Here is a 49,607-nt window from a genome sequence, read left to right as displayed (position 1 = left end):
TGAGCGACTTTGGGCTGCAGATATTTCAATACCTGTATAGCAATCCCTAAAAAAGGCTGCTAGCGCTTATATATAAAGCGCAAGCAGCTATCGTTTTAGGAGTAACGCTGGCTCAGTTCGAAAACGCCGCAATCCCCGTTTGCGCCCGGCCCAGGATCAGCGCATGCACATCGTGTGTGCCTTCATACGTGTTCACCACCTCCAGGTTCACCAGGTGGCGCGCCACGCCGAACTCGTCGCTAATGCCGTTGCCGCCCATCATGTCGCGCGCCAGGCGGGCGATGTCCAGGGCCTTGCCGCAGCTGTTGCGCTTGATGATGGAAGTGCCTTCCACGCTGGCCGTGCCCGCGTCCTTCATGCGGCCGAACTGCAGGCAGGCCTGCAGGCCAATGGCGATCTCGGTCTGCATGTCGGCCAGCTTCTTCTGGATGAGCTGGTTGGCAGCCAGGGGGCGGCCAAACTGCTTGCGGTCCAGCGTGTACTGGCGGGCGGTGTGCCAGCAGAACTCGGCGGCGCCCAGGGCGCCCCAGGCGATGCCGTAGCGCGCGCTGTTCAGGCAGGTGAAGGGGCCCTTCAGGCCCTGCACTTCAGGGAAGGCGTTTTCTTCGGGCACGAACACGTCGTCCATCACGATCTCGCCGGTGATGGAGGCGCGCAGACCCACCTTGCCGTGGATGGCGGGGGCCGTCAGGCCCTTCATGCCTTTTTCGAGCACAAAGCCGCGGATAGGACCCACGGCGCCGCCTTCGGACACTTCCTTAGCCCAGACCACGAACACATCAGCCACGGGGCTGTTGGTGATCCACATCTTGCTGCCCTTGAGCTTGTAGCCACCGTCGACCTTGTAGGCGCGGGTGGCCATGCTGCCGGGGTCGGAGCCGTGGTCGGGCTCGGTCAGGCCGAAGCAGCCGATCCATTCGCCGCTGGCTAATTTTGGAAGGTACTTCTGCTTTTGCGCCTCGGTGCCAAACTCATGAATAGGCACCATCACCAGCGAGCTTTGCACGCTGGCCATCGAGCGGTAGCCCGAATCCACACGCTCCACCTCGCGGGCGATCAGGCCATAGGCCACGTAGCTCAGACCAGGACCGCCGTACTGCTCGGGGATGGTGGGGCCCAAGAGGCCCACTTCGCCCATCTCGCGGAAGATGCTCACATCCATCTTTTCGTGGCGGAAGGCGTCGAGCACGCGGGGCGCCAGCTTGTCCTGGCAATAGGCCGCAGCCGCATCGCGGATGGCGCGCTCGTCGTCGGTCAGTTGCTGGCTGAGCAGGAAAGGGTCATCCCATTGAAAAGCGGCGTGGGCCATGTGTGTGTCTCCAGGTCGAAAGAAAAAAGGGTGGGGAAAGAAGGTGGTCTGGGGCGCATCGTAGGCCCCGGCTTTGCAGGCGGCAAGCGAGTTCTTTTCATCAAGACATGCGTTTTTGGAATGTATGGAATACTTGCTGCCAGCTGCGTCACCCTATGGCTGGCCTGTTTCAAGTTCCTCTTCATCATGCGCCGCAATATTCCATCGACCCAGGCCCTGGCGTGCTTCGAAGTCGCCGCCCGCCACGAGAGCTACACCCGCGCCGCGCAAGAGCTGTCGCTCACCCAAAGCGCGGTGTCGCGCCAGATCCAGGCGCTGGAGGAGTTCTTGGGCGTGCAGCTGTTTCGCCGCACGCGCCATGGCGTGGTGCTCACGCCCGCCGGTGCGCACTACGGCCGCCAGGTGGCGCGCTGGCTGCAGGGGCTGGAGCGCGACACGCTCGATGTGATGGCCCACCAAGGCGAAGGCGGCACCATCGCGCTGGCGGCCGTGCCCACCTTTGCCACGCGCTGGCTCATCCCGCGCCTGCCACAGCTGGCACAGGAGCACCCCGACATCGTGGTCCACATCGACACGCAGACCCGCCCCTTTTTGTTTGCCGACACCACCTTCGATGCCGCCCTGTACGCAGGCACGCCGGAGCAGGTGGCCCACTGGCCCGGCGTGCAGGCGCAGTTGCTGATGCACGAAGATGTGGTGCCCGTGTGCAGCCCGCGCTTGCTCGAGTCCGCCGCGCCCCGAGGCCGAGGGCGCGCCCATCAGCCCGTGGCGGCCGAGGCGCTGGCCGAGCTGCCGCTGCTGCAGCAAAGCACACGCCCCTATGGCTGGCGCCAGTGGTTCGATGCCATGGGCGTGGACGCGCCACATGCGCTCGACGGCCCGCGCTACGAGCTGTTCTCCATGTTGGCCGTGGCCGCCACACACGGCATGGGCGTGGCGCTGATCCCGCCTCTGCTCATCGAGGCCGAGCTGGCCAGCGGCGAACTGGTGGTGGCCTGCAATCGCCCGCTGCGCGGCGAGCGCGCCTACTACCTCATCAGCCCCGCACAGGCCCAGCCCCCGGTGCTGGCCACGTTTGCGCGGTGGCTGCAGCGCATGGCCGAGGCGGGGGCGCCTGGTGCGGGATGAAGCGCTTGCATCCGCCGCAGCACTGAACTAATCTGGCTGCGTGGAAGTCAGTCTTTCATTCATCACTCAGTTTTCGAGAGCGATCACCATGACCACTTACCATGCCCCGCACTTCGATCCAACCGTGGATGAGATCGAAACCCTCAAACAACTCGAGATGGGCGAAGTCATCACGCTGCCCCACGCGCTCAAGGACCATGTCTCCGGGCGCCTGCTGGAGCGGGGCCTGATCACCAAAGGATCAGGGGGCGAGCTGGCCATCACGGTCGATGGCCGCCAACTGATACGCCGACAGAACAACTAACCAACTGACTGACGGATCAACGCTCACGGGGTTGGCTGGGCTCTTCGTTTGTTCGTTCGTTCGTCGTCGTTGCCGTCAATCCATGCGTTCTGGTCCGGGTATTGGCGCCCTCAGGGCTGGGTGTGCGGCGTTGCGCCTATCCTGCGTTGCCTGTCTTCACCGTAGTAAACCCTTGTTCGTGCGTACCTCGTTGGCCTTTCGCAAAACCCTGTGCATCGCCACCCTGGCGGTGTGCGGCTTGCTCATGCAAGGCTGCAGCGCCGTCAAGCTGGCCTACCACCAGGCCGCCCACCTGACCTACTGGCAACTGAACCGATATCTCGACCTGTCGGACACCCAGGTCGAGCGCGTGCGCAGTGAACTGGACGGCCTGCACCAGTGGCACCGCGACACCATGCTGGCCCGGCATGCCGAGTTGCTGCAAAACGTGCAGCAGCAACTGCCGTCGACCATCTCGCCGGGCCAGGCTTGCCGCATCTATGGCGAAGCGCGGGCCCAACTCGACAAGGTGCTAGCCCAGGCCGAGCCCACGGTGGTGTGGCTGGCATCGCAACTCTCCGAGGCCCAGATACGCCACCTGGAGAGCGAACAGGCCGACGGCAACGCCGACTGGAAAAAGGAATGGCTGGACCCGTCACCCGACAAGCGGCGCGAGCGCCGCTTCAAAGAGCTGTCATCACGGCTGGAAGATTTCTACGGCCCGTTGGCAGAGCCGCAAAAAGTGGTGCTGCGCGCCGTCATCGCCCAGTCCAGCTTCGACCCACAGCGCACCTACGCCGAACGCCTGCGCCGCCAAAAAGACCTGGCCCAGGTGCTGCGCAGCATCAGCGCCGACCGCCACAACACCGCGCAGGCCCGTGTTTTATTACTGGCGTTTCTGGCCCGCGTGACGGAGTCCCCTGACCCGGCATACGTGCGCTACGCACAAACGCTGACGGAAGAAAGCTGCGAAGGCTTCGCCCGCCTGCACAACGCCATGACCCCAGCGCAGCGCCTGCGCGCAGTGCAATCGCTCAAGGGCTATGAGCGGGATTTTTTGACGTTGGCTGCGCGGTGATGGGTGGGTGGTTTTTGTGGGTGAGTGGATGGCTGCGTGGGGCTCAGTCCATTGGGAAGGTGCATACAACAAAGGCTCTGCAGCGCTACGTGGGGGAGCCTGGGGCGTTGTTTTGTGCCAGTGACAATGCACCCCCACTTTTTGAAAATATACCCCCAAATGCACCCCAATTTCTCGAATGGGAGTGGACTGGTCTGGATGGGTGCGTGCAGCTAAGGCGTTGATTTCAAAGGAGAAATAAAAAAGTCCAGAAGAGTATGAACTCTTCTGGACTCGTTCGTGGTGCCCGGGGCCGGAATCGAACCGGCACGCCTTGCGGCGGGGGATTTTGAGTCGCTGTGTGAGGTGCGCTGTCTGGGTAAACGGTGCGAAGCTGAGCGAAGGTTAAAGAAGGAAAAAGTAATTACAGATCAGTAGGTTATCGAAGTTTTCCGAAGTTAGTGAAAACTGATCTGTGTACCTGTACTGTACTGCTGGCGGGCTTCTTTTCAACGTTGTTTTTATGGTTTGGACATGTTTGGCGCGCTGTGACTTTTAATGATCCCGTCGGCTAAGCGCTGCCGCTCAACCACAGGGCATCACTCGACCGGCACCCAACAGACCCTTAAGAGCCCCCGACTCTGACAGTCTCACATGTGTGAGTGCTGCCCATCTCTAGCAGTCCATGTGCCTGGCTTCGGCCAGATTTCCATTCTTACGTCTGGATTTGAGCGCGCAGCATGACTTTGCTAAGCACCTTGAATTGAGTAAGCACGCGTGCTGACAGATCGTGCACGCCGGGAACCTTTATGCGGACTATCAACGCAAATGGGAGCGCACTTGGTTGAAGCTCTGGCGGCAACAGCGTGCCATTCATGTCCTTCAGCGCTTTTTCATCGGCCGCCCCTTCGTCCCGCCCTTGGTAGCGGATAACAAAGCAAGGGTCGGTCAGGTCACTGACCGGAATGCTGCGCTGATGGTGTCTGCAGGTTTCCCATTTCAGAGCGTCAGCGCGCAGTGTTTGCTCGGTGTCGAACTTGGTCTTGCTGAAAAAGCCAATCGATGCCTTGCCATCCGGTTTGAAGCGAATTTCGAGACCAGCCCGGGTATAACTCACGGGGTGGGCCGGATCGACAGGGGCACGGTAGGCAAATGTCGCCGCAATAGTAGTCTTGAGTTCAGGCGGCAACCCGGGCGGCAGTGGGATCTTGGCCTTCAAGGGTGATCCCTTCGCGATGAGACCCTGGTACATGACCACGACTTCGTCTTCGGGCGAGTAGAGGATATCTTCAACTGTGGCGGGAAGCACGCCCCAGCCGACCTCCGTCTGATCGTGCCGATAAGGATTGAACTGCGCACGGGATACCAACAGCGCGTGCAGCATGATCGGATCGATCCGCTCGTGTACTGTGGCCTGTATGCCGGCGGCGAGCCGCAGGGCCAGAGGCGCTGCATAGCTGGTCCCGGCACGATGGCGTATGACGCGAGATGCAGGATCGACGATGCGCATCAGCTCCGTGGCGGACCCGCCGAACGCCACCGCATCTGGCTTAACTAGGCCAGGGCTTCGTCCCGGCCCCACGCAGCTGTAGAAGGCCCGCGCTGCTTTGCTATGGTGGCCATCGCTGGCGCCAACAGCAAAAGCATTGACAGCATCCCCGGGCGGCTGGATGCGACCCAGATCAGTTCCCTCATTGCCATCGTTGCCAACCGCGACGGTCATGAACAGGTCGCCAAAGGACAGAAAGTCGTCCAACCGCACCGTCCATTCGTGTGGGTCGTCATCCAGAATCGGTACGCGGGGACCCAGGCTCAGGTTTGCGAGGGAGTAGGGATGCCCATTGTCCCGTGCCGCCTGTAGGGTACTGATGATCCGGTCGATGACGTCGGCGACCTGCATGTCGCCGGAGGCACTGGGAAGCACTCGCACATGATCGACATTGCAGTAGGGTGGTGTGATCGTGTGTTGCGCCGGCCCAATGGCGCCGAACAGAAACGCTGATGTCACCGCTTGGCCGTGCTCAAGGTGATTAGGCTGGACCGCAGCCAAATCCGGCGCATCTAGCGCATTTACCCATGGCAGCAGCTTCGGGGTGAAACCGCCGTCGAAAATCACCGCCCTCAGGGACTCGTCGATGGCGGCTTGCTGAGGAAGTGGCGGGGCAAATGCCAGTGAACGGGTCATACCCTGATCCGGCGTAATGGGGTCATCCGTCAGCACCGGCATGTTGCGGATGGCGCGCAGGTGGGTGAAGGATTCGACGACCCCGACGAACTCGCGCGTCGCGTCCACTTGGATTTGCAACGGCAGGAACGTTAATCCGCCAATTGTCCTAGCTCGCCGGTCGTCGAAGTGGGCATTCAGTTTCCGGGCCAGCTCAAAGAATGCGCGATTGATATCCGGATCGTGGACTGCTGCATGCAGCACGACCTCGAAATTGCCGTCGAACTCGGTGAAATCCAGACCCTGCTTGCGATCCTGTGGCAGAAAGGGATCGATGCTTTCAAGGCGGTTGAAACAATCCTGAACCGTCTGGGGCGTCTCCGCGTCGGCGAGCAATGTCGATGCCCGTACAAAGCTTTCCGCTGTACCTGCCACAATGAGCATGGCAGTCGGTAAGCGCTTTGGCGGCTTGCCCCGTACCATCTTGCGCGGCGTTACATCGATGGCGCGTGAACCGAGAAGCCGCAACCCTGCATTGTTCAGAAGCGATGTTGGGAAGTAGGACTTGGCTAGAAACTCAGGGTGGATGATGAGCTTGGCTGCAATCTCTCTACGCGGCGCGAGCTTGGAATCTTGGTGCAGAGCCGTTTGGGCAAGCTTGTCTAGCGTTGGCCCAAATAGGGAGCGCTGATGTTCGATAGCGTAAGGCAACGGCTTTGGCCGGGTCGACCCAGACCAATCACCGTTTTCGATGAGCTTCTCACCCTGTCCAATCAATAGGTTCCCTGTAGGCTCAGCCATGATCATCTCCCTGAATAGTTTTCAGATCTCGTAGGACGGTAGTGTGGGTAGTGTGAAGTTGCCGGGCGATTTGGTGCGCACTCTGCCCCGCGCCATGGAGCAAGCTGACCATCTCCCTGCGCGACTGGATGGTTGACTTCTGTTGGCTCTGTTCGTGCGCGCACAGCTGCAATGCTGTCGAGAAATCCATTTGACTCAACAAGGCGCGCTTTCTAGCGTGCATGACTAGGCGGGTCACGTCCGACAATGGGCGCCCCTCGAATTTCGGAGCGAGCGCGGTTGACAGCGGACCAGGTACGTCCAGAGCCCTGAGGATCTGCGAAATTTGGGCACGCCCCGGAGCCGGAAACCGGATGCTTAACTCAAATCGACGCAATATCGCTGGATCAAGGAGGTCCTCAAAGTTGGTTGCGGCAACCAGCAGTGAAGGGCCATTCCACGAATCCACCGCTTGCAGCAGCACGTTGACTACGCGCTTCAACTCGCCCACATCCTGCTGATCATCGCGGCGTTTTCCCAGAGCATCGAATTCATCGAGAAAAAGCACGCACGGTGTCGTCCGTGCGTATTCGATCGCCTGGGTGATGTTTTGTCCGGTCTTGCCGAGATAGCTGCTGATGGTGGCGGAAATGTTCAGCGTCGCGAGCGGCAACTCCAATTGCTGCGCGAGCCAGCGGGCCGCCAAGGTCTTTCCGACACCTGGTGGCCCGTGCAACAGGACGGTGCTCACTGGTGTCAGTCCTGCCTCCTGTAGTACGGGCTGCGAGGACCACTCGGCAGTCAAACGGTGCAAATTGATCTCTACTGTGTCGGGCCAAATGGGCTCTTGTGGCAACAACGGTACATCCTCAATGACCAGCACTTCTGGCACTTCCGGTCGCTGAACCACATTTGGAGCGAAGCGCGTCAAGGAGCTCGGAGCTGCGTTCAAACCTGCAGAAATTGCTTCGGATAGCTCGGGGGCCGTTTTCCGCATCAACTGGGCAAGTCGCATCCCCCGAAGCTTGAAGCGAGTGGCATGGCCGCTCGCGCCTTCTTGCATCAGTGCTGACCATTCCTTTCGTAGTTCTTCTTTCATATGGTCTCGGTGCAAAATGGAACTATTTGGAACATGATTGCAATTATGTTCCATGTTTGCAGGGTCTGAGCCGTCGGTTGTGAAAAATTACCTTCTTGTTTGGCGTGAGTCGCACAGTGCTGGTCGCTTCCTGCACGTCTTGGCAGCTGAGATGAAACACCCCCTGAGTCGCTTCGCGCCTTCCCCCTCTCTCTACGCGCTGCGCGCTACGGGAGGGGGACGCAGCCAGTGCGGCGGGGCGGCCCTTGCGCGGCTGCCCTGGCTTGGGCCGCGCCCGTTTCATGCCCTGCGGGTGGCGCGCAGCGCTATGGATAACTGATACCTGCAGATCTCATCAAGGCCCGATCGCAAGCGACCGCCGAAACTGCAGAGCCCGGCGATGGCGACACCCGCGAGCTGGCCAGGCCGGAAGGCTGTCACCAAAATTCTGTGGATGAGCCTGTGGACGGGCAAGATTTATCCACGCTGAAACGCCGATACGGACACCAAGTGGCGCAAATCCTTGTCCGACAAGGCATTTCATCCCTTCAGCTGAAGTTATCCGCGCTGAAACGCCGATATCGTTACGCTGAAACACCGATACGGGCACGCTGAAACGCCGATACAAAAGTATCGATTTCAGACTTAAGTCATTGATTTAGAATGCATTTTCAACAATCGGATGGCCGGCAAGTAGCTCTCCAAGTAGTTTTCATGTATGGACAAATAGTTGTTCTCTACAAAACGGTGGACAAGCAATTGATCCTGCGATTTCTTTCGTGAAAACGCGCAGCTTGCCCACATCCCCTGCGATAGGGTTTCGACATAGAGGAAGAGGTGAAGTGATGAGTGAGCATTGCAGGGCCTACAAGCGTCGGCCAGCCGATGATGGCGGGGAATATCTGCTGATACCGCGCGATGACGGAGCCTCTGAAATTCCGGTGACTCCAGGTGCGCCTGTGCGCCTTGTCATACCCATGCCGGATCAACAGAATCACACGCCCCAAGTCGCCAACTCGGCGGAAGTCGATGCAGCTGTCCAAGCGTTCTTTGCCTCCATCCACAAGTCCAGCTAGTCAATCCAACATGCAGTTGCCAGCAAGCAGCGACCCCAAATCATGACGCTGTAGCTGCTCCCCCCCCGCCCCTCGCCAGCGAGGGGAGCGAGTCGCCCTCTGTCGTCAGGGGTGCAGGCGGGCGGTGCGCTTCGCTTCCTTCGACTGCCCCCCAGACTGGAGGCTTGGGGCGCTCCTGCCGCGTCAAGGGGCCGAGTCCTCGCCCTATGGGCTGCGGGCCGCACCAACCCCTTGACCCGTCATCCGCTGGCCGAAGGCAGGCCGCGCGCTGCGATCCTGGCCAAGGCTTCGGTTTTCGGCTGGAAGTGGTGTCAAGGGCACGCCCGGAGGCCGCATGCGGAGCGCAGCCGAAGGCGAGCACCGAACGGGTGAGGACGTGGGCGAAGCCGTACCCTTGATGCCGCTGGAGGCTATACAGCCTTTCGGCAAGGGGGAGGTCAAGGGCAACGCCCGCCGCGCCTGCCCCCGCAGCCAGTCGGGCAAGAACCGACGCGGGATGCAACCCGAAGGGGGTTGCCCAAGCGGAGCGCGGAGCGGGGACTGGTAGTAGGAATAGTAGTAGTAAGGCTATTACTATTCCTACGGAATCCGGCTTTTGATTCCGAATGGTGACAGGGCAACGACCTGGTCGATTTGCCAGCGTCACCAAGCCAGGCAGATGGTGACGTGCCGCGCGATCAAGGGAGATCCGTTGTCACCAAAAGAACCCCGCCGAGGCGGGGTCGAGGCTGTTGCTATGGTTCCTGCTCTAACGACGGCAGGGGGTAAACGTGTTCAATGTTTCGCATGTTGTAGGCGTATTCCGGGCGGCCTAGCGTCGTAGGCCGGCCGCCATTGCGCTTCGCAGCTTCGGCTACCTTTGCCACATCGAGCGAATAGGCACCCGCCAAGCCCGGCACATGCGCTTTAGCCGTGCGCGGGTTTTCGGTGTGTTCCCACTCTTGCAGCCAGTGGGCAATTCGCTGGCTGTCAGACGTGTGGCCGGTGGCATAGGTCATGAGCCGCATCAGGGCTTCATGTTCAAGTTGGCTGAACATGGCTTATTTACCTTTCACGTCGCCGCCCGGCTGCTGGGCCCATGCCGACGCCAAACGTTCCTTAATCGCTTCCCGATATGCGGGGTTGCGCGCCCACACGCTGCGGCCCATAGCAAGGTGTTCGGCTCGCCGCGCTGTCGTCTGGTGGCCGGTGCGAGGGTCAAGGCGGGTTGATGTGGGATTGACCACGTTATGAGCAGCGCCCACGGCACGGGCCGGCGACATTGCACCCGACGCGATTTGACGCAGTGACAGCGCGGAGGTGGAAACGCCGCCTGCCAAGCCAGATGCCATGTTGCCCGCCTGCATGGCAATCCAGCTCAGAATCAGGGTCAGGCCAAACATTTGAAGCCCGGCGATATAGGGGTTTTGTACGCCCTCACCTGACAAATCAATGCCGCCGATGAAGCCATTAAATGCGACGATGCCGAAGGACATGATGAGGGCGAGAATCACAATCGTGAAAATGTAATTCATCACCTGACCTATCCACCTGTCGAAAAACTGCGAGGTCATCGGGAACATGGCGCACGCAATGAAAAACGGGCCAAGGGCGAACATCACGGCAAGGGAGAACTTCGCCACGATGATATTCACGCCGCCGACGATGGAAAATATCAGGGTTCCGATGGAAATGAAGATGCCAGTAATGAACCACGATGCCGCTGCGCCGATGTTCCATCCTGCATCGCTGGCTTGCTGCAAGGCGATAGAGGCCAGTTGAGCGCCCTTGTTCACGACCTCATCAAGCGTTTGATAGATGGTGGAAGGCGGCGTACCCGGAGCGCTGATTTTCAAAACGTCGGAGAGGCCAGTTTCAATACCGTTCAGCGTGCCCACGACTTGTTCGTGATACCCGTCAGCCGTGAAGGCGAAATAGCCGATAAACAGAATCTTTGCCCATTGCTTCATGACCGTCCAAAACGGCGATTCCATCGAGCCAGTTGCAACCGCATAGCCAGACATCACGATGTATAGCGTGACGCAGGCAAGAACAGCCATTTGCAGCTTGTATATTAATTCGTTAGCCGCTGGCACCATAAACGCATTGGTGGCGTTCGTGATCGTTTCACCAATGAAGGTGAATAATGTGAGTTCGTCCATATCATCCACTTACCTTGTGAATTTGGGAGGGGTGGCCTTAATTTTGAAATTTTGGCTGCCGAATATTGTTTGATCGTGTGCCGATTTGGCATTTATGCAATTCGGAGTGCCGGCAATTTCGCCCGGACTGTTCTTGCATTTTTTGATCATTTCGATGCGTTCGGCGTCGTGGGTTTTGTACCAATCGACGGTTTGAACGACTTCAACGGGTTGATCTTCTTTGCAGCCGGCCAACGCCATGAGCGCGACCAGGACGATAGAGAGCTTTTTCATTTGCCCACCTCGCGGAAGTTGTCGGTGTCGATCACCCGGCCATTTTTGGCTTCGTGTTCGTGGACGTATTGCAGGGCATAGGCCAGTTCGGCCGCGTCGATGATGCGCAACATGGCGACGACACGTAAGGCACCTTCACGCGAGCCGGTCCAAGAGAGCGCGAGGCGTTCCCCCGTGTTCTTGAGAAATAGCAGGCACCCGCCGAGACATGCCGCAGACATGAATGCTGCAAGGTAGGCATTCATCGGAGCGTTTTGGTGCGGTAGGGTGATGCCTGACCAAGCTACCGCCGCGATCAATAGCGGCATGATGGCAAGCAAGGCGGCCAGCAAATGGCCATGGAACATCTTGGGAGCCCGGCGCGAAACCTCGCGTAGGAAGCCGAGCCGATCAATGCAGACCCACAAACGCCATATTGCCAGCAATATGAACGAGCAAAGTGCCACGATGGGCAGATGAATATAAGAAACCATGTTCGCCTCTCCTGAATAGGGAGGGACACCGGGCATTTCAGCCACTCTGCCAACGCTATCGGCAGTCTTGCCCACCTTCCGAGGGCGCACCCTTGCGGGCTATCACAACGTGTCTTCCCACGTCGCCATGCCGCTTACGGCCATCAGCTCAGGCTTTCACTGTGAGCGCCCTACCCCAGCAGGGTGGCGGGCTATGTAGAAGGTCGATGCCCCAGATTTGGGGTTAAACGCGCCAGAGCATGATGCTTTGGCGCTTGCTATTGTCTCACTTTGACGCCTGAAAGTGGATGGCGGAGTGCATCCGGGCTTTGTAAAAAATGGGGCGACGACATCCAAATACTCATGCTGGTATACGTCTGAAATTTGGTCATGACCAAATTTTGAAGACGACCCCGCGAAGTAGTGATTTATTTGGTCATGACCAAGAAAACGAGAGGATGAGGACTAATGCAGGATAGGCTAATCGCCGGTATGTTGTGCGCACAGCTTACACATTGATCCCCCCTTTTCACGTTTGCATGACCTGTTGGAGCTGTTATGGAGAAACCGAGCCGTGCCATGAACATCCACCTGGGCGAAGACCTCAAAGCGCGCTGGGTGGATTACTGCACCGGTCTTGGAAAGACACCCGGCGCAGCAATCAAAGAGGCCATCGAGCAGCAGCTAGAGAAGGCTGCCAAGAATCCATCACCGCCGCCTATGCGCCAGACGGGCGAAGCGCCCGACGATGAACCCAAGGTGCGGTTTGAAATCCTCATGACCAAATCCGAAAAGCTGGCCGTGCTGGAACGCTCCAACCTTGAGCGTTGTTCGCAACGGCGCTGGATCATTGACGCGATCCGGGCGGGCCTTACGCGCGAACCTCAGTTCGGCATGAAGGAAATCGACGCGCTGGGCGAGTCGAACTATCAGTTGCTTGCCATCGGGCGCAACGTCAACCAAGTAGCCAAGGCCATGAACGAGGGGCGGCGCGATTCCGTCACGATTGAATCAATCGAACGGCTGCGCGGGATCATCGACGCGCATACGGAGAAAGTCAGCACCGCCATTCGTGCCAGCGTGGAGCGGTGGTACATCGAGTAAGCAGAACGCGTCCACCGGATAGCTGCATAGCAACAGGTGTGATCTGACCGGCCGGTGTGTCGGTCTGTCGCCGGTGACCGCTTCCAGGCTATGCTGTGTGACGTGTACGACTTCGCGCGACAGGCCGACTTCCGGGCATGGCAAGATGTGAAATCACAATGTCTCTGTCGTCCTTGCGCCTACGTCCGCTCCTTAAAACGCTGGTAGGCGCCTTCTTTTCGGGGCCACTTAAGGTATTGTTTCAAAAAAATTCCGCCAACTCTGGCTCAGGTCACGTTGTGGCTGGGACTAGGCAATCAGGAGTGCTATGACAGATGACGAATTTAGTGGCCTACTTTTTAGGGGGGAGGGAGAAACTCTCGACTTCAAGGTTCAATGCTACGACTTGAAGCAAGGCCGTGGGGACCTGATTAAGGACATCTTATCGATGGCCAATACTCCGCGAAATGGAGCTGCTTACATTGTTCTTGGCGTTGACTGGAGCCCTGAAAATGGCAGTCAGGTGGTAGGCCTGTCAGCGCAAGTGGACGATGCTGAACTACAGAATGCATTTGGCCGTGATCGTGTTCAGCCAACCCCTAGGTTCACATACTCACCACGCGTTAGGGATGGATTGCAAGTCGGAGTGATTGAGATTCCGGCGGGGCAAGATGGCCCATACACACCTGTCAAGGAGGTGGACGGACTACAGGCCGGGGCGGTCTACTATCGACGTGGAACCCAGAATGACCGTGCCGTTGGAACTGAGCATCGGAGGATTGTGAGTTGGTTTCAAGGTGGAGAAGTTGGGCTGCCGGACCGACCGAATCAGGCCGCATGGCAAATTTTCTACGAGGCTGTCAGTCGCTTCACACCACAAAAGCGCTATCTCTTAGCCGCAGATCGCATCGAATCTGAAGGTAATTCACTACTAAGTGCCTTGGGCCAGGTTCCTTGGCGTGCAGTTATTGATTTTGACCCGGCGAGTGGCGCATCAGGTCTCCTTAGTGGAGTTGAAACTACGTTATCCCAGCATCGTGTCGTTCACCGTGTGGTAAGCGGTGACAACAGAATTCATCCAGATCCCGGAACGCACTGGTTCTTTGCTCGCGGCCTGCAAGGACGCCAGGAGACACTTGTGCTTGGCGACCATCGCGCTTGGTTAAAGGCATACAAGTCTGAACTGGGCAAGCAGCTTTCCCGTCTTTCGGCCTCTTGGAGTCCGTCGCCTGTCGTTGCGGTGCTCGTGTGGTCCGATTCAAAATTTCGCAGCCATCTCCGAAGCTTGATAGAGGAGCTATATGGCTCATTTGGAGAAGCGGTCGAGATCGTAGTTGTCTCAAACGACTCCGCCTCCTTCGAGGGAACAGTGGAGGAGTTGGGTGCAACTTTTGTTTCCTTGAGCCTGCGCAGCTTCTGCGCAGGAATCGGCTTGCATTTTTCAGAAGCCGGCGCAGGAAGCGGAGAACGCTATGTATTGCCGACCGCCAGCGGTGCAGGTATTGAAGTCCCAACTGACATTTGGCTCTGGCTTAGCGAGGATCTTGAATTAGCCCACAGAGCAATTGGCTTTGATGGTGACGACAGCGCAGAGGCCTTTCGGCGAGGTGGGGATATAGGCTGGCGGAACCTTCAGTTGGGGCACGATTGCGACCGTGACTCAACATTGGCGGCAAGGTCACAGGTAGAAGAGGACTTGCGGAAGCGGCAGACAGTTCGGATCAATTTCTATCATGCCCCCGGTTCTGGTGGAACCACTATAGGACGTCGCATTGCCTGGGACTTGCACTCGGCATATCCAGTCACATACCTGACACGCTGTTCGCCGCGAGATACTGCAGAGCGAATTGGAAAGGTCGCAGTCCTAACCGAAAGCAGTGTGCTGGTAGTTGTAGACGGGGGAAGGCATTCTGAGCGAGAAATCGACGATCTTTTTGAATTCCTTCGCGCTGGCCAGGTCCCGGTTGTGCTCCTGCAAGTGCTACGCAGGTTTCAACCTCAAACTGCGGGCAAGCGACAGTTCTGGCTGGGTGAAGGTCTCAGTCGGATTGAGGCAGATCGCTTTCGCGACGTCTACACCAATGCAGTTCCCGAAAGACGCGAGGAGCTGACACAACTTGCAAGTCGGAGTGGAAGTTCTGTCTATTGCAATGCGTTTTTCTTCGGGCTAACGGGCTATGGCAAGGACTTTCGAGGCCTAAGGCCATACGTGGCACGGAGAGTCGAGGGTTTAACGACCACGCAAAAGAGATTCTTGGCTTTCCTGGCAATCGGTCACTATTACGGGCAACAGTCCATTCCAGTCAACGCGTTTGCGTCAATGTTCCAGTTGCCTGCAACCAAGGCTCTGAGTGTTAATGGAGTATTTAGTGGCGATTCAGCACCGTCGCTTGATCTCGTTGTAGAGGTTGCGGGCGGCGAATGGCGAACGGCTCACCAGTTGATTGCACTTGAAATTTTGCAACAAGTTCTGTCCCCAGAGGACAGCAATATTCCTCAAACGGTTTGGCGGCAGAATCTCTCTCTCTGGGCAAAAACATTTGCAGATTTCTGTCGTGGTGATGCGCACGTGAGTAGCGATCAACTTCTCGAATTGGTTCGCCGCGTCTTCATTTACCGGGATAACGTCGAAGTGCTTGGAACAGAGCGTTCAGGGCAGAAGGGCTTCTCCAGATTGATTCAGGATATTCCGTCCGAGCAGGGGCGTTTAGAAATTCTTCGCCACTTGACTGATCGTTTTCCCGAAGAGGCGCACATTCATGCGCATTTGGCCCGACTGCTGAGCCTCAGTGGCGAGCACAAAGAAGCACTGGAATCAATTGACTTTGCCATCTCGCTCCAGATGTCAGATCATCTCCTGCACCACATGCGCGGGATGGTGCTACGTCAACGCATGAAGGGAGAAGTGGAAGCGGGGAACTCCGTTGAATCAATCGTTGAGACTGCTGTGCTCGGTAGTGCTAGCTTTGGGCGCGCTCGTGAAATCGGTCCTGATGAAGCGCATGGATTCATCAGTGAAATTCAGTTGCTAATCGATCTCATTGATGGTGCGAGCAAGATCAGAAAGCTCTCGCCTCAAAAACTACTAGTTGATGCTGGTTCTCCACAGTTTCTAAAGGGCTCTTTGGACAGAATCGAGGATCTGCTGGATCAGGTTCAACGACTATATGTGGGCGAGCAACCAAGCCACTACGTCCTAGATTGCCGCGCCCGAGTGCAACGCATCTACGGTGACTTTCAGTCTGCGCTGCAGGACTGGGACAGCCTCCTGAGTCGGCCAGGTGTTGCGAAATGTCCAGTACGCCGCCAGATCGTATGGACGATTCTCCGTCGCCACGACGGCAACTGGGACCAACTTGGCAAGAAGGAAGTAGAACGCATCCGAACCCTTTTGGAAGAGAATTTGGCGGAGGAGCCCTACGATTCAACAAGCTTGAGAATGTGGCTGCGCTCTATTCGCTATCTCAAAGTTCAGCCATCGCTTGATTCGGTCATTGAGAAGGTTAGCTACTGGAAGGCTAACACTGGAACTTTGGACGCTGTTTTTTATTTATACGTGCTGCACACTTTGCGAGCGATGAAGGGTTCGCACCAATCTTTGGCTGACGCTGAGCAGGCGCTTGAAGAGTGCCGGCAAGTGACCCGCTTTCGACGCGACAGGACCCGGAGCTTCGAATGGGTCGGTTCTGGAGATGGCTTGGGTGAACTTATTCATCAAGGCCAACTAGGAGATTGGAAAGACGACTTCTGGGAACATCGGAGTTCACTTGTTCGGGTGCCTGGCACCGTCGCGTCTATCGACGCTCCGCAGAAGGGAGCCATCGAACTAGCCGGTGGGGTCAAGGCCTTTTTCGTTCCTGGAAAGTCTGACCTGCACTTTGGTCGAGACGAGAATGCTTCGGTAACTTGCTACGTCGGCTTTAGCTACGACGGCCCGCGAGCATGGGATGTTATTAAGGTCCAGTGACCTTGCTCGGTTGAGCAAGCGCCGTGAGCCGTATGCGAAACCGTTTAACAGCAGGAGCGACCGCCAGCATGAATGTGCGGGCGCCGAGGACCACATCCGCCCTTCCGCCCACCTGCTGAGACTTGGCTTGGGGAGGCACTTGAAAGCGCCGATTGATCCCGTTTTTGCTGGCTGCCTGAGCACTGTCATGAGAGGTGGCTCGGAGCATCAACTGCACTATGCTCCGAGTGGCGGGATTGATCAGCGCCAAATCCGACGTATGTGATCGTGGCGGATAACATCGCCTGAACAAAAGTCGGCAACGCATGCGCTACCAGTTTGTCGTGTCGATAGCTATTTCCGGGGCCAGATGCGGTACATCGGAAAGGGTATCCAGCGCTTGCTCAATCGTGCGAAATATTACGAAGCGGTCATTCAGCGTGATGCGGTGCAAGCGCCTGTCCTGACGCGCGTAAAGCGAGAAGCCGATGTTGTTGCTTGCCGCCAGAACAGCTTGGACACTCTTCGCGCCAGGTGTGTCGCATGCCGTACAGAATTGCTTGAACGTCCACGCGCCACCTTTGAGTCCTTGTGGTGCCAGCGGGGCGGAAAAGGCGGTACCGGCGTCGGCTGTCGGATTTTGAGTATTCCGTGCCACGTTCAGATTCCTATGAACATTGGAGCGCATTGACATGGGGTGGGCTGGGGAGCAGCCGCAAACCACCGTGCTCGAATGAAAGCCGCGCGGCCGGGTACAGGGCTTGTACGTCGTGTAGACAGCGGCGGAACTCCGCGCGGAAATGTGCCATCCCTTGAGGGCTCGAGGCGTAGCCGGCGCCGAACTGAAACCGCAATGACACCCATGGAATCAAGGCCGGCCGACGCAGGATGAACATGCGCCACGTCAGCCACAAATACATATCGATAGCCAGTGGCGAACGGAGGCGGTGCAGCACTCGAAGATCGAATGGAACGGCATAGTCCATGCATTCGCGATAGAACGCCTCTGACAACGTGATCGTGCTTTCCCAAAGCGATGGTTCGTGGGGATTCTTGGGATCCCAGAGCAGTACGCCTTCATCCGATAGCGCGACGTTCTTGTACGCGAAGTCTTGACCCTGGTGCGCCTTGAGTGAGATGACGGTGCTGAAAAGCTTGGTGGCTTGTATCTTCAATCGGGATGTGTCGCCACGCAGTCCACCGCTCGTTGAGAGTCCTAGCTTTTGAGCGAACTCGTTGAGACTCCGCCCAAGGGCCAGTTCACGCGAACCTGTCAGTTTTGCCTCTCGCGTTAACCATGCGGAAATGAGTCGAGGCAGCTTGCCGTAGGGAAGGCCGATGTCGGGGTCTACCAGCATGGTGATGGATGCAAGGCCATTGTCCCGTTTGTAGTGCGCGCCTTCGATCTTCCTGTGGGGCAGCGAGGCCCAGATCATGGCGCGCGCCATGTAACCGATCTGGCCGGCCGCAGCGGCGTCCTCTTCCTGTATTGCAACGGCGGTGGCAAGAAGGTCTGAGACCTTGGCTGCGCTGGCGTTGGCCGCTTTCGTTGAATAAATGCTGCCCTGATGCTCTCGGCCAGCGTTGTATCTCTGATCGACAAAATCGGAAGCGCCCTGCAACCAGGACATCAGGATTGCGAGGCGTGCAGGAGTATTCCATTGACCTCTGGGCTGTCCAAGCCCAAAGCGTCTGCCAATTGCAATGTGCGGAAGTAGACCCTGCGACCGATTCGCACCATGGTCGGCCGGAGCCGACGAGAGACATCGCCGTCTGAATAAAGCGCGACCCTAAATCCATCGGCAGAGCGTCCCAAAATCCCCGCCACATCGGCAATGCTCATCAGTGGCCCGAAGCGGTCCAGCAGAAATTCTTCCGTCGTCATGAATGCACCTATCACAGGACTAATTAGGCGCAATTCTGGGTAGTCAGCGGTAGTCGGACAAGCGCTCTGCTGGCGTAAGTGGTTGATTTAAAACCAATATTCCCTATCTTGGCATTCGTGGTTGACTAGCATTGACGACCAAAATTAGATGGATTGGCTATTGAGCTGAATGGGTGGATCGGCTGAATTCGTATGCAAATCAGAGGCTTGCGGGTGTAAGGAAACACTTGCTTGCACATTGAGCTGAAAAATTTCTGCAAGTTCGGTGCTCGCGAGTTTGAAAAATGACACAGAGGGCGAAATCACCGGCCTACTGCCGCACCCTATCCAGTTTCTCGACCAAGTCTTCCGCCCGCAAATGTGTGTACCTTTTCAGCATCTGCATGGATTTATGCCCACTGATGGCCGCTACTTCCTGGTCTGACAGCCCGGCCTCGACAAAGCGGCTAACTGCTTCATGGCGCAGGTCGTGAAATCGGAAATTCACTAGGCCGGCATCGACCTTGGCCTGTGTCCAGGCTTTGTCGAACATGTAGGGACGGCGCCTGCCGTCTTTGCCCGGTTCGCCAAAGAACAGGAGGTCGGTTTCGCCAGGGCGTATTGGGTTGTTTACGGCGTTCTGAAAAACTTGGGTAGCCGCTGCCGTGAGAGGAACCGTTCGAGGCGAAGAATTTTTCGTTTGATCAAGACGGATAACGCGGCGTTGCAGGTCAACTTGGCTAAGTCGTAGGCCAGCGATCTCAGAGAGTCGCATTCCCGTCTCTAGTGCGCCGCGCACGATCCAACTGAACATCGGGTTGGAGTGGCTATCCACGGCGGCGAGCAGGCGCTTGTTTTCCGTCACTGTCAGCCGGCGATTGCGTCCAGCACCTGGTGCAGGTCGGCGGATGTTGGAAACTGGATTGAATGGCAGGCCGATGCCCCATTCCTTGATTGCGATGGTGAAGAGGTGGCTAAGCAGTGCTAGCTCCAGTCGCACCGTGTTGTTGCTGCGTGGAACGGGCTTGCCCTTTGCATCGTCATCGCCAGCGAGCCGGGTGTCGCGGTACTGTGCGACTATTTCGGCACTCAGTGCGGCGAGAGAGTATTTGCCCAGATGCTGGGTCAGTGCCAGGGCTTTTTTGCGCTCGCCGACTTGGGTGGACTCACGTTTGGTGGGGGTGACTTCGCGCAGGTAGCGAGTGAGGGCTACTTCGACCGTCATGCGCTCGGCGGGGCCGCGCTGGATATAGACGCCGCGAACCATTTCGTCTTCGGTTCGGCGAGACCAGTCTTCGGCGTCGCGTTTGGTGCGGAATGTCTTAGCCGTTGGAGGCCAACCCGTCTTGCGGATCAGCGCTTTCCATGTGCCTGAAGGAGTCTTGACGATGGTTGCCATAGCGGTTTCGGTGAGGCTAGCGCCGCAGCACTGTACCGAAACTGTACCTGGCCAACGATTCTGAAAAATCCCCCAGTATCTGGGAGTTACCATCAAAGTCTCTAAGGCGTTGAAAACACTAGAGAATTTTGAATGGTGCCCGGGGCCGGAATCGAACCGGCACGCCTTGCGGCGGGGGATTTTGAGTCCCCTGCGTCTACCAATTTCACCACCCGGGCGGGAATTCGTGAAGACCTAAATTATGGCACAGTAGGGCTATGAAATATCCGACGATTGAAGATGCGGTAGGTCACACGCCGCTGGTGGCGCTGCAGCGCATCGGGGCGCAGGACAACGGGGCGCGGGGCAATGTGGTGCTGGGCAAGCTGGAGGGGAACAACCCAGCGGGGTCGGTCAAGGACCGGCCCGCGCTGTCGATGATCCGCCGTGCGGAAGAGCGGGGCGACATTCGGCCCGGCGACACGCTGATCGAGGCCACATCAGGCAACACCGGCATTGCGTTGGCGATGGCGGCGGCCATCAAGGGCTACCGCATGGTGCTGGTGATGCCCGAGGATCTGTCGATCGAGCGTGCGCAGACCATGAAGGCCTTTGGTGCGGAGCTGGTGCTCACGCCCAAGAGCGGCGGCATGGAGCATGCGCGCGATCTGGCTGAGGCCATGCAAAAGCGTGGCGAGGGCAAGGTGTTGGACCAGTTTGCCAACCCTGACAACCCGCGCATCCACTACGAAACCACCGGCCCCGAGATTTGGGAGCAGACGGGCGGGCGCATCACGCACTTCGTGAGCGCCATGGGCACCACCGGCACCATCACAGGCGTCTCGCGTTTTCTTAAGGAAAAGAACCCGGCGATCCAGATCATTGGTGCGCAGCCTGAAGAAGGCTCGCGCATTCCCGGCATCCGCAAGTGGCCGCAGGAATACCTGCCCAAGATCTATGACGCGAGCACGGTGGATGAGCTGGTGTATGTGAGCCAGGACAATGCCGAGGACATGTGCAGGCGCCTGGCGCGCGAAGAGGGCATCTTTGCGGGTATCTCGGCTGCCGGTGCCTGCTGGGTGGCGCAGCAGATTGCAGCGCGCGAGAGCAATGCCACCATCGTGTTTGTCGTGTGCGACCGGGGCGACCGGTATCTGTCCACCGGGGTGTTTCCGGCCTGATCGTCGGTTGCAACCGGTTGGGCTTGAGAAGTTTGAATCAAATTGCCTGACTATGTACATACCTCAGACATCGCTCCCCAATCCGTTCGGGCCGTGGGTGTAAAGTCTGAGGGAGATCGCTATTCAGGTCGAATTGGCTGCTAGCGCTTTATTGATAAGCGCTAGTAGCTATTAAAAAAATAGCAAATGAACTACGAAACCCGCCACTGCACCCACTGCGGCACCGCGCTGCAGCCCATCACGCTGGCCGAAGATGGCGGCGACAAGGAGCGCCTGCGCTGCCCCGCCTGCGGTTGGACGCATTGGAACAACCCTACGCCAGTGCTGGCCGCCATCGTGGAGGTGGGCGGCAAGGTGCTGTTGGCGCGCAATGCGGCCTGGCCGGCCAAGATGTTTGCGCTGATCACGGGCTTCATGGAGGCGGGCGAGTCGCCCCAGGAGGGCATTGCGCGCGAGGTGAAGGAGGAGACCAACCTCGATGTGCAGTCCACCACGCTGGTGGGGGTGTACGAGTTTTTGCGCATGAACCAGGTCATCATTGCCTACCATGTGGTGGCCGAGGGCGAGGTGCGCTTGTCACCCGAGCTGGTGGATTACCGGCTGTACGATCTGCACGAACTCAAATGCTGGCCTGCGGGCACGGGCTACGCGCTGGCCGACTGGCTGCGCATGCGCGGGCACGAGCCGGTGTTCTTCACGGCCGAAGAAAATGAAGAGCGCCGCCGCGGCCTGAATTTGCCGCCCAAGGACTGAAGAACACACACAGTAAACGCAAAAAACACCATGGACACCCACAAAGAAATCGATACACGGGGCCTGAACTGCCCCCTGCCCATCCTCAAGGCCAAAAAGGCTCTGTCCGACATGGCCAGCGGCCAGTTGCTCAAGGTGGTGGCCACTGACGGTGGCTCGCTGCGCGACTTTCAGGCCTTTGCCAAGCAGACGGGCAACGAGCTGGTGGAGCAGCAGACGGTGGGTGAGGAATACATCCACATCCTGCGCAGGCGCTAGACGCGGCGTGCCGGGCCGAGCCGTTGGTGGCTCGGTGGCACGGCCCCACAAAGCAAAACCCTCCCGCAGCGCTGGCTGCAGGAGGGTTTTTGTTTGGTCATGCCTGCTAGAGCCGGGGGCAAGAGCGAGCTGGTGGTTTTTTACAGATCCAGCGCCTTCAGGTACTCACGGAATTGAGCGCCCACCTGCGGGTGCTGCAGCGCCAGCTCCACCGTGGCTTCCAGAAAACCTTCCTTGCTGCCGCAGTCGTAGCGTTTGCCCTCGTACTGGAAGGCGTACACGGCCTCGTTCTGCATCAGGCGGGCGATGCCGTCGGTGAGCTGGATCTCGCCACCCACGCCACGCGGCTGGTTGCGGATTTCGTCGAACACGCCGGGCGTGAGGATGTAGCGGCCTGCCACACCCATGCGCGAAGGGGCCACGTCGGCCTTGGGCTTCTCGACGATGCGTTCGATGCGGATCAGGGGGCCACCAGCGGGCTCGCCCGCGACGATGCCGTAGCGGTGCACCTGGTCCTCGGGCACTTCCTGCACGGCGATCACCGAGCGGCCTTGTTGGCGGAAGGCGGTGGCCATCTGGGCCAGCACGGGCTGGCCGCCCTGGGGGCCGACCATCAGGTCGTCGGCCAGCAGCACGGCAAAGGGCTCCTTGCCGACCAGGGCTTCGGCGCATAACACGGCGTGGCCCAGGCCCAGCGAGCGGGGCTGGCGCACGAAGGCGCAGTCCATGTCACTGGGCTGGATGGAGCGCACCAGCTCCAGCAGCGCGCTCTTGCCAGCGGCTTCCAGCTCGGCTTCCAGTTCGTAGGCGGTGTCGAAATGGTCTTCGATGGCGCGTTTACTGCGGCCCGTCACAAAGATCATGTGGCGGATACCGGCAGCATAGGCTTCTTCCACGGCGTACTGGATCAGGGGCTTGTCCACCACGGGCAGCATCTCCTTGGGCGATGCCTTGGTGGCGGGCAGAAAGCGCGTGCCCAGGCCAGCAACAGGGAAAACGGCCTTGCGAACGGTGGTGGCAACAGTCATGGGTCTCCTTGGGTTGAGTGTTGTTGTGATTCGGGGCGGGGGCTTCTTTTTAGCCCAGGCGCGCCAGTTGGTCGCGCAGACGGCCCAGCGTGGCGCCAAAGTCGGCCACCCGCTTTTTCTCCTGGTCGATCACGGCGGGCGGGGCCTTGGCCACGAAGGCTTCGTTGCCCAGCTTGGCGTTGGCCTTGGTGATTTCGCCTTCGATGCGCGCGACTTCCTTGGACAGGCGGGCTTTTTCGGCCGCTATGTCGATCTCCATGTACAGCGACATGCGGGCGTCGCCCACCACGGCCACGGGGGCGGACTGGGCAGCGGCGGCCCAGGCGGCTTCGTCGTCGAACACCTTGACCTCGCTGAGCTTGGCCAGCGACTGCAGCACCGGGGCCACGCCGCGCATGAAGTCGGTGTCGCTCACGGTGTAGAGCGGCAGGCGGGTGGAGGGCGAGACGTTCATCTCGCCCCGCAGGGCGCGGCAGGCGTCCACCAGGCCCTTCACACGGGTCATGTGTGCGATGGCATCGTCGTCGATCTTCTCGGGCTGGGCCTCGGGGTAGCGGGCAATGCTGACCGACTCGCCTTTCAAGCCCGCCACGGGCGCCACCGTTTGCCACAGGGCTTCGGTGATGAACGGGATGATGGGGTGGGCCAGGCGCAGGATGGCTTCGAGCGTGCGGATCAGCGTGCGGCGCGTGGCGCGCTGCTCGGCCTCGGTGCCGTTCTGGATCTGCACCTTGGCGATCTCCAGGTACCAGTCGCAGTATTCGTTCCAGACAAAGTCGTAGATCGTGTTGGCCACGTTGTCCAGGCGGTACTCGGCAAAGCCCTTGGCCACCTCGGCCTCGGTTTTTTGCAAGAGCGAGGTGATCCAGCGGTCGGCCTGGCTGAATGCCAGGTAGCCGTGGGCGCTGCCGCCGGGCTGGCAGTCGGCCTTGGTGTGTTCTTTCAGGCCGCAGTCCTGGCCCTCGCAGTTCATCAGCACAAAGCGGCTGGCGTTCCAGAGCTTGTTGCAGAAGTTGCGGTAGCCCTCGCAGCGCTTGCTGTCGAAGTTGATGCTGCGGCCCAGGCTGGCCAGTGCCGCAAAGGTAAAGCGCAGCGCATCGGCGCCATAGGCCGGAATGCCCTCGGGGAACTCCTTTTGTGTGTTCTTGCGCACCGTGGGCGCGGTCTCGGGCTTGCGCAGGCCGGTGGTGCGCTTGTCGAGCAGGGGCTCAAGGGCAATGCCGTCGATCAGGTCCACCGGGTCGAGCACGTTGCCTTCGGACTTGGACATCTTCTTGCCCTGCGCGTCGCGCACCAGGCCGTGGATGTACACATGCTTGAACGGCACGCGGCCCGTGAAGTGGGTGGTCAGCATGATCATCCGGGCGACCCAGAAGAAGATGATGTCGTAGCCCGTGACCAGCACGGTGCTGGGCAGGTAGAGGTCAAAATCCGAAACTCCCGTTCGCGCTGAGCTTGTCGAAGCGTGGGCCCCGGCTTCAGGCCAGCCCATGGTGCTGAAGGGCACGAGCGCGGACGAATACCAGGTGTCGAGCACGTCCTCGTCGCGGCGCAGCGTTTTACCGGGGGCCTTGGCCTGCGCCTCGGCCTCGTTGCGGGCCACGATCACGTTGCCGTCTTCGTCGTACCAGGCCGGAATCTGGTGGCCCCACCACAGTTGGCGGCTGATGCACCAGTCCTGGATGTTGTTCATCCACTGGTTGTAGGTGTTCACCCAGTTCTCGGGCACGAACTGCACCTCGCCGCTGGCCACGGCGTCGATGGCCTTTTGCGCGATGCTCTTGCCCGTGGGGTCTTGCTCGCTCACCTTGCTCATCGCCACGAACCACTGGTCGGTCAGCATGGGCTCGACCACCTGGCCGGTGCGGGTGCAGATGGGCACCATGAGCTTGTGTTTCTTCGTCTCCACCAGGGCGCCAGAGGCTTCCAGATCGGCAACGATAGCCTTGCGGGCTACGAAGCGGTCCATGCCGCGATATTTGTCCGGTATTGCTTGCTGACCTTCAAAATTGGCCAGCTCGTTTCCGTAGAAGAAGGATGTTTCGCCTGCGTTGATTCGTTGCCGCAGCTCTTGCATTTTTGCTGCATCGTCGCCCGATGGGTGAGCAACGACGTGTGCTTGCAAGTCCAACACAGTAATCATCGACAGCTTGTGGCGCTGGCCCACGGCGTAGTCGTTCTGGTCGTGCGCGGGGGTGACCTTCACCACGCCCGTGCCGAACTCTTTGTCCACGTAGTCGTCGGCGATGATGGGGATCTCGCGGCCCACCAGGGGGAGCACCACGTTCTTACCGATCAGGTGCGTGTAGCGTGCATCCTCGGGGTGCACCATCAGCGCCACGTCGCCCAGCATGGTTTCGGGGCGGGTGGTGGCCACCGTCAGGCTGCCCGAGCCATCGGCCAGGGGGTAGGCGATGTGCCACAGCGAGCCGTCTTTTTCTTCGCTCTCGACTTCCAGGTCCGACACTGCGGACTGCAGCTTCGGGTCCCAGTTCACCAGGCGCTTGCCACGGTAGATCAGGCCCTGTTCGTACAGCTTGACGAAGGTGTCGGTCACCACCTTGGAGAGCTTGTCGTCCATGGTGAAGTATTCACGGCTCCAGTCCACGCTGTCGCCCATGCGGCGCATCTGCGTGGTGATGGTGTTGCCGCTTTGCTCCTTCCACTCCCACACCTTGGAGACGAAGTTCTTGCGCGCCTCGGGCGGGGTTGGGCCCATGTCGTGGCGGCTGATGCCCTGCTCTTGCAACTGGCGCTCCACCACGATCTGCGTGGCGATGCCCGCATGGTCGGTGCCCGGCACCCACACGGTGTTGAAGCCCCGCATGCGGTGGTAGCGCGTGAGGCTGTCCATGATGGTCTGGTTGAACGCGTGGCCCATGTGCAGCGTGCCCGTCACATTGGGGGGCGGCAACTGGATGGAAAACGCGGGCTCGCCCGCCTGCGGCGCACCCGTGCCACGGTAGCCCGCGGTGCCGTACCCGCGCTTTTCCCATTCGGGGCCCCAGTGGGCTTCCAGCGCAGCGGGTTCAAAGGACTTGGACAGGCTTTCGAGGCCGGGTTGTTGCAGGGGCATGCTCATGGGGTGTGGCTGTGGGCGGCTTCAGGGCGGCGCGCCCCGATAGACAAGAGGGTGAACCGTCCATTTTAAAGGACCATCGCCGCAGCGCGGAGGCGGGCCGGGATGCCTGGGCCATGGAGTGTGCGCCCATCGCCGCCAAGGCCATCCTGGCGCGCGGAGTTGGTGTGGGTGAAGTGTTGATTTGCTATTGTAATAATAGCATCAAGGGCTTATGGAATAAGCGCCAGGTGGCAATTTGTCACTTAAATTGCCCGGCAGGCCCGTCGGCAGGAGGGGCGCTGGAAGCCCAGGGGCCTCGCCGCCTGCCCGTGCGCCTTTGGCAAGCGCAGCAGGCAAGGCGGGTGTGCGCTTTTACTTGCGCACGAACTCCGGCCGGTCGTTTTGCTGTGGCTTGAGCGGCTCGGCCGCTTTGCCCGCGGCGCGTTCCTTGCGCCATTGTTCCTTGCGTGCGGTCCATTCATTGAGCCGCGCGTGGGCCACGGTGCTGTCTTTTTCCATCTGTTCGTCGTTGGCCAACTGGGCCGACAGCTCCAGGCGGATGCCGTTGGGGTCGAAGAAGTAGATGCTCTTGAAGATGTGGTGGTCGGTCACGCCCAGCACCTCGACGCCGTGGGCTTCCAGGCGTTGTTTGGTGTTCTCCAGCTCTTCGACCGTGTTCACGCGGAAGGCCACGTGGTTGACCCACAGCGGGGTGTTGGGTGAAGGCTCGGCTTTCACGTCGTCGCCCAGGTCGAAGAAGGCGATGAACGAGCCGTCTTGCAGGCGGAAGAAGAAGTGTGTGTAGGGGCAGTATTCGCCCGTGCTGGGCACATAGTCGCTCTGGATGATGTGGTACAGCGGCAGGCCCAGGATGTCTTCGTAGAACTGGCGCGTTTCCTCGGCGTCACGCGCCTTGTAGGCGTAGTGGTGCAGCTGCTGCACGGCGGCGGGCGGTGGCAGGGTGGCCAGGTCAGGCGTCTTCAGGATGGCGTTCATGCGTTGTCTCCTCAAATTAGGTGGTTGTAATTCTACTATCCGTAATTGATTTACGTTAAGTTAATTTTCTAATCCAACACTGCCGACCTTGCCATCATGAAAAAAGCCACCCAGGCATGGCTGCCGTGGGTGGCTGATAGGAGGTGCCGAGGCGGCGCGCACAAAGGCGCGGGCGCTATCGAAATTACTGCTTCACGGCTTCGATCTGCACGACCAGGCGCACGTTTTTGGAGAAGCCCCAGTCCACGCCGTAGTTCATGCCCCACTGGGTGCGGTCGATGGTGGCCTCGAAGTCGCCGCCGCACACTTCGCGCTTGAGCATGGGGCTGTCGTAGCAGTTGAACTGCGTGGCCTTGAGCGTGACGGGCGCCGTCTTGCCCAGCAGAGTGAGCTGGCCGCTCACTTCGCTGACCTTGTCGCCGTTGAAGCTGAACTTGTCCGACACGAACTTGATGGTGGGGTGCTTGGCGGCGTCGAACAGGTCAGCGCTTTGCAGGTGTTTGTCGAACTGGGGCGTGCCCGAGTTCACCGAGGTGGTGTCGATGGTGATCTCCACCTTGCCGGTCTTGGCTGCACGGTCGAATTCGACGGCACCTTGTTTCTTGTCGAAGCGCGCGCGGTTCGTGGTTGTGCCGAAATGGCCGATCTCGAACGTCACGAAGGTGTGCGTGGGGTCCACCGCGTAGTTGGCGGCCTGGGCGGCGCCAGCGGTGAGGGCGGTGGCAGCCGCTACGGCGAGCAGGGAGAACAGGGTCTTGCGCATGGGTGAATACTCCAAAAAGGACACGGTCAAAAAACAATCAAACAAACGGAGGGACTGACAGACGGACGGGAAACGCGGGAACAAAAAAAGAAGGACGTGTAAAAGCGGCGCGTGGGGCTGCCGGGCGCGCGTCAGAGCTTGCCCACGCCGGTGAGCGCCAGCTTGAACTTGACCGTCACGTCATCGGCCACCATCGAGGTGTCGGCCCACTCGTTCTCGCCGATCTTGAAGGCGAGCCGCTTGATGGGCAGGGTGCCGGTGGCCGTGGTGTTAGGGCCGCTTTGCGTGAGCGTCACGGGCACGACCACGTTCTGGGCGTTGCCCTTGATGGTGAGCTTGCCGGCCACTTCAAACTTGCCGCCGCCCAGCGCTTTGATGGTGGTGGACTCGAACTGCGCCTGCGGAAACTTCCCCACGTTGAACCAGGCGGGCTTGGGCAACTCGGCGTCGGTCTCGCGCGAGCCCAGCGTGGCGCTGCCGGTATCCACCGTGAACGCGATCTTGCTGGTGGCCAGCTTGGCCGGGTCAAACGCCACCTGGGCGCTGAACTTTTTGAAATGGCCGTCCAGCGGCACGCCCATCTGGCGGGCGGTGAACTGCACCTCGCTCTGGGCTGGCACCAACTGCTGCTGGGCCTGTGCGGCGTGGGCGCCCAGCACCAGGGCAGAGCCCAGCAGAGCGCGAAAGACGGTGGAAGACAGATTCATGAAAACAATCCCAGGGTGAAGGCAACAAGTACGAACGAAAGAAGTGCGAGTGCGCGAAGCCGGATCGATCAGCGTGGGCCCGGCAGCATGCGGGTGAGCAGGCCGTCACGGTCCACGATCTGGTGCTTGAGCGCTGCCGCGATGTGCAGCACCACGAGCGCGGCCAGGGTGAACGCCGTGTACTGGTGCCAGGGCTTGATGGCTTCTGCCAGGTCCTTGCTCACCGGCACGAAGTCCGGCAGTTGCCACAGCCCCAGGAACACGATGGGGAACCCGGCGGCCGAGCTGTAGGCCCAGCCGATCAGCGGCACGGCGAAGAACAGCGCGTACAGCAGGTAGTGGGTGCCGTGGTGGGCCAGCTTCTGCCAGGCTGGCATGGCCTGGCTGATGGCAGCGGGCAGGGCGGGTGGGCGGTGGGTGAGGCGCCAGGCCAGGCGCAGCGCCGACAGCGTGAGCAGGGTGATGCCCGCCCATTTGTGCCAGTTGTAGAGCTTGAGGCGCTGCGGCGAGAAGGGCAGGCCGGTCATGTAGATGCCGACACCAAACAGACCGATCAGCGCGAGGCCGAGCACCCAGTGCAGCAGCATGGCGGTGCGTGTGTAGCGGCGCGGTGCGGCCGCTGTGGCGGTGGCTGTGTCAGTCATCGAAGCGTGTACGGTGAAGGAGTAAGGCTTGGTCGCTGCCAGCCTCTCGCCGGTGAGGGGACTGTTCAAGCGATGAGGCAGTGTAGAAAGCGGCCATCCCGTTCGGCTTCAGGCAGATTGACGCTTCATTTCAAAAAAAATGAATTGACAGGCCCTGAGTCCTCAAAGTTCCCCAATGTTGCGCGCTATTACGGGTGAGGGAAGAGGCTGTGGCCGGACGCGACGAGGCCGCGCCCAGGCACGGCACCGGGCGGGGGTGTCAGCGTGTTTGTTGGTGGCGCGTTGGCGCCTAGGGAGCAGTTGGTTGCTTTAGCGGCCCAGCGCGGCCTGCTTCCAGGCGCTGGCGGCGGCGCTGTCATCGCCGCGCTGCTCGGCCAGCTCGGCCAGATGGCGCCAGGCGCTGGCGCGCAGTTGGGGGTCGGCCAGTTGCTGGGCGGCCTGCGTCAGCAACTGCTGGGCCTTGCCCCAAAGCTGGCGCTTGAGGCAGGCCATGCCAGCCAGGTACTGCAGGCGGGCATCGCGCGGGTTGGCCTGCTGGGCCGATTCGATGCGCGCCAGCCAGGGGGCGTCGAGCGCATCCAGCCCAGCCTCAAGCGCACGCACGAGCTTGAGTGCGTGGTGCTCGGCCAGCGCGTCGGGCAGGTTCACCATGCGTTCCCACACGGGCTGCAGCCAGGTGCGCACCTGGGTCGCATCGCCGCCCAGCGCAGCCAGCCGCTGGGCGGCGTGGATGGCCAGCTCGGGCATGTTGCGCTCCGAGGTTTCGAGCGACAGCCAGATCTGTTGCAACTGGGCTGTGTCGTGTGCACTGTTGATGAGTTCGGTGGCCAGGCCACGCACGATGCTCTGCGCTGCATTGGGCGAGAACGCGCGGTGTTTGCCGAGCAGGCGGGCGGTGTCGAGCGCTTCCTGCGTCTGCCGTGCCAGCCGGGTGGCCTTGAGTTTGATGCGCAAGGCCAGCGTGCGCCGCGCGGCGCCCTGGGGCAGTGCGGCCAGGCGGTCGAGGGCGGCGCTGGCGTCCCGGTCGTCCAGCGACCAGCGGGCAGCGCGCATCTGCGCGCCTTCGTGCATTTCCTGCTCGTTCACCGTGCCGCGCATCGGTGATTCTTGCAGGGCATTCTGCAGGTGGTTCTCCCGCGTGGCGCTGTCTTGCAGGGCGTGCGAGGCTTCGGCCGCAATCATGTGGGACAGCGCGCGCAGCTGCTTGCCATGGGGCACGGCTTCGCCACTGGCGGCCAGGGCGTCTTCTTGCACCAACGCAGCCACGGCGGCCTTGCGCGCGCGGATGAAGCGGCCGCCCAGCATGTGCGTCAGCCCGTCCAGCAGGGCGTTGTGCATGGCGCGTTCTTTTTGCTGCACGCGCCAGCGGCGGGCCTGGTGCGGCAGCTCCAGCAGCGCCGCCAGTGCGCGCAGCGCCGCATAAACGGTGACGAAACCGCCCACCAGCAGCAGCACCACCATGTTGAGCGACAGATCGACGCGGTAGGGCGGCCAGTACAGGGTGATGGTGCCCTGGTTGTTGCCCGCAAACAGCGCGGCCGCCACGGCCACGCCAAACAACGCCAGAAGCCACAGAGCTGCGCGCATCGGGGAGCCCTCAGCGTCCTGCCGCAGCCGTGGCCAGCGCAGCGAGGGTTTCGTCCAGGCGCGGCAGCTCGGCCACCTTCATGCTGGCCTGGGCTTGCTGCAGGATCGAGGCCGCGTTCTGCGTACGGCGCGATGTGGGGTCGAAATACTTGTTCAATGCCGCAGTGGCAGCCGCCAGGTCGGCTCGGGCCGATTCGTACTGGCGGGCCAGCACGCCCAGGCGGGCGTTGAGCAGCTTGAGTTTGAGGTTTTCGCGCAGGAAGAAGGTCTGCTCGGGCGCCAGCAGGATGGCTTCGGGCTGATCGATGCGGCTCACGCGCACCAGGCCACGGGCCTCGTCGCGCACCACTTCCCAGCCACGCTGCAGGGTGGCCTGCCACCAGGCCAGGTCTTTCTGGTCGGTGGCTTTGGCGCCCGGCGATGCGGGTGCGGCTGCCAGGCGCCGGGTGGCGGCGGCCTGGGCCACGGCGTTTTGCACGGGCAGGTCGTCCACCTGGCGCACCAGGTCGTCGAGCCGCGCCAGCAGGCCGGCGGTGTCGGTCACGGTGGCGCGGGTCAGGCGGTCCAGGTCGCGGCCAATGGCGCGCTGCACGGGCGCCAGGCGGGGTTGGGCGGCCCGCTCGATGCGCTGGTCGGCGCTTTTGAGCGTGGCCACCAGGGGCTCCAGGCTGCCGGTGAGCTGGGCCTGCTGCTGGGCGAGCCGCACGGCCGATTCGATGTCCACCACCAGGTTTTCGTCGCGCGAGCGCGACAGGCTTTGCATGAGTTCTTCGAGCTGGCTGCGCTGCAGCGCGACCTCGCTCACACGGGCTTCGGCCACCGACAGGCGGGCCGCCGTGTCGCGCACCAGCTCTTCGGCCTGGCGGGCCATGGTGCGGGCCTCGATGGCCTGCGCGCCCGAGTCGGCGGATTGCCGGGCCAGTTGCTCCTGGATGGCGCTGAGCTTTTGCCACAGCATGCCGCTGCTGACCAGTGCGGCAGCGGCCATGGCCCCCAGCAGCACCGTGACCACGCCACCGCGCCCTGCGGCCACGGGGGGCGCGGAAGACGCGCCGGGGGCCGCAGGCGTGTGGGGTAGATCGTTGGGGGGCACAGAACTCATTGGGCCGATTCTATCGAGGCCACCACGTCTTCCAATGCGGGTCGGCATTCCCGCACCAGGCCAAAGCCTGCTTTGCGGGCGGCCTCGGCGATGCGCGGGTGTGTGGCCAGCGCGCGCGCGGCGCTCCAACGCTGGGCGGGCAGGGCCTCTGCAAGGTGGGCCACCGCCTCGGAGCTGCTGAGCAGCCAGAAGGAGCCGTCCTGCGCTGCCTGTTGCGCCAGCGCCACCTCGTCGGCGGTGAACTGGGGGGCGCCGCGTTCGTAGGCCACCACAAACTCCACCTGGCCGCCAGCCGCTTCGATCTGCCGCGCCAGCCAGTCGCGGCCCGTGCCCTGGGTGTTTTCATGGGCGTCATCGGGCGTGGCGGAGCGGCCGCGCACGATGAGCACGCGGTCCCCCGGCCGAATCTGTGGGCCGACCTGCTGCCAGAGCGCCTCGGAGTCGAACTGCGGCGCGTCGGGCGCAGGGCCGTCGATGCGCTCGCGCGGGACACCGGCCTGCTCCAGCGCGCGGGCCGTGCCAGGGCCGGGTGCCCATGCTCTTGTTTTGATAGCTGCTTGCGCTTGTTCAATAAGCGCTAGAGACTGATTTGATGCATAAAAAAAGGCCGCAGCATTGCCGCTGACAAACATCAGCGCACGGTACTGGTCTTGTTGTTGGCGGGCCTGGGCCAGCACCTGCTGCGCGCCGGGCGCGGTGCTGGGGCCAATGGCGATGAGCGGCAGTGCCACGGCCCGGATGCCGCGCGCCCCTAGCTGCTCTACCCAATGGGCCGCCTCGCGGGCGGGCCGCGTGACGATCACCCGGGCCATGGTGCGAACTTGCGTTGCGTTGCGTCGCCAGGCGGGCTCAGGCGCCGTGCGCCGGGGCCACGGCCAGGGCGCCGCCAGCACGCAGCTGCTGGGCAATCGCATCGCCCAGGGCTTCGGCCTGCGCCAGTGTGGTGATGGCGGCGCTGGCCTGCGCGCGCACCAGTGGGGTCTGGCCGTCCGGGTCGCCCCAGGCAGCGTCGAGCTGCAGCATGCCATCGGCCAGCGTGCCGTGCGCCGCCAGCGGCATGGAGCAACTGCCGCCCATGGCGCGGCTCACGGCGCGCTCGGCGGCCACGGTGAGCCAGGTGCCTTGGTGTGCCAGCGGGGCCAGCGCGTCGATCAGGTCTTGCCGGTTGCTGCGCACTTCGATGCCCAACGCGCCCTGGCCTGCAGCAGGCAGCATGGCGGTGGGCGCGAACGTGGAGCGGATGCGGGCTTCGAGCCCCAGGCGCTTGAGGCCCGCCGCCGCGAGCACGATGGCGTCGTACTGGCCTTCGTCGAGCTTGCGCAGGCGGGTGTCCAGGTTGCCGCGCAGCGGCTCGATCTTGAGGTCAGGCCGCAGGGCCTGCAGCAGCACCTGGCGGCGCAGGCTGGATGTGCCCACCACGGCGCCCTGGGGCAGGGCGTCGAGGTTCTCGTAGCGGGGGGAGACAAACGCATCGCGCGGGTCTTCGCGCTCCATCACGCAGGCCAGGGCAAAGCCTTCGGGCAGCTCCATGGGCACGTCTTTCAGCGAGTGCACGGCGATGTCGGCACGGCCTTCTTCCAGCGCCACTTCCAGCTCTTTCACGAACAGGCCCTTGCCGCCCACTTTGCTGAGCGAGCGGTCCAAAATCTGGTCGCCCTGGGTTGTCATGCCCAGCAGTTGCACGCTGTGGCCACGGGCCTCCAGCAGGGCTTTCACATGCTCGGCCTGCCACAGTGCCAGGCGGCTTTCGCGGGTGGCGATGGTGATCGGAAGTGTTTTTGCGGCGCTCAAGTTCGTAACCTGTTTGTAATTATTCAGGGGCTCAGGATGCTAGCATGCGCCCGCACCGGGGCTGGTGCGGCCTGCGGCTGTGCAGGCGTGCGGCGCCGGGCCATCCCATCCATTCCGGAGACACCTGCATGAAACGATCCGACAAGGACCAGCCCCTGATTGACGACATCCGCCTGCTGGGCCGCATTCTGGGCGACGTGATCCGTGAGCAGGAAGGGGTGGAGGCCTACGAACTCGTCGAGCAGGTGCGCAAGCTCTCGGTGGCCTTCCGCCGCGATGCCGACCAGGAGGCCGACCGCGCGCTCAAGAAGCTGCTCAAGGCGCTGTCGGGCGACCAAACGGTGAGCGTGATCCGCGCCTTCACCTATTTCAGCCATCTGGCCAACCTGGCCGAAGACCGCCACCACATCCGCCGCCGCGCCGTGCACGAGCGCGCGGGCGACACGCAAGAGGGCAGCATCGAAGTGGCCCTGTCGCGTCTGCGCTGGGCCGGCATTGCGCCCAAGACCATTTCGCAAACGCTGGCGGGTAGCTACGTGGCCCCCGTGCTCACCGCCCACCCCACCGAAGTGCAGCGCAAAAGCATTCTGGATGCCGAGCGCGACATTGCCCAACTGCTGGCCACGCGCGACGACATCCAGGTGCGCGCCCAGCTCTACAACAGCGCCAAAGACGCGCTCACCCCGCGCGAGCTGGCCGCCAACGAGGCCCTGCTGCGCGCCCGCGTGGCCCAGCTGTGGCAAACGCGCCTTTTGCGCTACAGCAAGCTCACCGTGGCCGACGAGATCGAGAACGCGCTCTCTTATTACGAAGCCACCTTTCTGCGCGAGATCCCCAAGATCTATGCCGACCTGGAGAGCGAACTCGGCCAGTACCCCGTGCACAGCTTTTTGCGCATGGGCCAGTGGATTGGCGGCGACCGCGACGGCAACCCCAACGTGACTGCAGAGACCCTGCGGCACGCACTGCGCCGCCAGGCCGAAGTGGCCCTGCGCCATTACCTGACCGAGGTGCATTACCTGGGTGGCGAGCTGTCGCTGTCGGCGCGCCTGGTGCATGTGTCGGCCGAAATGGAGGCCCTGGCTCTGCGCTCGCCCGACACCAGCGCGCACCGCGTGGACGAACCCTACCGCCGTGCGCTCACGGGCGTGTATGCGCGCCTGGCCGCCTCGCTCAAGGAATTAACGGGCGGCGATGCCGCGCGCCATGCGGTGGCGCCACAGAACGCCTATGCCAGCGCACAAGAGTTCCTGGCTGACCTGCGTGTGATCGATGCCTCGCTCCGGTCGCACCACGGCGAGGCCCTGGCCGCCGAGCGCCTGCACCCGCTGATCCGCGCCGTGCAGGTGTTCGGCTTTCACCTGGCCACGGTGGACCTGCGCCAAAGCTCCGACAAACACGAAGAAGTGGTGGCCGAGCTGCTGGCCGCCGCCCGCATCGAATCGAACTACGCCAACCTGCAAGAGGCCGCCAAACGCGCCTTGCTTATCAAGCTGCTGTGCGACGCCCGCCCGCTGCGTGTGGTGGGCGCGCAGTATTCGGCCCACACCCAGGGCGAGTTGGCCATTTTTGAAACCGCCCGCGTGATGCGCGAGCGCTACGGCCACGAGGCTATCCGCCACTACATCATCAGCCACACCGAAACGGTGAGCGACCTGCTGGAAGTGCTGCTGCTGCAAAAAGAAGTGGGCCTGATGACCGGCACGCTCGATGCCGAGTCGAAAAACCACCTCATCGTGGTGCCGCTGTTCGAGACCATCGAAGACCTGCGCAATGCCGCGCCCATCATGCGCGAGTTCTATGCGCTGCCCGGTGTGGCCGCGCTGGTACAGCGCAGCGGCGGCGAGCAGGACATCATGCTCGGCTACAGTGACAGCAACAAAGACGGCGGCATCTTCACCAGCAACTGGGAGCTGTACCGCGCCGAGATCGCGCTGGTGGAACTGTTCGACGAATTGGCTACCAGCCACGGCATCCAGCTGCGCATGTTCCATGGCCGTGGCGGCACCGTGGGCCGGGGCGGTGGCCCCAGCTACCAGGCCATCCTGGCCCAGCCCCCCGGCACCGTGCGCGGCCAGATCCGCCTGACGGAACAGGGCGAAGTCATCGCCTCCAAATACGCCAACCCCGAGATCGGCCGCCGCAACCTCGAAACCCTGGTGGCCGCCACGCTCGAAGCCACGCTGCTGCAGCCCACCAAGCCCGCCACCAAGGCGTTTCTGGACGCTGCCGCGCAGCTATCGCTGGCCAGCATGGCCAGCTACCGCGCGCTGGTGTATGAAACACCGGGCTTCACCGAATATTTCTTCAACTCCACGCCCATCCGCGAGATCGCCGAGCTCAACATCGGCTCGCGCCCCGCCAGCCGCAAAGCCAGCCAGAAAATCGAAGACCTGCGCGCCATCCCCTGGGGCTTTAGCTGGGGCCAGTGCCGCCTCACGCTGCCAGGCTGGTTCGGTTTTGGATCGGCCGTGGACGCATTCGTGAACAACACCGAGGGCAAAGACCCAAAGGCCCAACTGGCCCTGCTGCAGAAGATGTATCGCCAGTGGCCGTTCTTCCGCACCCTGCTGTCCAACATGGACATGGTGCTCGCCAAAAGCGACTTGGCCCTGGCCTCACGCTACAGCGAACTCGTGACCGACGCCCGCCTGCGCAAGAAGGTGTTCACCGTCATCGAGGCCGAATGGCACCGCACGGCCGAGGCCCTGACCCGCATCACGGGCGACAAACAGCGTCTCACCCACAACGCCGCGCTGGCCCGCTCCATCAAGCACCGCTTTCCGTACATCGACCCGCTGCACCATCTGCAGGTCGAACTGGTGCGCCGCTGGCGTGCAGGGCGAGGGGATGAGCGGGTGCAGACGGGGATTCACATTTCTATTAATGGGATTGCGGCGGGGTTGAGGAATACGGGGTAGGTTGACTGCCTGGGGCTTCATTCACCCGTTTGAGAGGAGCGAAAGATACGGTTCTTCGCAAGAGTATTGACCGATATCTATTGCTGATCGCTCATGTGCCGCATAGAGTCGTCCCATTTTATGGGTCGAAATTCGTGAAGCAGCGATGGATTAAGTAAGCGTAATTTATTTGGTTTCTCGCATCTTTGATTTTCGAAAGATGGTATATCCTCGTCACTAACTTGATAGTTGGCGGATTAAAAATCGAAGAGCAATATCCTGTATTTCAGTGAATAAGAATAGAGGGCAACCAGTCTGCTTGGGAGTCAGGCGCTGAGATGTTCGTACCCAATCCGGATGAGGGCGATTACCGGCTCCGTTGCTTGCGGTGGGAGTGCAGTGAAAACTCTTGTACTCCGGGGAAATCTCCGACCGATTTCTTGCCTGCGGCTTATCACCAAGATGACGCCCCAAGCGGGTGCAAGTGCACCCAAACAAATCTCGGCCCAGTGTTCAATCCGCCCCAGTTTGATCCGAACACTGATTTCCCAGGCATCTATGACAAATACCGCCGCAGTGGTGGGCAACTCGGCCGCATGTGGCGAGCCATTCGCTAATAGGACCGATATATGAACAAGATCGGCATTGGAATCGGGCTCACAGCCATATCAATTGGACTGGCTCTCATGGTGAGCGGTCAACGAATGTGCCGCACGAGTTGCTGGGTAGACGACGTGTTCAAGTTGCTTCTTCCCAAGGACTACGAGTTCTTGGCGGGAGGGATGCCGTCGCTCCTAATCGGGATTGCAATTGTTGCCCATGCCATTTGGAAGAGGCCGAAGCAGTGATGCCGTGTGCGGCCCAGGTCTTGAGGTAGCCACGCACTGAGGTCTATTACTCACACAAAAAGCCACCTGCCTCCCGCCAGCGATAAAGCTGCGGGATTCAGGTGGCTTCTTCTTTTAGCCGCAGGGTTGTTGGGCGCTACGCCTTCTTGTCCTCGGGCGTCACAAACCCGATAGGCCGCTTGGGCGGATCAGGCGGTGTGGTCAGCTCCCGCACGGCATCCAGCAGCTGGCGCAATTGCAACCGGGTGTTGCGGCTGAAGGTATCGTGCGAAAGCTCCAGGCTCTCCGTCCTCATCTCCAGCTCAGCCAGCCGCTTGGCCACATCGGCGTTTGTGGCCAGCGCCTCGCGCAGATGCACGAAGGCCCGCACCACATAAATCCCCATATCCACCGCCTGGGCGCTGGCCAGCACATTGGCCGCCTGAATCGCCCCATGTTCGGTGAACGCATAGGGCAGCACCTTGGAGAACTTGAGCTTTTGCAGGTGGTCGCAATTTGCGACCACCTCGGCCTTCTCGGCAGCGGTGAGCTGAAACAAGAAATCTGCCGGAAACCGCTCCCGGTTGCGCTTAACCTGCTCATTGAGCCGCTTGGTGGGCACCCCGTACAGCGCGACCAGGTCCACATCACCCCGCCCCTCAATCCCCCAGCAATTCCCCCACCGCCTTCAAATCCTCCACCCGGTCGCACACCGCCTTCACCGCCATCATCACCGGGATGCCCAGCAGCAGCCCCCACAGGCCCCAGAGCCAGCCCCAGGCCAGCACGCTCACGAACACGGCGACGGGGCTCATGCTGCTGGTGCGGCTGGTGAGCCAGGGGGTGAGCAGGTTGCCGACGAGGGTGTGGATGACCAGCGATGCGCCGCCAATGGCCAGCGCCATGTCGAGGGTGCCGAACTGCAAAAAGGCCACCAGTGCCGATGCGCCGGTGACCAGTGCCGAGCCGATGTAGGGTGCCAGGTTGAGCACGCCCGCCGCCACCCCCCACACCGCTGCGTTTTGCAGGCCCAGCGCCCAGTAGGCCAGGCCGGTGGCCACGCCCACCAGTACGCTGGTGAATACCTGCAGCAGCAGATAGCGCTGGATCTGGCTGGTAATGTCGCTCAGTACGCGGGCGGTGACCTTGCGCCGCTCCAGGCTGGTGCCAGCGATGCGCAGCAGTTTGTCGCGCAGCAGGTTGCCCGAGGCGAGGGCGAAATAGGTCAGGAACACCACCACCATGAGCTGCCCCAGCGCCGACATGAGGCCCATGGTGCCGCTCCAGAGGTAGTCGCGGATGTTGAAGGGCGGGCGTTCGACGATGACCCGCTGAACCCCCCGGCGTTGTGGGGCGGCGGCGCTGTTCTCGCTGGCGGCCTGTTCGATCTGCGTGGCGGCCTTTTGCATGGTGTCCAGCGGGCTGTTGCCCCCTGCGCGGGCCTTGAGGTTGTCGCGCACCTTTTTGGCGGCCACGGGCAGGGAGTCCACCAGTTGGGCCGCGCCGTCGCTGAGCGACCAGGCGGTGCTAGCCAGCCCCGAGACGATGGCGATGAGCAGTGCGCCCGCGCCCAGCCAGCGCGGGATGTGCGAGCGGTACAGCATGTCCACCGTGGGCCGCAAGGCCGTGGTGAGCAGCAGGCTGAGCATGATGGGGATGAACACTGCGCTGGCCCAGTGCAGCAGGGCCACGCTGGCGAACAGGGCCAGCAGCGCCAGCGACAGGTTGCGCACGTCCACCGGCATGTGGAGCATCAAAGGGGCCAGAGGGGTGGGGGGGCTGGCGGCCGCGCCAGGGGGCAAAATTGGCGGGGCGGGCTCGGTGTTGGGCGGCACGGGCTCCGGGCCCGTCGGCTCGGGGGCTGGTGCGGATGCGGGCGGCGGAAGGGGTTCGGCGGAGGGCGCAGTCATGGGGCGGATTGTGCGGGTAGTCGTTGGAACCTGCCTGTAGGCCGCTGGCGCATCGCGCCGTGGGAGGCAAAGTGCCACGCAAATCCCGCGTTGTTCGACCGATAGGGCGCGGCGCGCGCGCATAGCATCATGCCCATGCAATCCTCCGATCACCTTCGCTTGACGCGCGCGCGCAGGGGCCGACTGCCCTTGTGGCCCATTCTGGGGCTGGCCTTGCTGGGCGCGGGCTGCGCGGGGCCGGATGTTCCATATCCAGAGAAGCATGCCGCGTCGGGGCAGAAAACCCTGCGCGCCGTGCACCACTGGGATGTGCTGGCCGACGATATGGCCGCACGCATGGTCGAGAAGATGCGCGACTGGCCTTCGGGGGCGCACCCGATCTACGTCACGGCGAAGGCCGACACCCGCTTCAACCAGGGGTTTCGCAAGCTGCTCATGAACCGGCTGGCCGATCGTGGCGTGGCGGTGACGACGGAGCCATCCACCGTGCAACTGGTTTTTGAGGCACAGGTGGTGCAGCACCTCCAGCCTGCGTCGAGCGTGCTGGAGTGGACGCCGCTGGCCTCGGGCGTGAGCGTGGCGCGGGACGGCGTGCATTTCCATGGCGCGAACTCGCTGCGCCCGGCCGAGGGCGGTGAGGGCAAGGACGCAGACGCCAGCAAGATGGCGGCAGGCAAGGCGGCGTCAGAGGGCGATGTGGTGATCGCCTCGGGCAGTGCCTTTGGGGCGGCTGTTGCGGCCACGCAGATCCGCAAGGCCCCCGTGGCGCCCGAGGTTCCGGTGACCTACCCCCGCCTGGGCGCGCCGTCGCGCTCAGAGGTGCTGGTGACCGCTGCGCTCGAAAGCGGGGGGCGCTACTTGGCCGGGACATCGGATGTGTATTCCATCGTCCACGACGATGCCCTGTTGTATTTGCCCGCAGAGCCAAAATTTCCGGGGCCCGCGCCCGCGTCCATCAAGACGTGGCGGGTGGTGAGCCCATGATGCGCGGCCGAGGTTTGCCCTTGCGGGCGGCGGCGATGGCTGCAGTGATGGCGGCGCTATCGGGCTGCGCGAGCTATTACTACGGCGACGGCGCCTCAGGAGCGGGCCGCACCGGCGGGCAGCGCACCGCCATCATTGTTGCCAACCACCACGCGGCGGACATGCTGCTGCAGAACGCGCCGCTCGACCGGGGACACGCAGTGCTGGTCGCTACCTTGGTGAACGTGGACCGGCTGGGCGAGTCGTCCCGCCTGGGGCGTATTTTTTCTGAGCAGATTGCAGGTCGCCTGGTGCAGCAGGGCTTTCCCGTGACGGAGCTCAAGCTGCGCGACAACGTGGTGATGCAGCGCGAGCAAGGCGAGTTGCTGCTGTCGCGCGAGTTGCGCGAGGTAAGCCGATCGCACGATGCGCAGGCCGTGGTGGTGGGCACCTATGCGGTGTCGGCCACCGTTTTGTACGTCAGCATCAAGCTGGTCAAACCCGACGGCAACATGGTGGTGGCGGCGCACAACTATGCCGTGCCCATCGATGACAACGTGCGGGCGTTGCTGGTGGGGCGGTAGGGTCAAAGAGACCTTTCGGGACGTCTTATTGATGAATGATTTGCTATAAAAATAGTAGCTACTAGCGATTGATGATTGGGCGGTAGAGCACTGTTTTGCTCAATTTTTTCATCGCTCGAACTTCGCTCCCACGACCCGTTCGGGCTGAGCTTGTCGAAGCCTCGCACGCACACCGCAAGCCCTGGCTTCGACGGGCTCAGCCCGAACGGGTGGTGGGAGTCGAGTGCAGTCTAGGCAAATGGCTCAGCAAGCCATTTCGTTCAAATTTTCGGCACATCAATGCAGCATCAGCGCACCCGCCGTCTTGCTCTTGCCTGCACGGGCGGGCGGGTTGCACAGGCCGCAGGTGAAGTGGCGGTTTTCGTACAGCTCGGTCACGAATTGGCCGCTGCACTGTGAGCATTTGGTGCGCGTGAGCATGCCCGCGTCCACAAACTTCACCAGGCGCCAGGCGCGGGTAAAGGACAGCAGGGGCTCGATCTCGGCGGTGGCGACCTGTTCGTTGTACAGGCGGTAGGCCTTGGTCAGCAACTCCACCGCGTCCAGGTCCACGCCCTTGGACAGGTATTCGTAGATGTTGAGGAACAGCGAGCTGTGGATGTTCTCTTGCCAGGTCAGGAACCAGTCGGTCGAGAAAGGCAGTTGGCCCTTGGAGGGCGACTTGCCCGCGATCTCCTTGTACAGGCGGATCAGGCGTTCATACGACAGCGTGGTCTCCGACTCCAGCACCTGCATGCGCGCGCCCATCTGGATCAGCATCGCGGCACGTTCGATCTGCTTGGACTCGTTGAGAACGCTCTTGACGGGGGCCTTGGCGGTGGGGGTGGCAGTGGAGGAGGACATGGCGGGCTTTCCTTGGCGACGGGGTGCGGGGCGGGGAGGGAGGGGCGCTCAGAGCACTTCCGACACGCGGCTGGCCATCAGGATGTTGGCGTGCAGTGTGTTGGTGGCTTCGTTGCCCACCTTCTTGGCCGAGTGATTGGTCAAGAGGCTCCACACCAGGTTGTCGTCCACCCGGAAGCTGCAAAGAAGCGTGTTGCGGGAGGCCAGTTTCATCACTTGCGCTGCCGACAGAGATGCCAGAATATCGGCAGACTCTTCGTTCATGCCCAGACGGAACACGGCTTCCGCCTTGTCCTGGCGAATCAGGGTTTGGGCCAGCATCAGGTAAGTGAGGTTGGCTTCGCGGATTTCGGCGAGGAGTTGTTCGTTGGTCATGGCAGCTTCCTTTTTTCCAGTTCCCGGACCTTGCGTTGCCTGCCGTTGCAGGTTTTGCGTGATCCGTTGAAATGGATTGTGAAACCGCCCCAATCAGAAATTAAGTCGGGATTTGGCTGTGCCGCGCGTCTGGTTGTGCAGTGGGGTGTGTAGGAATTTGCCTTACAAGCCGCGCAGTTCCCCGGCGATGTTTCCGGGGAGCGGGCTTGCTGCGGCGGCCAAGGCAGGGCGTTGATTTCTGCTCATGGTTTTGATAGCGCCCGCAAAACCATCTTTTTTGCGCTTTTACAACCGTGGTGGTCTGCCAGGGGTGTTTTTTCGGCGACTCAGCCTTTTTCGACAGGGCGTGTGGGGTTGGAACACCACTCGCTCCAACTGCCTGCAAACAAGGCTGTTTTTCCGAGCCCTGCCACTTCCATCGCCAGCAGATTGGGCAGCGCGCTCACGCCGCTGCCGCACTGGTGCACCACGGTGGCCGGGTCGCGGCCTGCGAGCAGGGCGTCGAACTCGGCGCGCAGCACGAGGGCGGGTTTGAAGCGGCCATCGGCGCCGATGTTCTCGGTGAAGGGGCGGTTGAGGGCGCCCGGAATATGGCCGGCCACAGGGTCCAGCGGCTCCACTTCACCCCGGTAGCGTGCGCCCGCGCGGGCGTCGATCACGGTTTGTTGGCCGGGCTGCTGCAGCCGGGCCAGCACGTCGTCGGCCGTGGCCAACTGGCGCAGTGGCGGATTCAATTGGAAGTTCGATTGAAAGCGCGTGGGCTCTGCGCCGCTGGCCACCGCGCCGCCTGCGGCTTGCCAGGCTTGCAGGCCGCCGTCGAGCGCGGCCACGGCGTCGTGGCCCGCCCACTTGAGCATCCACCACAGCCGCCCGCAGTAGTTGGCGCCCTGGCGGTCGTACACCACGGCCTGCATGCCGTTGGCAAAGCCCACGCTGGAGAGCCACATCGCAAAGCGCTCGCGGCTGGGCAGCGGGTGGCGGCCGCCCGATGCGGGCTGGTCGGCCTCGTGCGCGGTGAGCGTGCCGGTGGCGCCTGGCGCGCCATGCTTGGCGCTCAGGTTTTCGTTCAAATCGGCATACACGGCGCCGGGGATGTGGGCCTGGCCATACTGCTGCGCGCCTGCCGTGGGCTGCGTCAGGTCGAAGCTGCAGTCAAACACCATCAGCGGCGCGCCGCTGGCGATGAGGGTTTGCAGGTCGGGGGCGGAGATGAGCGTGGTGTAAGTGGTCATCGGCGTTAGGTGGGCAAGGTGGCGGATGGGGGCGAAATGAACTCCATTGTGGCTTTCAATGCTCTTCCGCCGGTGCGCCGGGCGCAGCCCGCGCCCGCAAGATGGTGGCCACGATGCCGCTGCCCACGATGAGGGCCATGCCAAGCCAGCCAATGGGCGGGATCTGGTCGCCAAACAGCAGCACGCTGTAGATGGCGGCGAACACGATGCCCGAATACTGCAGGTTGGCGACCACCAGGGTGCCGCGCTGTGTTTTGGCGCGGGAGTAGGCGCGGGTCATGCACAGTTGGCCGCCAGCGGCCAGAAAGCCGATGGGCAGCAGCCACAGCGCGGGCCAGCCCGGCCAGGGGGATGTGCCCGTGACCAGCAGGGCCGCACCGCCCGCCACCGCCGAGCCCACCGCGAAATAGAACACCGTGCGCGATTCCGGCTCGCCGATGCGCGACAGCGTGACCACCTGCATGTAGGCAAAGGCGGCGGTCAGCCCGGACATGAGCCCGATCAGGCCCGCAAAGGCCTGGTTCTGGTCGAGGCTGGGGCGCAGCATCAGCACCACGCCGACAAAACCCACCAGCACGGTCAGCACCAGCGGGCCTTGCAGGGCGGGGCGTGGCGTGGCGGGCGAGGGGCGCCAGGCCAGCAGCGCGCCACCGATCAAAAAGGCGGCAATCCACACGCTGCTCATGTAGTTGAGCGTCATGGCCGTGGCCAGGGGCAGATGGGCAATGGCGAAGAACCAGGCCCCAAGCGATGTCACGCCCACCAGGCTGCGCCAGGCGTGCATGCCGGGGTACTTGGTGGCCAGCGACACCTTTTGCGAGCGCGCCAGCAGCCACAGGATGACGATGCCGATGACGCCCCGGTAGCACACCAGCTCTGCCGCGTTGAAGTAGGCCGATGCAATCTTGACGCACACGCCCATGCTGGCAAACAGGAACGCAGCCAACACCATCCAGAGAGCTTGCATGGGAATGTGGGGTTGAAATAAAAATAGCTACCAGCGCTGAGGGAACAAGCGCTGGCAGCTATTGTAATGAGAGCATTTTGGGTAATCGCCGTTACTCGCCAACGTTTACCTTGCTGTTCGACGGTTCGGTGACCTATGGCGCCAAGCGTAGGCCAAGGCCTTGAGAAACTGGCGCGACCCCAAGCCAGTGCCCCCGCGCAAGGGCCGCCCCGCCGCGCTGTGGGCGTCCCCCTTGGAGGAAGGCGCGAAGCGACTCAGGGGGGACTTCCCATGCTTTCGCGGTACCACTCGTGGAAGTGCTGCATGCCGTCTTCCATGGGGCTTTGGTAAGGGCCCACTTCGTTGTCGCCGCGCGCCAGCAGGGCCTTGCGGCCAGCGTCCATGCGTTCACCGATCTCGTCGTCCTCGATGCAGGTCTCCATGTAGGCGGCCTTCTGCGCCTCGACGAACTCGCGCTCGAAGGCGGCGATCTCCTCGGGGTAGTAGAACTCCACCATGTTCAGCGTTTTTGTGGGGCTGATGGGGTGCAGCGTGGACACTGTGAGTACATGCGGATACCACTCGATCATGATGTGGGGGTACAGCGTGAGCCAGATAGCGCCGTACTCTGGCGGCTTGCCGCCCCGGTAATCCAGCAGGGCCTTGTGCCAGCGCTCGTACACGGGGCTGCCTGCCTTGCCCAGGCGGTTGGCCACGCCCACAGTCTGCACCGAGTAGTTCTTGCCAAACTCCCAACGCAGGTCGTCGCAGGTGACGAAGCTGCCCAGGCCCGGGTGGAAGGGGCCGACGTGGTAGTCCTCGAGGTAGACCTCGATGAAGGTCTTCCAGTTGTAGTTGCACTCGTGCAGCTCCACGTGGTCGAGCACGTAGCCGCCAAAGTCCAGGTCGGCGCGCGGGCCCATCTGGGCGAGGTCTGCGGCCACGTCGTAGCCGTTGTCTTCAAAAAGAAGGCCGTTCCACTCGCGCAGCTGGTAGTTGTTCAAATCCAGGCACGGGTCGTGCGAGAAATGTGGTGCGCCCAGCAGCTCACCCTTGGGGCTGTATGTCCAGCGGTGCAGGGGGCACACGATGTTGCCGCCCGCGTGGCCCTTGCCCTGGCCCGTGAGCGATCCTTTGCCCTTGAGCATCACCGCCTGGCGGTGGCGGCAGACGTTGGAGACCAGCTCCACCCCGCCCTGGGCGTTGCGCACGAGTGCGCGGCCCTCGCCCTCCTGGGGCAGTGCGTAGTAGTCGCCGGGGTTCGGCACGCTCAATTGGTGCCCCACATAGCGGGGCCCGCGCTGGAAGATGGTGCTGAGCTCGCGCTGAAACAGCGCATCGTCAAAGTAGCTTGAAACTGGTAGTTGGCTTGCGGCCTGCTGCAGTTGAAGACTTAAATCAGACATGGGTGACCTGACCTAAAGACTCCCCACAGGGAAGTGCGGGAGGTGCGCCGAAGCGCATCCAGAAAAAAGAAACCGGCTAGGGTGGGTAGCCGGCTCGACGGGAATGGGATTATAGGCGGTGGGGTTATTCCCGCATCCCAGCTACGTGTATTGAAAGCATTCGTTCTAGATGCAGGTCAAAACATGGGCGTGGCCGGGCTGTGCGGGCAGCGGCGCGGGGCCGCTTCTGGAGCATCGCGTCCATTCCGGCGGCTGCGCGCCCATGCGCCGTGGTGGTGCGCCTAAAATGGCCGGTTTTTCACCCGCGCTCTGCGCCCCGTCCATGCCCAAGGCCCCCGCCACCCCTGCGCCTCCCGCCGAACCCGCCAGCTACGAAGCCGCGCTGGAAGAGCTGGAGCAGCTTGTGGCCCGCATCGAGTCGGGCCAACTGCCGTTGGACCAGATGCTGGCGGGCTACCAACGCGGCGCAACCCTGCTGGCGTTTTGCCGCCAGCGGCTAGAGGCAGTGCAGGACCAGATCAAGGTGCTGGACGATGGCCAGCTCCAACCATGGACCCAGGAATGAGTGCAGTGCCCGTGCCGTCCGCCGCAGTGATGAGCGATCTTTCCCCGTTCGATGTAGCCCCCTGGAGCCAGAACCACCTGGCCCGTGTGGAGCAGGCCCTGTCGCAATGGGTGGGTGACGGTGCGCCCGCCGGGCTGGGTGATGCCATGCGTTATGCCGTGCTCGATGGCGGCAAGCGTCTGCGGCCCTTGCTGGTGCTGGCTGCGTACGAGGCCGTGTGCAGCGGCGCACCCGCGGCAGTGGTGTCTGACGAAGCGGCCCTGCGCGCCGCGTGCGCAGTGGAACTGATCCACGCCTACTCTCTGGTGCACGACGACATGCCCTGCATGGACAACGACGTGCTGCGCCGTGGCAAACCCACGGTGCATGTGCAGTTCGGCGAGGCCCAGGCCCTGCTGGCCGGTGATGCCCTGCAGGCGTTTGCGTTCGAGCTGCTCACACCCGACTGCAGCGCCATCGCGCCCGCCACCCAGGCCACGCTGTGCCGCCTGCTGGCCCGCGCTGCGGGCTCGGCCGGCATGGCAGGCGGCCAGGCCATCGACCTGGCCAGTGTGGGCTTGGCGCTGACGGAAGAGCAGTTGCGCCAAATGCATCAGCTCAAGACCGGCGCGCTGTTGCAGGGCAGCGTGCTCATGGGCGCTGCCTGCGGCCCTGTGGCGCCTGCCGCTTACCAGGCGTTGTCGGACTATGGCGCGGCCATGGGCCTGGCGTTCCAGGTGGTGGATGACATCCTGGACGTGGTGGCTGACTCCGCCACGCTGGGCAAAACCGCTGGCAAGGACGCCGCTGCCGACAAACCCACGTATGTATCGCTGCTGGGCCTGGAACGCGCCCAGGCGTATGCCCAGGAGCTGCTTCACGACGCGCATGCCGCCTTGGCCGCGAGCGGCCTTCCCGATACCCGCGCCCTGGCTGCGCTCGCCGACATGGTCGTGCGCCGCTCTTACTAGAATTTGAACAAAATTGGCCTCTGGCGCTTGTCCATCAAGCGCTAGCAGCTATTAAAAGAATAGTAAATGTCCACGACCTCCTTCCCCCTGCTCCAGACCGTCAACGACCCGGCAGACCTGCGCAAGCTCTCGCGCGCAGACCTCAAGGCGCTGACCGCTGAACTGCGCGAGTTCGTGTTGCAGAGCGTCTCGCAGACTGGCGGGCACCTGAGCTCCAACCTGGGCACGGTCGAGCTGACCGTGGCGCTGCACCATGTCTTTCACACCCCCGAAGACCGCCTGGTGTGGGATGTGGGCCACCAGACCTACCCGCACAAGATCCTGACCGGCCGGCGCGACCGCATGCACACGCTGCGGCAGATGGGCGGCATCTCGGGCTTTCCGCAGCGGGCCGAGAGCATCTACGACACCTTCGGCACGGCGCACTCCAGCACCAGCATCTCGGCGGCGCTGGGCATGGCCCTGGCCGCCAAGCGCAAGGGCGAGAGCCGCCACGCCGTGGCCATCATCGGCGACGGCGCGATGACGGCTGGCATGGCCTTCGAGGCGTTGAACAACGCGGGTGTGGCCGACTGCAACCTGCTCGTGGTGCTCAACGACAACGATATGAGCATCAGCCCGCCCGTGGGCGCGCTCAACCGCTATCTCGCGCAGCTCATGAGCGGCCAGTTCTACGCCGCCGCCAAGAACGTGGGCAAAACCGTGCTCAAGCCCATGCCCCCGCTGCTGGAGCTGGCCAAGCGCTTTGAGCAGCAGGCCAAGGGCATGGTCGTGCCCGCCACGCTGTTCGAGAAGTTCGGCTTCAACTACATCGGCCCCATCGACGGGCATGACCTCGATTCGCTGATCCCCACGCTGGAGAACATCAAAAGCCTCAAGGGCCCGCAGTTCCTGCACGTGGTGACCAAGAAGGGCCAGGGCTACAAGCTGGCCGAGGCCGACCCCGTGGCCTACCACGGCCCCGGCAAATTCGACCCCAGCGTGGGCCTGACCAAGCCCGCCACGCAGCCCAAGCCCACCTTCACGCAGGTGTTCGGCCAATGGCTGTGCGACATGGCCGCGCACGACACGCGCTTGGTCGGCATCACCCCCGCCATGCGCGAGGGCTCGGGCATGGTCGAATTTGAAAAGCGCTTCCCTGATCGTTACTACGACGTGGGCATTGCCGAGCAGCACGCCGTGACCTTCGCGGCCGGCATGGCCTGCGAGGGCCTCAAGCCCGTGGTGGCGATCTACTCCACTTTCTTGCAGCGTGGCTACGACCAATTGATCCACGATGTGGCACTGCAGAACCTGCCTGTGGTGTTTGCGCTGGACCGCGCAGGCCTGGTGGGGGCCGACGGCGCCACGCATGCGGGCGCCTACGACATCCCGTTCGTGCGCTGTATTCCTAACATGAGCATGGCCTGCCCGGCCGATGAGCGCGAATGCCGCCAACTGCTCTCCACCGCCTTCGAGCAAAGCCACCCTGTGGCCGTGCGCTACCCGCGCGGCAGCGGCACGGGCGTGGCACCGCTGGCGGGGCTTGATGGCCTGCCGTTTGGCAAGGGCGAGATCCGCCGCGAGCGCCAGGGCACGGACGCCAAGGCCCCGCGCATCGCCATCCTGTCGTTTGGCACCCTGCTATACCCGGCACTGGAGGCGGCCGAGTCGCTCGACGCCACCGTGGTCAACATGCGCTGGGCCAAGCCCGTCGACGAGGCCCTGCTGCGCGAAGTGGCCGAGCGCCACGACGCGCTGGTGACGCTGGAAGAGGGCGCCATCCAGGGCGGCGCAGGCAGTGCGGTGACCGAGGCGCTCAACGCCATGGGCATCGTGCGCCCCGTGTTGCAACTGGGCTTGCCCGACGTGTTCATCGAACATGGCGATCCGGCCAAGCTGCTGTCGCTGCAGGGACTGGATGCCACCGGCATTCGCAAGTCCATCGCCACGCGCTTTCTGGCAGACGGCGCCGTCTGATCCTTCCATGCGGCCGCATGGGTCGCAGGGGCTTGATGCGGCACAAGAACCCGTCTGCGCGAATGCTGGGCACTTGCTTGCAGAAGCCTGAAGGTGCGCGGCCCAGGGCGGATTTCGCGGGAAAACCCGCAAAAGCATGCGGGGGCATGTTTCTACAATGAGCCTCGGCTGAAACGAGTCCTTGGCTTGCCGCGCACAACGCGTGCTGCCCAAGTTTTGCAATCAATATATCGGAGAGAACCTCATGGATCGTCGTTCAATCAT

General features: G+C 62.1%; 42 protein-coding genes and 1 tRNA gene. 14 read left to right on the top strand and 29 right to left on the bottom strand.

Annotated features, from left to right (window positions below):
* Positions 1–112: 112 nt before the first annotated feature.
* On the bottom strand, positions 113–1,309 hold the full coding sequence (locus tag Q0105_RS17525) for an acyl-CoA dehydrogenase (RefSeq protein ID WP_298213423.1): 1,197 nt from the start codon (positions 1,307–1,309) through the stop codon (positions 113–115).
* 186 nt (positions 1,310–1,495) lie between these two features.
* On the opposite strand from Q0105_RS17525, the gene Q0105_RS17520 reads away from it, so the two are divergent.
* The 3 genes from Q0105_RS17520 to Q0105_RS17510 all read left to right on the top strand — a co-directional run bounded on the left by Q0105_RS17520 (position 1,496) and on the right by Q0105_RS17510 (position 3,798).
* Complete coding sequence (locus Q0105_RS17520; protein WP_298213422.1) at positions 1,496–2,437, top strand: LysR family transcriptional regulator; 942 nt, start codon at positions 1,496–1,498, stop codon at positions 2,435–2,437.
* Positions 2,438–2,525: 88 nt separating this feature from the next.
* The gene (locus Q0105_RS17515; RefSeq protein WP_298213421.1) at positions 2,526–2,741 is read left to right on the top strand and encodes a hypothetical protein; all 216 of its coding nucleotides are present in this window, start codon (positions 2,526–2,528) and stop codon (positions 2,739–2,741) included.
* Between the two features lie 178 nt (positions 2,742–2,919).
* Positions 2,920–3,798 (top strand): DUF6279 family lipoprotein, encoded by an 879-nt coding sequence (locus Q0105_RS17510; protein ID WP_298213424.1) that lies wholly within the window; start codon positions 2,920–2,922, stop codon positions 3,796–3,798.
* 694 nt (positions 3,799–4,492) lie between these two features.
* Here the strand turns inward: Q0105_RS17510 and Q0105_RS17505 are convergent.
* The 6 genes from Q0105_RS17505 to Q0105_RS17480 form a co-directional block, all read right to left on the bottom strand.
* Positions 4,493–6,742, bottom strand: coding sequence for a S8 family peptidase (locus Q0105_RS17505; protein WP_298213420.1), 2,250 nt, complete (start codon positions 6,740–6,742; stop codon positions 4,493–4,495).
* The gene (locus tag Q0105_RS17500) at positions 6,735–7,820 is read right to left on the bottom strand and encodes an ATP-binding protein (protein WP_298213419.1); all 1,086 of its coding nucleotides are present in this window, start codon (positions 7,818–7,820) and stop codon (positions 6,735–6,737) included. Before Q0105_RS17500 ends, Q0105_RS17505 begins: the two co-directional genes overlap by 8 nt.
* Positions 7,821–9,609: 1,789 nt before the next feature.
* Positions 9,610–9,912, bottom strand: coding sequence for a hypothetical protein (locus Q0105_RS17495; RefSeq protein WP_298213418.1), 303 nt, complete (start codon positions 9,910–9,912; stop codon positions 9,610–9,612).
* A 3-nt stretch (positions 9,913–9,915) separates the two neighbouring features.
* Complete coding sequence (locus tag Q0105_RS17490) at positions 9,916–11,016, bottom strand: type IV secretion system protein (RefSeq protein WP_298213417.1); 1,101 nt, start codon at positions 11,014–11,016, stop codon at positions 9,916–9,918.
* A 9-nt stretch (positions 11,017–11,025) separates the two neighbouring features.
* Positions 11,026–11,289, bottom strand: a complete 264-nt coding sequence (locus Q0105_RS17485; protein WP_298213416.1) for an EexN family lipoprotein — start codon at positions 11,287–11,289, stop codon at positions 11,026–11,028.
* Positions 11,286–11,762 (bottom strand): hypothetical protein, encoded by a 477-nt coding sequence (locus tag Q0105_RS17480; protein WP_298213415.1) that lies wholly within the window; start codon positions 11,760–11,762, stop codon positions 11,286–11,288. The genes Q0105_RS17485 and Q0105_RS17480 overlap by 4 nt, the downstream gene beginning before the upstream one ends.
* Positions 11,763–12,320: 558 nt before the next feature.
* Between Q0105_RS17480 and Q0105_RS17475 the strand changes: the two genes are divergently transcribed.
* The gene (locus Q0105_RS17475) at positions 12,321–12,845 is read left to right on the top strand and encodes a plasmid mobilization relaxosome protein MobC (RefSeq protein WP_298213414.1); all 525 of its coding nucleotides are present in this window, start codon (positions 12,321–12,323) and stop codon (positions 12,843–12,845) included.
* A 307-nt stretch (positions 12,846–13,152) separates the two neighbouring features.
* Complete coding sequence (locus Q0105_RS17470; RefSeq protein WP_298213413.1) at positions 13,153–16,791, top strand: ATP-binding protein; 3,639 nt, start codon at positions 13,153–13,155, stop codon at positions 16,789–16,791.
* 310 nt (positions 16,792–17,101) lie between these two features.
* Here the strand turns inward: Q0105_RS17470 and Q0105_RS17465 are convergent, their stop codons facing one another.
* The 5 genes from Q0105_RS17465 to Q0105_RS17445 form a co-directional block, all read right to left on the bottom strand.
* Entirely contained in the window at positions 17,102–17,428 is a 327-nt protein-coding gene (locus Q0105_RS17465) for a hypothetical protein (protein ID WP_298213412.1), read from the bottom strand.
* A gap of 10 nt (positions 17,429–17,438) precedes the next feature.
* Entirely contained in the window at positions 17,439–18,401 is a 963-nt protein-coding gene (locus Q0105_RS17460; RefSeq protein ID WP_298213411.1) for a replication protein RepA, read from the bottom strand.
* Entirely contained in the window at positions 18,401–18,655 is a 255-nt protein-coding gene (locus tag Q0105_RS17455) for a plasmid-related protein (protein ID WP_298213410.1), read from the bottom strand. The genes Q0105_RS17460 and Q0105_RS17455 overlap by 1 nt, the downstream gene beginning before the upstream one ends.
* A 310-nt stretch (positions 18,656–18,965) precedes the next feature.
* The gene (locus Q0105_RS17450) at positions 18,966–20,033 is read right to left on the bottom strand and encodes a site-specific integrase (protein ID WP_298213409.1); all 1,068 of its coding nucleotides are present in this window, start codon (positions 20,031–20,033) and stop codon (positions 18,966–18,968) included.
* A gap of 133 nt (positions 20,034–20,166) precedes the next feature.
* Positions 20,167–20,251, bottom strand: a tRNA-Leu gene (locus Q0105_RS17445).
* A 39-nt stretch (positions 20,252–20,290) separates the two neighbouring features.
* On the opposite strand from Q0105_RS17445, the gene cysM reads away from it, so the two are divergent.
* The 3 genes from cysM to Q0105_RS17430 all read left to right on the top strand — a co-directional run bounded on the left by cysM (position 20,291) and on the right by Q0105_RS17430 (position 22,204).
* Positions 20,291–21,193, top strand: coding sequence for a cysteine synthase CysM (cysM, locus tag Q0105_RS17440; RefSeq protein ID WP_298213408.1), 903 nt, complete (start codon positions 20,291–20,293; stop codon positions 21,191–21,193).
* Between the two features lie 186 nt (positions 21,194–21,379).
* A complete protein-coding gene (locus tag Q0105_RS17435; protein ID WP_298213407.1) occupies positions 21,380–21,946 on the top strand; it encodes an NUDIX domain-containing protein in 567 nt (188 codons plus the stop codon).
* A 30-nt stretch (positions 21,947–21,976) separates the two neighbouring features.
* Positions 21,977–22,204, top strand: coding sequence for a sulfurtransferase TusA family protein (locus Q0105_RS17430; RefSeq protein ID WP_298213406.1), 228 nt, complete (start codon positions 21,977–21,979; stop codon positions 22,202–22,204).
* Between the two features lie 140 nt (positions 22,205–22,344).
* Here the strand turns inward: Q0105_RS17430 and galU are convergent, their stop codons facing one another.
* The 10 genes from galU to hemC all read right to left on the bottom strand — a co-directional run bounded on the left by galU (position 22,345) and on the right by hemC (position 33,883).
* Positions 22,345–23,232: a UTP--glucose-1-phosphate uridylyltransferase GalU gene (gene galU / locus Q0105_RS17425; protein WP_298213405.1), complete on the bottom strand. Its 888-nt coding sequence runs from the start codon at positions 23,230–23,232 to the stop codon at positions 22,345–22,347.
* Positions 23,233–23,281: 49 nt separating this feature from the next.
* Entirely contained in the window at positions 23,282–26,314 is a 3,033-nt protein-coding gene (locus Q0105_RS17420) for a valine--tRNA ligase (RefSeq protein WP_298213404.1), read from the bottom strand.
* Positions 26,315–26,665: 351 nt separating this feature from the next.
* Positions 26,666–27,289: a VOC family protein gene (locus tag Q0105_RS17415; protein ID WP_298213403.1), complete on the bottom strand. Its 624-nt coding sequence runs from the start codon at positions 27,287–27,289 to the stop codon at positions 26,666–26,668.
* Positions 27,290–27,473: 184 nt separating this feature from the next.
* A complete protein-coding gene (locus Q0105_RS17410) occupies positions 27,474–28,052 on the bottom strand; it encodes a YceI family protein (protein WP_298213402.1) in 579 nt (192 codons plus the stop codon).
* 131 nt (positions 28,053–28,183) lie between these two features.
* Positions 28,184–28,759, bottom strand: a complete 576-nt coding sequence (locus Q0105_RS17405) for a YceI family protein (RefSeq protein WP_298213401.1) — start codon at positions 28,757–28,759, stop codon at positions 28,184–28,186.
* A 68-nt stretch (positions 28,760–28,827) separates the two neighbouring features.
* Complete coding sequence (locus Q0105_RS17400) at positions 28,828–29,403, bottom strand: cytochrome b (RefSeq protein ID WP_298213400.1); 576 nt, start codon at positions 29,401–29,403, stop codon at positions 28,828–28,830.
* A gap of 309 nt (positions 29,404–29,712) precedes the next feature.
* Positions 29,713–30,990, bottom strand: a complete 1,278-nt coding sequence (locus Q0105_RS17395) for a heme biosynthesis HemY N-terminal domain-containing protein (protein WP_298213399.1) — start codon at positions 30,988–30,990, stop codon at positions 29,713–29,715.
* Between the two features lie 10 nt (positions 30,991–31,000).
* Positions 31,001–32,092 carry a uroporphyrinogen-III C-methyltransferase gene (locus tag Q0105_RS17390; RefSeq protein ID WP_298213398.1) on the bottom strand — a complete coding sequence of 364 codons (1,092 nt, stop codon included), beginning with the start codon at positions 32,090–32,092 and terminating at the stop codon, positions 31,001–31,003.
* Positions 32,089–32,904, bottom strand: coding sequence for a uroporphyrinogen-III synthase (locus Q0105_RS17385; RefSeq protein ID WP_298213397.1), 816 nt, complete (start codon positions 32,902–32,904; stop codon positions 32,089–32,091). The genes Q0105_RS17390 and Q0105_RS17385 overlap by 4 nt, the downstream gene beginning before the upstream one ends.
* Positions 32,905–32,941: 37 nt before the next feature.
* Positions 32,942–33,883, bottom strand: coding sequence for a hydroxymethylbilane synthase (hemC, locus tag Q0105_RS17380; RefSeq protein ID WP_298213396.1), 942 nt, complete (start codon positions 33,881–33,883; stop codon positions 32,942–32,944).
* A 128-nt stretch (positions 33,884–34,011) separates the two neighbouring features.
* Between hemC and ppc the strand changes: the two genes are divergently transcribed.
* The gene (ppc, locus tag Q0105_RS17375) at positions 34,012–36,804 is read left to right on the top strand and encodes a phosphoenolpyruvate carboxylase (protein WP_298213395.1); all 2,793 of its coding nucleotides are present in this window, start codon (positions 34,012–34,014) and stop codon (positions 36,802–36,804) included.
* A 963-nt stretch (positions 36,805–37,767) separates the two neighbouring features.
* Here the strand turns inward: ppc and Q0105_RS17370 are convergent.
* Positions 37,768–38,256: an ORF6N domain-containing protein gene (locus tag Q0105_RS17370; RefSeq protein ID WP_298213394.1), complete on the bottom strand. Its 489-nt coding sequence runs from the start codon at positions 38,254–38,256 to the stop codon at positions 37,768–37,770.
* A gap of 13 nt (positions 38,257–38,269) precedes the next feature.
* On the bottom strand, positions 38,270–39,520 hold the full coding sequence (locus Q0105_RS17365; RefSeq protein ID WP_298213393.1) for an AI-2E family transporter: 1,251 nt from the start codon (positions 39,518–39,520) through the stop codon (positions 38,270–38,272).
* A gap of 135 nt (positions 39,521–39,655) precedes the next feature.
* Between Q0105_RS17365 and Q0105_RS17360 the strand changes: the two genes are divergently transcribed.
* Both Q0105_RS17360 and Q0105_RS17355 read left to right on the top strand, forming a co-directional pair.
* A complete protein-coding gene (locus Q0105_RS17360) occupies positions 39,656–40,504 on the top strand; it encodes a hypothetical protein (RefSeq protein ID WP_298213392.1) in 849 nt (282 codons plus the stop codon).
* Positions 40,501–41,067, top strand: coding sequence for a FlgO family outer membrane protein (locus Q0105_RS17355; RefSeq protein ID WP_298213391.1), 567 nt, complete (start codon positions 40,501–40,503; stop codon positions 41,065–41,067). Before Q0105_RS17360 ends, Q0105_RS17355 begins: the two co-directional genes overlap by 4 nt.
* A gap of 276 nt (positions 41,068–41,343) precedes the next feature.
* On the opposite strand, the gene flhC is transcribed toward Q0105_RS17355, so the two are convergent.
* From flhC to Q0105_RS17330, 5 genes are all read right to left on the bottom strand, one after another.
* The gene (gene flhC / locus Q0105_RS17350) at positions 41,344–41,910 is read right to left on the bottom strand and encodes a flagellar transcriptional regulator FlhC (protein WP_298213390.1); all 567 of its coding nucleotides are present in this window, start codon (positions 41,908–41,910) and stop codon (positions 41,344–41,346) included.
* Between the two features lie 48 nt (positions 41,911–41,958).
* On the bottom strand, positions 41,959–42,285 hold the full coding sequence (gene flhD, locus Q0105_RS17345; RefSeq protein WP_008902803.1) for a flagellar transcriptional regulator FlhD: 327 nt from the start codon (positions 42,283–42,285) through the stop codon (positions 41,959–41,961).
* Positions 42,286–42,611: 326 nt separating this feature from the next.
* On the bottom strand, positions 42,612–43,517 hold the full coding sequence (locus Q0105_RS17340) for a sulfurtransferase (RefSeq protein ID WP_298213389.1): 906 nt from the start codon (positions 43,515–43,517) through the stop codon (positions 42,612–42,614).
* Between the two features lie 55 nt (positions 43,518–43,572).
* On the bottom strand, positions 43,573–44,484 hold the full coding sequence (locus tag Q0105_RS17335) for a DMT family transporter (RefSeq protein ID WP_298213388.1): 912 nt from the start codon (positions 44,482–44,484) through the stop codon (positions 43,573–43,575).
* Positions 44,485–44,738: 254 nt separating this feature from the next.
* A complete protein-coding gene (locus Q0105_RS17330; RefSeq protein WP_298213387.1) occupies positions 44,739–45,869 on the bottom strand; it encodes an aromatic ring-hydroxylating dioxygenase subunit alpha in 1,131 nt (376 codons plus the stop codon).
* A 322-nt stretch (positions 45,870–46,191) separates the two neighbouring features.
* Between Q0105_RS17330 and xseB the strand changes: the two genes are divergently transcribed.
* From xseB to dxs, 3 genes are all read left to right on the top strand, one after another.
* Positions 46,192–46,434, top strand: a complete 243-nt coding sequence (gene xseB / locus Q0105_RS17325; RefSeq protein WP_298213386.1) for an exodeoxyribonuclease VII small subunit — start codon at positions 46,192–46,194, stop codon at positions 46,432–46,434.
* Positions 46,431–47,384 carry a polyprenyl synthetase family protein gene (locus Q0105_RS17320; RefSeq protein WP_298213385.1) on the top strand — a complete coding sequence of 318 codons (954 nt, stop codon included), beginning with the start codon at positions 46,431–46,433 and terminating at the stop codon, positions 47,382–47,384. Before xseB ends, Q0105_RS17320 begins: the two co-directional genes overlap by 4 nt.
* Positions 47,385–47,450: 66 nt before the next feature.
* Positions 47,451–49,343, top strand: coding sequence for a 1-deoxy-D-xylulose-5-phosphate synthase (gene dxs, locus Q0105_RS17315; protein WP_298213384.1), 1,893 nt, complete (start codon positions 47,451–47,453; stop codon positions 49,341–49,343).
* Positions 49,344–49,607 lie beyond the last annotated feature (264 nt).

The organism is Acidovorax sp., assembly GCF_027492855.1.
Taxonomy (GTDB): domain Bacteria; phylum Pseudomonadota; class Gammaproteobacteria; order Burkholderiales; family Burkholderiaceae_C; genus Acidovorax.
The sequence above is the reverse complement of the archived record's forward strand: the minus strand, read 5'-3'. Positions and strand labels throughout refer to the sequence as shown.

What these genes read in the sequence shown, in the direction of transcription:
- Q0105_RS17525 (WP_298213423.1), bottom strand. Translation starts at nt 1,309, where the DNA reads ATGGCCCACGCCGCTTTTCAATGGGATGACCCTTTCCTGCTCAGCCAG.
- Q0105_RS17520 (WP_298213422.1), top strand. Translation starts at nt 1,496, where the DNA reads ATGCGCCGCAATATTCCATCGACCCAGGCCCTGGCGTGCTTCGAAGTC.
- Q0105_RS17515 (WP_298213421.1), top strand. Translation starts at nt 2,526, where the DNA reads ATGACCACTTACCATGCCCCGCACTTCGATCCAACCGTGGATGAGATC.
- Q0105_RS17505 (WP_298213420.1), bottom strand. Translation starts at nt 6,742, where the DNA reads ATGGCTGAGCCTACAGGGAACCTATTGATTGGACAGGGTGAGAAGCTC.
- Q0105_RS17500 (WP_298213419.1), bottom strand. Translation starts at nt 7,820, where the DNA reads ATGAAAGAAGAACTACGAAAGGAATGGTCAGCACTGATGCAAGAAGGC.
- Q0105_RS17495 (WP_298213418.1), bottom strand. Translation starts at nt 9,912, where the DNA reads ATGTTCAGCCAACTTGAACATGAAGCCCTGATGCGGCTCATGACCTAT.
- Q0105_RS17490 (WP_298213417.1), bottom strand. Translation starts at nt 11,016, where the DNA reads ATGGACGAACTCACATTATTCACCTTCATTGGTGAAACGATCACGAAC.
- Q0105_RS17485 (WP_298213416.1), bottom strand. Translation starts at nt 11,289, where the DNA reads ATGAAAAAGCTCTCTATCGTCCTGGTCGCGCTCATGGCGTTGGCCGGC.
- Q0105_RS17480 (WP_298213415.1), bottom strand. Translation starts at nt 11,762, where the DNA reads ATGGTTTCTTATATTCATCTGCCCATCGTGGCACTTTGCTCGTTCATA.
- Q0105_RS17475 (WP_298213414.1), top strand. Translation starts at nt 12,321, where the DNA reads ATGAACATCCACCTGGGCGAAGACCTCAAAGCGCGCTGGGTGGATTAC.
- Q0105_RS17470 (WP_298213413.1), top strand. Translation starts at nt 13,153, where the DNA reads ATGACAGATGACGAATTTAGTGGCCTACTTTTTAGGGGGGAGGGAGAA.
- Q0105_RS17460 (WP_298213411.1), bottom strand. Translation starts at nt 18,401, where the DNA reads ATGTCCTGGTTGCAGGGCGCTTCCGATTTTGTCGATCAGAGATACAAC.
- Q0105_RS17455 (WP_298213410.1), bottom strand. Translation starts at nt 18,655, where the DNA reads ATGACGACGGAAGAATTTCTGCTGGACCGCTTCGGGCCACTGATGAGC.
- Q0105_RS17450 (WP_298213409.1), bottom strand. Translation starts at nt 20,033, where the DNA reads ATGGCAACCATCGTCAAGACTCCTTCAGGCACATGGAAAGCGCTGATC.
- cysM (WP_298213408.1), top strand. Translation starts at nt 20,291, where the DNA reads ATGAAATATCCGACGATTGAAGATGCGGTAGGTCACACGCCGCTGGTG.
- Q0105_RS17435 (WP_298213407.1), top strand. Translation starts at nt 21,380, where the DNA reads ATGAACTACGAAACCCGCCACTGCACCCACTGCGGCACCGCGCTGCAG.
- Q0105_RS17430 (WP_298213406.1), top strand. Translation starts at nt 21,977, where the DNA reads ATGGACACCCACAAAGAAATCGATACACGGGGCCTGAACTGCCCCCTG.
- galU (WP_298213405.1), bottom strand. Translation starts at nt 23,232, where the DNA reads ATGACTGTTGCCACCACCGTTCGCAAGGCCGTTTTCCCTGTTGCTGGC.
- Q0105_RS17420 (WP_298213404.1), bottom strand. Translation starts at nt 26,314, where the DNA reads ATGAGCATGCCCCTGCAACAACCCGGCCTCGAAAGCCTGTCCAAGTCC.
- Q0105_RS17415 (WP_298213403.1), bottom strand. Translation starts at nt 27,289, where the DNA reads ATGAACGCCATCCTGAAGACGCCTGACCTGGCCACCCTGCCACCGCCC.
- Q0105_RS17410 (WP_298213402.1), bottom strand. Translation starts at nt 28,052, where the DNA reads ATGCGCAAGACCCTGTTCTCCCTGCTCGCCGTAGCGGCTGCCACCGCC.
- Q0105_RS17405 (WP_298213401.1), bottom strand. Translation starts at nt 28,759, where the DNA reads ATGAATCTGTCTTCCACCGTCTTTCGCGCTCTGCTGGGCTCTGCCCTG.
- Q0105_RS17400 (WP_298213400.1), bottom strand. Translation starts at nt 29,403, where the DNA reads ATGACTGACACAGCCACCGCCACAGCGGCCGCACCGCGCCGCTACACA.
- Q0105_RS17395 (WP_298213399.1), bottom strand. Translation starts at nt 30,990, where the DNA reads ATGCGCGCAGCTCTGTGGCTTCTGGCGTTGTTTGGCGTGGCCGTGGCG.
- Q0105_RS17390 (WP_298213398.1), bottom strand. Translation starts at nt 32,092, where the DNA reads ATGAGTTCTGTGCCCCCCAACGATCTACCCCACACGCCTGCGGCCCCC.
- Q0105_RS17385 (WP_298213397.1), bottom strand. Translation starts at nt 32,904, where the DNA reads ATGGCCCGGGTGATCGTCACGCGGCCCGCCCGCGAGGCGGCCCATTGG.
- ppc (WP_298213395.1), top strand. Translation starts at nt 34,012, where the DNA reads ATGAAACGATCCGACAAGGACCAGCCCCTGATTGACGACATCCGCCTG.
- Q0105_RS17365 (WP_298213393.1), bottom strand. Translation starts at nt 39,520, where the DNA reads ATGACTGCGCCCTCCGCCGAACCCCTTCCGCCGCCCGCATCCGCACCA.
- Q0105_RS17360 (WP_298213392.1), top strand. Translation starts at nt 39,656, where the DNA reads ATGCAATCCTCCGATCACCTTCGCTTGACGCGCGCGCGCAGGGGCCGA.
- Q0105_RS17355 (WP_298213391.1), top strand. Translation starts at nt 40,501, where the DNA reads ATGATGCGCGGCCGAGGTTTGCCCTTGCGGGCGGCGGCGATGGCTGCA.
- flhC (WP_298213390.1), bottom strand. Translation starts at nt 41,910, where the DNA reads ATGTCCTCCTCCACTGCCACCCCCACCGCCAAGGCCCCCGTCAAGAGC.
- flhD (WP_008902803.1), bottom strand. Translation starts at nt 42,285, where the DNA reads ATGACCAACGAACAACTCCTCGCCGAAATCCGCGAAGCCAACCTCACT.
- Q0105_RS17340 (WP_298213389.1), bottom strand. Translation starts at nt 43,517, where the DNA reads ATGACCACTTACACCACGCTCATCTCCGCCCCCGACCTGCAAACCCTC.
- Q0105_RS17335 (WP_298213388.1), bottom strand. Translation starts at nt 44,484, where the DNA reads ATGCAAGCTCTCTGGATGGTGTTGGCTGCGTTCCTGTTTGCCAGCATG.
- Q0105_RS17330 (WP_298213387.1), bottom strand. Translation starts at nt 45,869, where the DNA reads ATGTCTGATTTAAGTCTTCAACTGCAGCAGGCCGCAAGCCAACTACCA.
- xseB (WP_298213386.1), top strand. Translation starts at nt 46,192, where the DNA reads ATGCCCAAGGCCCCCGCCACCCCTGCGCCTCCCGCCGAACCCGCCAGC.
- Q0105_RS17320 (WP_298213385.1), top strand. Translation starts at nt 46,431, where the DNA reads ATGAGTGCAGTGCCCGTGCCGTCCGCCGCAGTGATGAGCGATCTTTCC.
- dxs (WP_298213384.1), top strand. Translation starts at nt 47,451, where the DNA reads ATGTCCACGACCTCCTTCCCCCTGCTCCAGACCGTCAACGACCCGGCA.